At 66.1% G+C, this 56,725-nt stretch carries 50 protein-coding genes, 1 tRNA gene and 6 pseudogenes (2 of these 57 cut by a window edge); 18 read left to right on the forward strand and 39 right to left on the reverse strand.

Annotated features, from left to right (window positions below; all coding sequences use genetic code 11):
• Positions 1-204, forward strand: the final stretch of a protein-coding gene (locus ACQ86A_RS11710) for a DedA family protein (protein WP_431277226.1). Its footprint begins 474 nt before the window's first position; only the last 204 of its 678 coding nucleotides appear in the window; its start codon lies beyond the left edge, outside the window; it ends in the stop codon at positions 202-204.
• A 15-nt stretch (positions 205-219) separates the two neighbouring features.
• Here ACQ86A_RS11710 and ACQ86A_RS11715 read toward each other — a convergent pair whose 3' ends face one another.
• The 5 genes from ACQ86A_RS11715 to ACQ86A_RS11735 form a co-directional block, all read right to left on the reverse strand.
• Positions 220-1,140, reverse strand: a complete 921-nt coding sequence (locus ACQ86A_RS11715; RefSeq protein WP_431277227.1) for an ABC transporter substrate-binding protein — start codon at positions 1,138-1,140, stop codon at positions 220-222.
• 51 nt (positions 1,141-1,191) lie between these two features.
• A complete protein-coding gene (locus tag ACQ86A_RS11720) occupies positions 1,192-1,932 on the reverse strand; it encodes an ABC transporter permease (RefSeq protein WP_431277228.1) in 741 nt (246 codons plus the stop codon).
• On the reverse strand, positions 1,929-2,618 hold the full coding sequence (locus tag ACQ86A_RS11725) for an ABC transporter permease (RefSeq protein WP_431277229.1): 690 nt from the start codon (positions 2,616-2,618) through the stop codon (positions 1,929-1,931). Before ACQ86A_RS11725 ends, ACQ86A_RS11720 begins: the two co-directional genes overlap by 4 nt.
• Positions 2,615-3,496, reverse strand: coding sequence for an ABC transporter ATP-binding protein (locus ACQ86A_RS11730; protein ID WP_431277230.1), 882 nt, complete (start codon positions 3,494-3,496; stop codon positions 2,615-2,617). Before ACQ86A_RS11730 ends, ACQ86A_RS11725 begins: the two co-directional genes overlap by 4 nt.
• A 237-nt stretch (positions 3,497-3,733) precedes the next feature.
• Entirely contained in the window at positions 3,734-4,390 is a 657-nt protein-coding gene (locus tag ACQ86A_RS11735) for a TetR family transcriptional regulator (RefSeq protein WP_431277231.1), read from the reverse strand.
• A gap of 206 nt (positions 4,391-4,596) precedes the next feature.
• On the opposite strand from ACQ86A_RS11735, the gene ACQ86A_RS11740 reads away from it, so the two are divergent.
• The 3 genes from ACQ86A_RS11740 (at position 4,597) to ACQ86A_RS11750 (ending at position 7,941) form a co-directional block, all read left to right on the forward strand.
• The gene (locus tag ACQ86A_RS11740) at positions 4,597-5,664 is read left to right on the forward strand and encodes an App1 family protein (RefSeq protein WP_431277232.1); all 1,068 of its coding nucleotides are present in this window, start codon (positions 4,597-4,599) and stop codon (positions 5,662-5,664) included.
• A 69-nt stretch (positions 5,665-5,733) separates the two neighbouring features.
• Positions 5,734-6,879 carry a winged helix DNA-binding domain-containing protein gene (locus ACQ86A_RS11745; RefSeq protein ID WP_431277233.1) on the forward strand — a complete coding sequence of 382 codons (1,146 nt, stop codon included), beginning with the start codon at positions 5,734-5,736 and terminating at the stop codon, positions 6,877-6,879.
• Between the two features lie 15 nt (positions 6,880-6,894).
• Positions 6,895-7,941, forward strand: coding sequence for an FUSC family protein (locus ACQ86A_RS11750; RefSeq protein WP_431280434.1), 1,047 nt, complete (start codon positions 6,895-6,897; stop codon positions 7,939-7,941).
• Between the two features lie 16 nt (positions 7,942-7,957).
• Here the strand turns inward: ACQ86A_RS11750 and ACQ86A_RS11755 are convergent, their stop codons facing one another.
• From ACQ86A_RS11755 to ACQ86A_RS11770, 4 genes are all read right to left on the reverse strand, one after another.
• Positions 7,958-8,293: a hypothetical protein gene (locus ACQ86A_RS11755; RefSeq protein ID WP_431277234.1), complete on the reverse strand. Its 336-nt coding sequence runs from the start codon at positions 8,291-8,293 to the stop codon at positions 7,958-7,960.
• A gap of 310 nt (positions 8,294-8,603) precedes the next feature.
• The gene (locus ACQ86A_RS11760; RefSeq protein ID WP_431277235.1) at positions 8,604-9,554 is read right to left on the reverse strand and encodes an MFS transporter; all 951 of its coding nucleotides are present in this window, start codon (positions 9,552-9,554) and stop codon (positions 8,604-8,606) included.
• Positions 9,551-9,934, reverse strand: a complete 384-nt coding sequence (locus ACQ86A_RS11765; protein WP_431277236.1) for an SHOCT domain-containing protein — start codon at positions 9,932-9,934, stop codon at positions 9,551-9,553. Before ACQ86A_RS11765 ends, ACQ86A_RS11760 begins: the two co-directional genes overlap by 4 nt.
• On the reverse strand, positions 9,931-10,338 hold the full coding sequence (locus ACQ86A_RS11770) for a DUF7144 family membrane protein (protein WP_431277237.1): 408 nt from the start codon (positions 10,336-10,338) through the stop codon (positions 9,931-9,933). The genes ACQ86A_RS11765 and ACQ86A_RS11770 overlap by 4 nt, the downstream gene beginning before the upstream one ends.
• A gap of 243 nt (positions 10,339-10,581) precedes the next feature.
• Here ACQ86A_RS11770 and ACQ86A_RS11775 point away from each other — a divergent pair, with 243 nt between their 5' ends.
• Positions 10,582-11,706, forward strand: a complete 1,125-nt coding sequence (locus ACQ86A_RS11775; protein WP_431277238.1) for a DUF998 domain-containing protein — start codon at positions 10,582-10,584, stop codon at positions 11,704-11,706.
• Positions 11,703-13,559: a glycoside hydrolase family 15 protein gene (locus tag ACQ86A_RS11780; RefSeq protein WP_431277239.1), complete on the forward strand. Its 1,857-nt coding sequence runs from the start codon at positions 11,703-11,705 to the stop codon at positions 13,557-13,559. Before ACQ86A_RS11775 ends, ACQ86A_RS11780 begins: the two co-directional genes overlap by 4 nt.
• 50 nt (positions 13,560-13,609) lie before the next feature.
• On the opposite strand, the gene ACQ86A_RS11785 is transcribed toward ACQ86A_RS11780, so the two are convergent.
• The 7 genes and pseudogenes from ACQ86A_RS11785 to ACQ86A_RS11815 form a co-directional block, all read right to left on the reverse strand.
• Positions 13,610-14,167, reverse strand: coding sequence for a YceI family protein (locus tag ACQ86A_RS11785; protein WP_431277240.1), 558 nt, complete (start codon positions 14,165-14,167; stop codon positions 13,610-13,612).
• A 108-nt stretch (positions 14,168-14,275) separates the two neighbouring features.
• Positions 14,276-15,475 carry a glycoside hydrolase family 3 N-terminal domain-containing protein gene (locus ACQ86A_RS11790; RefSeq protein WP_431277241.1) on the reverse strand — a complete coding sequence of 400 codons (1,200 nt, stop codon included), beginning with the start codon at positions 15,473-15,475 and terminating at the stop codon, positions 14,276-14,278.
• A 51-nt stretch (positions 15,476-15,526) separates the two neighbouring features.
• Positions 15,527-16,537, reverse strand: coding sequence for a carbohydrate ABC transporter permease (locus ACQ86A_RS11795; protein ID WP_431277242.1), 1,011 nt, complete (start codon positions 16,535-16,537; stop codon positions 15,527-15,529).
• Positions 16,534-17,367, reverse strand: coding sequence for a carbohydrate ABC transporter permease (locus ACQ86A_RS11800; RefSeq protein ID WP_431277243.1), 834 nt, complete (start codon positions 17,365-17,367; stop codon positions 16,534-16,536). Before ACQ86A_RS11800 ends, ACQ86A_RS11795 begins: the two co-directional genes overlap by 4 nt.
• Before the next feature lie 241 nt (positions 17,368-17,608).
• The gene (locus ACQ86A_RS11805; protein WP_431277244.1) at positions 17,609-18,982 is read right to left on the reverse strand and encodes an extracellular solute-binding protein; all 1,374 of its coding nucleotides are present in this window, start codon (positions 18,980-18,982) and stop codon (positions 17,609-17,611) included.
• Between the two features lie 73 nt (positions 18,983-19,055).
• Positions 19,056-20,653, reverse strand: a pseudogene (locus ACQ86A_RS11810) (glycoside hydrolase family 13 protein).
• A 305-nt stretch (positions 20,654-20,958) separates the two neighbouring features.
• Positions 20,959-21,969 (reverse strand): LacI family DNA-binding transcriptional regulator, encoded by a 1,011-nt coding sequence (locus tag ACQ86A_RS11815; RefSeq protein WP_431277245.1) that lies wholly within the window; start codon positions 21,967-21,969, stop codon positions 20,959-20,961.
• 222 nt (positions 21,970-22,191) lie between these two features.
• Between ACQ86A_RS11815 and ACQ86A_RS11820 the strand changes: the two genes are divergently transcribed.
• Entirely contained in the window at positions 22,192-22,878 is a 687-nt protein-coding gene (locus tag ACQ86A_RS11820) for a UbiA family prenyltransferase (protein ID WP_431277246.1), read from the forward strand.
• Here ACQ86A_RS11820 and ACQ86A_RS11825 read toward each other — a convergent pair.
• Both ACQ86A_RS11825 and ACQ86A_RS11830 read right to left on the reverse strand, forming a co-directional pair.
• Positions 22,860-24,266, reverse strand: a complete 1,407-nt coding sequence (locus ACQ86A_RS11825) for an MFS transporter (protein ID WP_431277247.1) — start codon at positions 24,264-24,266, stop codon at positions 22,860-22,862. The genes ACQ86A_RS11820 and ACQ86A_RS11825 overlap by 19 nt on opposite strands.
• A 63-nt stretch (positions 24,267-24,329) precedes the next feature.
• Positions 24,330-25,640, reverse strand: coding sequence for an LCP family protein (locus ACQ86A_RS11830; protein WP_431277248.1), 1,311 nt, complete (start codon positions 25,638-25,640; stop codon positions 24,330-24,332).
• 100 nt (positions 25,641-25,740) lie between these two features.
• Between ACQ86A_RS11830 and ACQ86A_RS11835 the strand changes: the two genes are divergently transcribed.
• Together ACQ86A_RS11835 and ACQ86A_RS11840 are read left to right on the forward strand one after the other, a co-directional pair.
• Positions 25,741-26,181 (forward strand): VOC family protein, encoded by a 441-nt coding sequence (locus ACQ86A_RS11835; protein ID WP_431277249.1) that lies wholly within the window; start codon positions 25,741-25,743, stop codon positions 26,179-26,181.
• A gap of 241 nt (positions 26,182-26,422) precedes the next feature.
• Positions 26,423-26,737, forward strand: a complete 315-nt coding sequence (locus tag ACQ86A_RS11840) for a hypothetical protein (RefSeq protein WP_431277250.1) — start codon at positions 26,423-26,425, stop codon at positions 26,735-26,737.
• 93 nt (positions 26,738-26,830) lie between these two features.
• Here ACQ86A_RS11840 and ACQ86A_RS11845 read toward each other — a convergent pair.
• The 11 genes and pseudogenes from ACQ86A_RS11845 to rplU all read right to left on the reverse strand — a co-directional run bounded on the left by ACQ86A_RS11845 (position 26,831) and on the right by rplU (position 34,482).
• Positions 26,831-26,906 (reverse strand) — tRNA-Ala (locus ACQ86A_RS11845).
• Positions 26,907-27,039: 133 nt separating this feature from the next.
• Complete coding sequence (locus tag ACQ86A_RS11850) at positions 27,040-27,333, reverse strand: zf-TFIIB domain-containing protein (RefSeq protein WP_431277251.1); 294 nt, start codon at positions 27,331-27,333, stop codon at positions 27,040-27,042.
• An 87-nt stretch (positions 27,334-27,420) separates the two neighbouring features.
• Positions 27,421-27,798, reverse strand: coding sequence for a ribosome silencing factor (gene rsfS, locus ACQ86A_RS11855; RefSeq protein ID WP_431277252.1), 378 nt, complete (start codon positions 27,796-27,798; stop codon positions 27,421-27,423).
• Between the two features lie 52 nt (positions 27,799-27,850).
• Positions 27,851-29,245 carry a hypothetical protein gene (locus ACQ86A_RS11860; protein ID WP_431277253.1) on the reverse strand — a complete coding sequence of 465 codons (1,395 nt, stop codon included), beginning with the start codon at positions 29,243-29,245 and terminating at the stop codon, positions 27,851-27,853.
• Positions 29,242-29,847 carry a nicotinate-nucleotide adenylyltransferase gene (gene nadD / locus ACQ86A_RS11865; protein WP_431277254.1) on the reverse strand — a complete coding sequence of 202 codons (606 nt, stop codon included), beginning with the start codon at positions 29,845-29,847 and terminating at the stop codon, positions 29,242-29,244. The genes ACQ86A_RS11860 and nadD overlap by 4 nt, the downstream gene beginning before the upstream one ends.
• A gap of 12 nt (positions 29,848-29,859) precedes the next feature.
• Positions 29,860-30,090, reverse strand: coding sequence for a hypothetical protein (locus tag ACQ86A_RS11870; protein WP_431277255.1), 231 nt, complete (start codon positions 30,088-30,090; stop codon positions 29,860-29,862).
• 52 nt (positions 30,091-30,142) lie between these two features.
• Positions 30,143-31,410 (reverse strand): annotated as a pseudogene (locus ACQ86A_RS11875) (glutamate-5-semialdehyde dehydrogenase).
• A gap of 9 nt (positions 31,411-31,419) precedes the next feature.
• Complete coding sequence (gene proB, locus ACQ86A_RS11880; RefSeq protein WP_431277256.1) at positions 31,420-32,220, reverse strand: glutamate 5-kinase; 801 nt, start codon at positions 32,218-32,220, stop codon at positions 31,420-31,422.
• Positions 32,217-33,784, reverse strand: a pseudogene (gene obgE, locus ACQ86A_RS11885) (GTPase ObgE). Before obgE ends, proB begins: the two are co-directional and overlap by 4 nt.
• 98 nt (positions 33,785-33,882) lie before the next feature.
• Complete coding sequence (rpmA, locus tag ACQ86A_RS11890) at positions 33,883-34,140, reverse strand: 50S ribosomal protein L27 (protein ID WP_431277257.1); 258 nt, start codon at positions 34,138-34,140, stop codon at positions 33,883-33,885.
• Positions 34,141-34,173: 33 nt separating this feature from the next.
• A complete protein-coding gene (gene rplU / locus ACQ86A_RS11895; RefSeq protein ID WP_431277258.1) occupies positions 34,174-34,482 on the reverse strand; it encodes a 50S ribosomal protein L21 in 309 nt (102 codons plus the stop codon).
• A 293-nt stretch (positions 34,483-34,775) separates the two neighbouring features.
• Here rplU and ACQ86A_RS11900 point away from each other — a divergent pair, with 293 nt between their 5' ends.
• A complete protein-coding gene (locus ACQ86A_RS11900) occupies positions 34,776-35,051 on the forward strand; it encodes a DUF4031 domain-containing protein (protein ID WP_431277259.1) in 276 nt (91 codons plus the stop codon).
• Between the two features lie 37 nt (positions 35,052-35,088).
• Here ACQ86A_RS11900 and ACQ86A_RS11905 read toward each other — a convergent pair whose 3' ends face one another.
• Complete coding sequence (locus tag ACQ86A_RS11905; protein WP_431277260.1) at positions 35,089-37,725, reverse strand: Rne/Rng family ribonuclease; 2,637 nt, start codon at positions 37,723-37,725, stop codon at positions 35,089-35,091.
• 310 nt (positions 37,726-38,035) lie between these two features.
• On the opposite strand from ACQ86A_RS11905, the gene ACQ86A_RS11910 reads away from it, so the two are divergent.
• A complete protein-coding gene (locus ACQ86A_RS11910) occupies positions 38,036-38,638 on the forward strand; it encodes a vitamin K epoxide reductase family protein (protein WP_431277261.1) in 603 nt (200 codons plus the stop codon).
• 95 nt (positions 38,639-38,733) lie between these two features.
• Here ACQ86A_RS11910 and ndk read toward each other — a convergent pair whose 3' ends face one another.
• The 5 genes and pseudogenes from ndk to ACQ86A_RS11935 form a co-directional block, all read right to left on the reverse strand.
• On the reverse strand, positions 38,734-39,153 hold the full coding sequence (gene ndk / locus ACQ86A_RS11915) for a nucleoside-diphosphate kinase (RefSeq protein ID WP_431277262.1): 420 nt from the start codon (positions 39,151-39,153) through the stop codon (positions 38,734-38,736).
• Positions 39,150-39,578, reverse strand: a complete 429-nt coding sequence (locus tag ACQ86A_RS11920) for a DUF4233 domain-containing protein (RefSeq protein ID WP_431277263.1) — start codon at positions 39,576-39,578, stop codon at positions 39,150-39,152. The genes ndk and ACQ86A_RS11920 overlap by 4 nt, the downstream gene beginning before the upstream one ends.
• Positions 39,575-40,934: pseudogene (locus tag ACQ86A_RS11925) on the reverse strand (bifunctional folylpolyglutamate synthase/dihydrofolate synthase). Before ACQ86A_RS11925 ends, ACQ86A_RS11920 begins: the two are co-directional and overlap by 4 nt.
• The gene (gene ileS, locus ACQ86A_RS11930) at positions 40,927-44,349 is read right to left on the reverse strand and encodes an isoleucine--tRNA ligase (RefSeq protein ID WP_431277264.1); all 3,423 of its coding nucleotides are present in this window, start codon (positions 44,347-44,349) and stop codon (positions 40,927-40,929) included. The pseudogene ACQ86A_RS11925 and the gene ileS overlap by 8 nt, the downstream one beginning before the upstream one ends.
• A 223-nt stretch (positions 44,350-44,572) precedes the next feature.
• A complete protein-coding gene (locus tag ACQ86A_RS11935; RefSeq protein ID WP_431277265.1) occupies positions 44,573-45,214 on the reverse strand; it encodes a TetR family transcriptional regulator in 642 nt (213 codons plus the stop codon).
• Between the two features lie 76 nt (positions 45,215-45,290).
• Here ACQ86A_RS11935 and ACQ86A_RS11940 point away from each other — a divergent pair, with 76 nt between their 5' ends.
• From ACQ86A_RS11940 to ACQ86A_RS11960, 5 genes and pseudogenes are all read left to right on the forward strand, one after another.
• On the forward strand, positions 45,291-46,625 hold the full coding sequence (locus tag ACQ86A_RS11940; protein WP_431277266.1) for an MFS transporter: 1,335 nt from the start codon (positions 45,291-45,293) through the stop codon (positions 46,623-46,625).
• Between the two features lie 94 nt (positions 46,626-46,719).
• Positions 46,720-49,328 (forward strand): annotated as a pseudogene (valS, locus tag ACQ86A_RS11945) (valine--tRNA ligase).
• A complete protein-coding gene (locus ACQ86A_RS11950; RefSeq protein WP_431277267.1) occupies positions 49,325-49,771 on the forward strand; it encodes a GNAT family N-acetyltransferase in 447 nt (148 codons plus the stop codon). Before valS ends, ACQ86A_RS11950 begins: the two are co-directional and overlap by 4 nt.
• Positions 49,772-49,883: 112 nt before the next feature.
• Positions 49,884-50,342, forward strand: coding sequence for a GNAT family N-acetyltransferase (locus ACQ86A_RS11955; RefSeq protein WP_431277268.1), 459 nt, complete (start codon positions 49,884-49,886; stop codon positions 50,340-50,342).
• The gene (locus ACQ86A_RS11960; protein ID WP_431277269.1) at positions 50,342-50,611 is read left to right on the forward strand and encodes a hypothetical protein; all 270 of its coding nucleotides are present in this window, start codon (positions 50,342-50,344) and stop codon (positions 50,609-50,611) included. Before ACQ86A_RS11955 ends, ACQ86A_RS11960 begins: the two co-directional genes overlap by 1 nt.
• Positions 50,612-50,641: 30 nt before the next feature.
• On the opposite strand, the gene ACQ86A_RS11965 is transcribed toward ACQ86A_RS11960, so the two are convergent.
• The 3 genes from ACQ86A_RS11965 to ACQ86A_RS11975 are packed head-to-tail and all read right to left on the reverse strand — an operon-like array spanning position 50,642 to position 52,772.
• The gene (locus tag ACQ86A_RS11965; protein WP_431277270.1) at positions 50,642-50,833 is read right to left on the reverse strand and encodes a hypothetical protein; all 192 of its coding nucleotides are present in this window, start codon (positions 50,831-50,833) and stop codon (positions 50,642-50,644) included.
• Positions 50,830-52,110 carry an MFS transporter gene (locus tag ACQ86A_RS11970; protein WP_431277271.1) on the reverse strand — a complete coding sequence of 427 codons (1,281 nt, stop codon included), beginning with the start codon at positions 52,108-52,110 and terminating at the stop codon, positions 50,830-50,832. The genes ACQ86A_RS11965 and ACQ86A_RS11970 overlap by 4 nt, the downstream gene beginning before the upstream one ends.
• Positions 52,107-52,772 (reverse strand): ArsR/SmtB family transcription factor, encoded by a 666-nt coding sequence (locus tag ACQ86A_RS11975; protein ID WP_431277272.1) that lies wholly within the window; start codon positions 52,770-52,772, stop codon positions 52,107-52,109. Before ACQ86A_RS11975 ends, ACQ86A_RS11970 begins: the two co-directional genes overlap by 4 nt.
• 135 nt (positions 52,773-52,907) lie before the next feature.
• Here ACQ86A_RS11975 and ACQ86A_RS11980 point away from each other — a divergent pair, with 135 nt between their 5' ends.
• Positions 52,908-54,947 carry a M3 family metallopeptidase gene (locus tag ACQ86A_RS11980; RefSeq protein WP_431277273.1) on the forward strand — a complete coding sequence of 680 codons (2,040 nt, stop codon included), beginning with the start codon at positions 52,908-52,910 and terminating at the stop codon, positions 54,945-54,947.
• A gap of 65 nt (positions 54,948-55,012) precedes the next feature.
• Positions 55,013-56,311, forward strand: a complete 1,299-nt coding sequence (locus ACQ86A_RS11985; RefSeq protein ID WP_431277274.1) for an ion channel protein — start codon at positions 55,013-55,015, stop codon at positions 56,309-56,311.
• Between the two features lie 12 nt (positions 56,312-56,323).
• Here ACQ86A_RS11985 and clpX read toward each other — a convergent pair.
• Positions 56,324-56,725 (reverse strand): annotated as a pseudogene (clpX, locus tag ACQ86A_RS11990) (ATP-dependent Clp protease ATP-binding subunit ClpX); its annotated part runs 855 nt beyond the window's last position; the annotation flags it as partial.

A 56,725-nucleotide genomic window follows, 5' to 3' on the forward strand; every position in this document is an offset into this window, starting at 1 on the left:
TACGTGTCCGTCGGGTCGCTCGCCGCCGGAAGCTACCGAGAGCTCTCACGCGAATTGCACGGCGCCGGCTACATCTTCGTCGGGATCATCGCCGTGTTCATCGTTCTCGCCTTCATCGTGAAGAAGGTGCTGCAGAAGCGCGAGGCCAAACACATGGAAGCGGCGACCCGGTCACCCGAGCCGCCGCCTCTGGAAGAGAGTTAGCCTCTCAGCCTCCGCCTACTTGACGGGGTGCTTCTTCAGCCACTCCTTCGCGATCACGTCGGGCTGGGTCTTGCTGTCGCCCTGGTTCTCCTCGTTCATCTGCACGAGGTCGTCGGTGGTGAGGGTCGCCGAGACCTGGTTCAGCACATCCTTCACCGTGCTCGTCGCCTTCTTGGAATTGATCAGCGGCACGATGTTCTGCGCAGCGATCAGGTTCTTCGGGTCCTTCAGAGTGACGAACTCCTTGATGGCGGGCGTCGTGGTGTAGATGTCGGCCAGCTGCACCTCACCGTTCTTCAGGCCGGCGACCGTGAGCGGTCCGCCGCTGTCGCTGTACGGCTTGAGCGTCGCGGTCACGCCGTACACGCTCTTCAGCCCCGGGATGCCGTACGGGCGCGTCTCGAACTCCGGGTTCGCACCGACCACGAGCGGGATGTCGACCTTCTTGAGGTCTTCGAGGCTCGTGACCCCGTACTTCGTCGAGAAGTCCTTGGTGACGTTGTACGAGTCGGCGTCCTGAGCCTTCGACTGATCCAGAACCTCGAAGCCGCTCGGCAGGGCGGTCTTGAGCCCGGCGAGAACGTCCTCCGGCGAGGTCGCTGTGGAGTTCTTGTCGTAGAACTGCAGCAGGTTGCCGCTGTACTCGGGGATGAGGTCGATCGAGCCGTCCTTCAGGGCGGCCAGGTAGACGTCGCGCTGTCCGATGCTCAGCTGCTTCTGAACCTTGACGCCCTTCGACTCGAGCGCCTGAGCGTAGATCTCGGCGAGGATCTGGTTCTCGCCGAAGGCGGCGGAACCGACCGTGACCGTGTCGGTGGATGACGACGAGGTGTTGCCACCCAGCGCCCCGCCACCGGACGAGCACGCGCTGAGAGCCAGCAGGGCTCCCGCCGCGATCGCACCGGCCGCGATGCGGCCTCTCTTGGATGTGAACATGGTGTTTTCTCTCTTTCGGTGGTGCAGTGGTTGTTTGGCTGCGACGGACACTTAGGTTTCGGAGCGGCCCGGGATCGAGATTCCTACCGGACGCGACGGTTCTTTGCTGCGCACGTCGGCCACCTTGCCGGCGGTGACGCCGCGGGGTACGACGAACTTCTGGATCAGGGCGAAGACGCCGTCGGTCACGAGCGCCAGGGCGACGACGAGGATCGACCCGCCGAGCATCTCGTCGTAAGCCCGAACGGCCAGCCCGTCGATGAGGTAGCGACCGAGGCCGCCGACCGGCAGGATCGCCGCGACCGTCCAGGTGGCGATCACCTGGAGCGCTCCGGAACGAAGCCCTCCGATAAGAAGCGGAAGCGACAGAGGCAGCTCGACCTTGGTCAGGATCTGGAACTCTGTCATGCCCATCGCCCGCGCCGCGTCGACCGTCCGCGGGTCGACGGACTCGACACCCGAGTACGCACCGGCCAGGATCGGCGGGATCGCAAGGATCGTCAAGGCGATCAGCGGCGGCACGATCGTCGAGTTCTGCAGGGCCAGCGCCAGGTAGACGACGAGACCGAGCGTCGGGATCGCGCGGAACGCCCCCGACAGCACGATCGCAAACCCACGGAACCGGCCGGTGTGGCCGATGGCCAGTCCGATCGGGATCGCGATGATCGCCGCGATGAGCAGCGTGAGCGCCGAGTACCCGATGTGCTCGCCGAGCCGGTTCGGGATGCCGTTGACGCCCGACCAGTTGGCCGGCTGGAAGAGCCACGCGAACGCGGCGACGATATCGGTCATGCGTCGGTCACCGCCTTCAAGGCGGCACGCCGACTGGCCCGCTTGGACCGGCCGTCCAGCCTCGTCCAGGGCAGCAGCAGACGTCCGATCAGCACGAGGACGGTGTCGAACACGGCGGCGACGATCATGATCGCCACGATGCCGATGACGACCTCATCGTTGAACGACCGGTTGAGGCCGTCGGTGAACAGGTTTCCGAGGCTGGACACGCCGACGAGCGCTCCGATGCTGACGAGGCTCACCGTGCTCACCGACACCACTCGGAGCCCTGCCAGCAGCACCGGACCGGCGAGCGGCAGCTCCACCAGCCAGAAACGCTTCCAGCTCGAGAAGCCCACCGCGGTGGCCGACTGGAGCACATCCCCGGAGACCGAGGCGAGCGCATCCGCGACGCTCCGCACCATGAGCGCGACCGCGTAGACGCTGAGCGCGACGACGACATTGATCGGGTTCAGGATCTTTGTTCCGATCAGCGCCGGCATCGCAATGAACAACGGCAATGAGGGAATCGCGTACAGGATGCCGCTGATCGTCAGAAGTACCCCCCGGCTCGCGTGGTACCGGTTCGCCACCCACCCGATCGGAAGCGCGACGATGAAGCCGATGATGACCGGAAACACGCTCAGAGTGACGTGAGCGACAGTGAGGTCCCAGACCAGGCCGAAATTCGACCACAGCCAGCTCACGACGCTTCCTCACCCTGCGCCGGAGCACCCGCGACCGGAACGGTCACGGCCTTTGCCTCAGTGGACGCGCCGGTGAGCACGCCGGCGGGTCGTCCATCGCTGTCGACCAGCACATCGCCGGCCTGCGTCTTCTCGAGGTGCAAAGCGCGCTTGCCGCGGTCCGCCCCGATGAAGGACGCCACGAACTCGTCGGCCGGGTTCGCCAGAATCTCGGTCGGCGTGCCCTTCTGCGCGACGATGCCGCCCTTGCGGAAGATGACGACCTGCTCGCCGAGACGGAAGGCCTCGTCGATGTCGTGAGTGACGAATACGACCGTCTTGTCGAGCTCTCGCTGGAGGCGCAGGAGCTCGTTCTGCAGCTCATCCCGAACGATCGGGTCGACCGCGCCGAAAGGCTCGTCCATGAGCAGGATGTTCGGATCGGCCGCAAGCCCGCGGGCAACACCCACGCGCTGCTGCTGGCCGCCCGAGAGCTGGCTCGGATACTTGTCGGCCATCGAGCGCTCGAGCCCCACCGTGTCCATGAGCTCGAGGGCGCGTGCGCGAGCATCCTTCTTCTTCACGCCCCGGAGGAGCGGGACGGTGGCGATGTTGTCGACGACCTTGCGGTGCGGAAGCAGCCCCGAGTTCTGCATCACGTAGCCGATGCTACGCCGCAGGTGCACCGGCTTCAGCTTCATCACGTCTTCGCCGTCGATCTCGACGGACCCGCTCGTGGGGTCGAGCATTCGGTTGATCATGCGAAGGATCGTGGTCTTGCCGCTACCCGACGAGCCCACCAGAACGGTGATCGTGCGCGAGGGAATGACCAGCGAGAAGTCTTCGACTGCGACCGTGCCGTCGGGAAACTCTTTCGTCACCGAGCGGAACTCGATCATCTATGCGGCTCATTCCTCGAATCGGGCGTCGGATCAACACAGGCCTGCTCTTCTTCCACCCAAACACGGTTTTGCTTGCTTGGCAAAGCATTGCGTCGATTTGTAACAGTGGGAGTGTGCTGAATCATTCCAGCCTCCACCGACATTTCTTCGCCGAATCGTTCCCCGGCAACGAGAACGGGCGCCCCACCGTGAAGTGAGACGCCCGTTCCGAGGATGGCGGTGCAGCGACGAACGCTACTCGCTGTCGCCGTAGCGCTTGACCAGGTAGTCGCGCGCGACGACTCGGGCCTCGGCGATGAACCGCTCGTCGCCGTTCGGGTCGTTCAGGAATGCGCGGTTGATGAGTGAGTCCGAGATCTCGACCACGATCTCGAGACGGAACTTCAGGTCTTCTCCCGCCGGCAGCCCGTACTCGTCGGAGAGGATCTCGGCGAAACGGTGCGCGAAGAAGTCGTCGTCTTCGGGCGCCTCGTCCGGCATCCCCGAGCGCTCGGCGTCGGTGAAGCGGATGATGCGGAAGCCGGGCTCCGAGCGGAACATCGTCACGAAGGCGTCGATGGCGCACTCCACGGCGTTCCACCAGTGCTCCGGATTCGCCGAGTGGATCGCCTCGACGACTGCCTCGCGGTAGCGCTGAACCGCGCGGTCGCGAAGCGCCTGCAGAAGCACGATCCGGTCGGGGAAGTAGCGGTAGACGGTTCCGATGGATGCGCCAGCTCGCTCGGCGACCATCGCCGTCGTGAGCCGGTCGAATCCGATCTCGTCGACCACTTCGGCGGCGGCGTCGAGCAGAGCGTCGATCCGAGCGGCACTGCGCTCCTGGATCGGCTCGGTCCGCACCAGCGGTGCGTTCGTCTGACTCTGGCCGGCCACGAGGTCATTGATGGGCACGAGGGCAACTCCTTCTTTCCTGCAGGTCAACAATACGTTGGTCCGGGTCCTCAGCCCCGCGTCGGACGTATCCGACGCGTTATTCGGATCATATTCGTGGAAAGCTCAGTTATTGCTACGAATCGGGCGCGACGCGCCGGTTTCGGATCCCCCAACTCTGGGGCTGCGCGCGATGCGGTTCGTAGTTCATGAGAAACTTGCTGCATATGTCCGGATCACCCGACCCGCGCGGCACCAGCGTCGAGCCGATGATGCACCGTGCTGCGCGCATCGAGGACGCGTTTCACGAGTTCCGCGCGCGGCGCGCCCGCAAGCGCGGCTTTCTCGCGACCGTCGTTCCGTACACGGGATACGGCGCTCCGACCTGGGCGCGCATCCTGGGCCGTGTCGTACTTGCGCGCGACCCTCGGCCGGGCAGCCGCGCCGAGCGGCAGCACCGCAAACGCGAGGAGAGCATCCGGGGCTGGCGCTCGTTCATCAGCGTTCCCGTCTCCGACGTCGAGGTGACCATCGAGATCGAGGGCACCACGCATCCGGTCAGGCCCGATCGTGGTGGAGTGATCGACACCGTGATCCCTGTCCAGCTCGCACCCGGCTGGCACACGGTGAAGCTTTACACGGCCGAGTCGACGCGCGTCTTCGAGGCGCCGCTGTACATCGTCGACCCGAAGGCCAAGTTCGGGATCATCTCCGACGTCGACGACACCGTCATGGTGACCGCACTCCCCCGTCCTCTGCTCGCCGCATGGAACACGTTCGTCCTGGATGAGCATGCGCGCGTTCCCACGCCGGGGATGGCCGTGCTGCTTGAACGACTGGCCGGGACGCATCCCGGAACCCCCGTCGTCTATCTCTCGACGGGCGCGTGGAATGTGGCGCCGACACTCACCCGATTCCTCTCGCGCAACTTGTTCCCCGCCGGCCCCCTCCTGCTGACCGATTGGGGGCCGACGCACGACCGGCTCTTCCGGAGCGGGCTCGAGCACAAACGCACGAATCTGCTCCGACTCGCCGAGGAGTTCCCTGGCCTGAAGTGGCTCTTGATCGGCGATGACGGTCAGCACGACGAGTCTCTCTATGGCGAGTTCGCCGTCGCGCATCCCGAAAACGTCGCGGCGGTCGCGATCCGGCAGCTCTCGAACGGTGAGGCGGTGTTCGCGGGAGGGCGGTCGAAGGCCGAGAAGCACACGTCGCTCAGTGGCGCGCCCTGGGTCTACGCGCCCGACGGCGCCGGGTTGAGCGATCAACTTCGCGAGCTCGGAATCCTGAGCTGATCGCTCAGCGACTCGTGTGACGCCGAGCGCCTGACCCCGAGCGTCGGACGCCTCCGCAATACTGGCTGCATGACCGTCGCCAGCGTCGCCGACCTGCTCCGCTTCCGTCTCCTCGCGCAAGGACTCGAAGACGAGGGAGAGCGCACCCCGCAGGCCGTGGTCGAGCGGATGCTCGCCGTGCAGGCGCAAGACTTCGGCGCGGCATGTTGGGCCCTCGGCATCAGGGCTCCCGGCACGACCCAGGCCGACGTGATCGCGGCCCTCGACGCCGGCGACATCATTCGCTCGTGGCCGATGCGCGGAACCTTGCACTTCGTCCCGCCCGCCGATCTGCGGTGGATGCTGTCGATCACGACCGAGCGGATGCTCAACGGCCTCACATTGCGCCACCGACAGCTCGAACTTGAGACGCCCGATTTCGCGAAGGCTCAGGATGTGGTCACCGCCGCAATCGCCGGAGGCGGCAGCATCGGGCGCGCCGAGCTCATGGAACTGTGGGAGGCGCACGGCATCGCGACCGCAGGCCAGCGCGGATACCACCTGATCTACTGGCTCGCCCAGAACGGGGTGCTCTGCTGGGGTCCGTCGTACAAGACGCAGCAGGCGCTCGTCCTCCTCGACGAGTGGGTTCCTCACTCGCGCGAACTTGCTCACGACGAGGCACTTGCTGAATTCTTCGTTCGGTACGTCGCGGGCCACGGACCTGCGACCGTGAAGGACTTCGTGTGGTGGACGAAGGGAACCGTCGCCGGAGCGAAGACCGCCCTGGCCGTCGCCGGCGACAGGCTGACCTCGATCGAGGTCGATGGCACCGAGTACTGGCTCACATCAGAACTGGCATCACGCGCCGTAGCCCGCCCTCGTACGCCGTCCGACAAGAACGCCCTCTACATGCTCCCAGGATTCGACGAGTACCTGATCGGGTACCAGAATCGCGACCTCGTGCTCGATCCGGAGTTCGCGAATGTGATCGTGCCCGGAGGGAACGGAGTCTTCGCTCCGATCCTCGTCTCACGCGGCCGCGTCGCGGGCACCTGGAAACGAACGACGAACGCCAAGCGGGTCACCGTCGACCCGCGACCTTTCGCTCCGCTTTCGAACGCCGAATCGACGCGCATCGCTCGAAGCGTGAAAGCATACGGACGCTTCCTCGGCCTCACGGGCGAGGTCGCGGCAGGCGAGGTCGCGGCAGCCGAGCCGGCCCGGCGCGGGTAGCCTGGAGTCGTGGCCCTGCGACTCCCGGCGAACATCAGGACGACGACCAGGGTTCCCATCCTGCAGGTCGTCAAGACCGCGATCGCGATGATCCTGTCCTGGATCATCGCGTCGCTCCTGCTCCCCGGCGAACTGCCGATCTTCGCGACCATCGCGGCCCTGCTCGTAGTCCAACCGAGTGTCAACCAATCCGTCGGCCGGGCCATCGAGCGCAGCATCGGCGTGATCGTCGGCGTGCTGATCGCGTACGCGATCGGCCTCGCGTTCGGCTCGAACAGCTGGATCGTGCTCCTCGCGATCGTGGTGTCGATCTTCCTCGCCTGGGCGTTGAAGCTCACCCCCGGCACGGCGAACCAGGTGCCGATCACGGCGATGCTGGTGCTCCTGCTCGGCGCATCCTCGCCCGACTACGCCTTCGCGCGGATCATCGAGACGGTCATCGGTGCACTGATCGGCGTGCTCGTGAACATCCTGATCGTGCCTCCGGTGCTGATCGCGCCGGCCCACGCGTCGGTGCTGCGGCTCGGCAACGAGATCGCGGCCACACTCGAGCGCCTCGCGGATGCACTCGAGACGAATCATTCACCGGCCCAGCTGAACGGCCTCCTCGTCGAAGCACGGCTGCTCAGGCCGATGGAGAAGAACACGGAGACCGCCCTGACGCAGGCCCGCGAGAGCTTGACGCTCAACCCGCGTCAGGCGAAGCATCGCGACGTTCTCGACCACGACGACGAGCTCTTCGCCCGACTCCGGCCGCTGATCACGCGCGCGCTCGGGATGACGCGCGCCTTCCACGACCACTACGACGACACTCTCGACGGCGAGCCGACGCTGCTCGCCATCTCGGACGAGCTGCGCCGCTCGGCCCACGACCTGCGGCTGTTGTCGCGCGATCCGGATGTCCCGGTGGTCGAACCCGAGGCGAAGACGGCGGGCATCCCCGTGCTGACGGCGCCTCTCACGATCACGACACCCGACCCGCGCCACTGGATCCTGCTGGGGTCGCTGCTCGAGGACCTGCGCCGCATCCATGACGAGATCACCGGGGACGACGGGTCCTGACAGCGTTCGGTGACCGTCAGAGGATCCCACCCGGCGGAGCTTCGGCCTCGTCGCGCTCGAGGTCGGGGAGGCGCACCATCCGGAACGCCAGGATGAAGCCGAGCAGGGCGGCCAGAATCGGCGCAATCAGGGCGATCTGAAGCGCGATCGGGCGGGCCTCGGTGTTGATCCTGACGACCTCGTCCTGGATCGCCTCGGGCTGGTCTTTCAAGAGCGTCTCCAGCTGGGTGTTGCTGAGCAGCTGGGCGTCTTCCTCAAGCACCTGAGCCACCTGTTGCTTCTCGGCCGAGGGCAGAACCTCGCTGGCGTTCGCCATGTTGGTGAAGAGCGGCGCAAGCGCCGCGAGCAGCACCGCCCCGCCACGGCGAGCCCGAACGAGAGCCCGAACGAGCCCGCCGCCGAGTTGACGCCCGCCGCCTCACTGACGCGCTCGTTGGAGATCGGCGACAGCGTGTAGTTGTTGAGCTGCGAGACGAGCAGTCCGAGCCCGGCTCCGCTGATCAACAGGGGCACGAACAGCCACCAGCCCGAATCGGCGAGGGGCACGATGAACAGCAGGATGACCAATCCCGCCGCCAGGAGGAGGAAACCCCAGCGGACTAGACCGGCCGGTCTGCGCTTGGTCAGTCGTCTGCCGGCGATCAGCGCGACGGCGAACATGGTCAGCGACAGGGGGCGATGGACAGGCCCGCCTCGAGCGCGTTGTACTCGAGGACCATCTGCAGGTAGAGCGGCAGCACGATCATCGTGCCGCCGAGCGCGATCTGCTGCAGCCCCTGTTGGCTGATGCCGAAGCGGAATCGCGGCAGCTTGAACAGATCGGGGTCGAGCAGCGCGGCCTGATTGCGCCGTTTGCGGCGGCGCAGCCAAAAGACGAGGGCGAATAGACCGGCGATACCCACGGCGATGAGCAACCCGACGAAACCGGCTCCCTCCTGCCACGCGAGGATCCCGAGAACGATTCCGCCCATCCCCACCACCGAGAAGAGCGAACCAACGACATCCACTCTTCGTGAGCCTGTATACGGAACATCGTGCACCAGTCGGATTCCGGAGAGGACGACCGCGATGATCACCGCCTCGAGGAGGAAAGCGATGCGCCAGGAGAGGAAGGTCGTGATCACCCCGCCGAGGAGCGGCCCGACCGCGGCCGCGATCGCCGCGGATGCGCCGACGAGCGCGTACACGCGCGCCTGAGCGGACCCCTGAAAGTTCCCGTGGATGAGCGACTGCATCGCCGGCAGAAGCAGTGACGCGCCCAGGCCTCCGATCACAGCCCAGAACACGATGATCGCCCAGATGCTCTGCGCCAGGGTCATCGCGATCGCACCGATCGCATACGCGATCAGCCCGATGACGTACGCGCGCTTGCGACCGATGAGGTCGCCCACCTTGCCACCGATCAGGATGAACGCCGCCGACACGAGCGCCTCCAGTGCGATCACAGACTGCACGCTGCTGACGTTGGATTCGAGGTCGCGCACGACGGCCGAGATCGACACGTTCATGATGGACGTGTCGACCACGAGCACGAACATGGCCATCGCCAGCAGCAGAGCCAGCCGGCCGTTGAAGCCGGCTGTCCGCGCTGCCGGCGCCTCGCCTTTCGTCACGAGGAGGCCAGTGCCCCCGCCTTGATCTTCTCGAACTCGGCCGGGGTGATCGCTCCGGCATCGAGCAATGTCTTCGCCTTCGCGATCTCGTCAGCCGGAGAGGACGTGGATGCGACCGTCCGGATGTAAGCATCGGTGTCGCTCTGCGCCTGGCTGACGGCCTCCAGCTGCCGTTTCGACATGCTCCGGCCGCGTGCGATCAGATACACGAGCGCCGTGAGGAACGGCAGGAAGATCAGGAAGATGATCCACACCGCCTTCAGCCAGCCGTTGAGCTCCCGGTCGCGGAAGAGGTCGCCGATGATCGAGAACAGCACCATCAGGTAGGCGATCCACGCGAAGATCCAGAACGAGTAGACGACGAAATCCCAGAAGTTCATGACCGCGCTCCTTGACGAGTGGTTCCCTGGTGGGTCGTCACCGCGAAGATCACCAGGACGTCGATCGCGATGAGGATGGCCGACCACCACGGTTGGGCCGGGATGAGGAACAGCTGGGCGATCGCGCTCAGGATCGCCAGGATCACCGCGATGATGCGCGCCCAGAGCGCGCCGGCGAAGATTCCACCTGCGGTGATGACGGCCAGGATCCCGATGATCAGATTCCACCAGCCCCATCCGGAGATGTCGAAGATGAAGAGCGTTCCGTGCGCGACCACGTAGTACGGGTCTGGCGCCAGCACCGCGACGATGCCCTGCAGGATGCTGAAGAGCCCGGCGAGCAGCACGACGACTGCGGCGAACGGCCCCCAGGAGCTGCCCGAGGTTCTCTCAACGGTGGTCATCGCTTCTTCTCCCTCAGTTCCGACGTGCTCGATCCCTGTGACATGGAGTCCTCCGTCCAGCGCAGCCGCGTGACAGCTGATGACGCCGAAACTAGCTCCGGGCGCCCCGTCGCGGCATCACCCTGGTGGTATGAGATCGCGAACATCACCCGGCGAGGATGATTCCGTGTGAGCGCTGCTCGGGCAACGTTGACTGCACGCGGTCCCGAGCCATCCGATCGGGCCGGGGAAGGGAGTGCCACCGTGTCGACGTCACCCTCGGTCGCGGAGGTCGTGCGGCATCCTGTCGCCTCCGCAGAGTCTGCCGAGTCCGCCGCTCTGCTCGTGAGTGCTTCCGTCTTCGTCGTGGCGGCTGTCATCGGCCTCTTCGCGTTCTGGGGTCAATTCCTCCCGATCTCGGGGCCGGGGTCGCTCGGCCAGTTCGTCGCCATCTGGTCGGGGGTAGCCGCCGTCGCGGCGTTCGTGACGGCTCGCGTGCTGATCAGCCGGTCCCGAACCCCGGCGCTCTCAGGATCACGGCGTGCGGAAGCGACGATCGTGGACTTTCCCTGGTACGACGTCGCTGCGGTTGCCGTGGCGCACGGCGTCATCGCGCTCCTGGGCTGGATCGGCATCGCCGACCTGCTGGAGAAGAGCTTCATCGGCGCGCAGGTGTACGCCGTCTCCGCAGCGCTGCTCGCGGGAGTCGCCATCGCGGCCTCGACATACATCTCGTTCCTCTCCGCGGTCAGCATGACGCCCACGCTTCTCTCACTCGTCCTCGCCGTGTTCCTCGTGGTGGGAGCGTTCGCGAGCATGCTGAGTTCGTCTGATCCGCTGTGGTGGCAGAAGAACCTCAGCACCCTGGGTATGCCTGATGACATCTCATCGCTGGCGTTCAATCTCACGCTCATCATCGCGGGCGTCCTCGTGACGGCCATCGCCCACTACGCGACGGCGAACCTCCCCGTGCGTACGCCGAAAGAGCTGCACGGTCGTTCCTGGGTGAGGGGCGCGCTGACACTGATCGGCATCCTGCTCGCCTGCGTCGGACTCTTCCCGCTCGATCGAAGCCTCACCATCCACAACGTCTCTGCGAGCGGTATGGCCATCGTGTACGTGATCCTGGCTCTCGGCATCGGACGGTTCATCCCCTCGATGCCCCGGGTGTTCGTCGTGCTCGGCTATGTCTTCGTCGGGGTCATCGTTCTTCTCGCGATCTTCTTCATCTCGGGCTACTACAACCTGACCGCGGTCGAACTCGTGGCGTTCCTGATGATCTTCACGTGGCTGATCGTCTTCATGCGCAATACCCGGTCACTCGGCGTCGCCGAGCCGGCGCTCGCCCCCACTCGCGCACAACTGGAGCCAGAGGAGCTCGCACAGTGAAGGACTACCCACTGATCGCTTCCCACGGCCTGATCGGGGACCTTCAGACCGCAGCACTCGTGTCGACCGACGGCACAATCGATTGGTTCTGCAGTCCGCGTTTCGACTCGCCGAGCGTGTTCGCCTCCCTTCTCGACAGTGAGCATGGCGGCCACCTGAGCACGCGACCACACGTGGGGGTCTTCGACACGAAGCAGCTGTACCTGCCCGACACAGCCATCCTGATCACCCGTTTCCTGACCGAGGCGGGGGTCGGCGAGCTCGTTGATTTCATGCCGGTCAAGGATGAGGTCGCCGCCGAGGGGCACAGACTGGTGCGGGTCGTCCGGTGCGTGCGGGGTGCGATGGACTTCGACATCGAAGTCGCCCCACGCTTCGACTACGGTCGCGCACGGCACCGGGTCACTGTCGGGGATGAGGGTGCCGTATTCACCTCTGACGGCCTCACGCTCGCGCTCAGTGTCATCCGCGAGCCCGACGACGCTCGGCTCGGACGCGTCGAGCAGACCGAGGCTGGCGATCTGCGAGCCACTCTGAGTCTCCGCCAAGGAGAGTCACGCGGGATCGTGCTCGAAACCGGGCCGTCGGTCACGCCGCAGACGATGAGAGTCGCCGAGGCGACACGCCTCTACGAGGACACGACCCGGTTCTGGCAGGACTGGGTTGAGAAGTCCACGTACACCGGACGCTGGCGCGAAGAGGTGCAGCGCTCGGCCATCACGCTCAAGCTGCTCACGTATGCGCCGACGGGCGCACTCGTCGCCGCCCCGACCGCCGGGCTGCCCGAACAGATCGGCGGTGAGCGCAACTGGGACTACCGATACACCTGGGTTCGGGATGCGTCCTTCTCCGTACACGCGCTGCTCCGTCTGGGATTCCTGGACGAGGCCGTCGCCTTCGGCGTGTGGCTGCGGGACAGGGTCACCGACCCCGTCGGGAACGAGACGGGTCCGCTCAACATCATGTATCGCATCGACGGTGACCCGGAGCTCAGCGAGGAGATCGTCGCGGGGCTCGAGGGATACCGGCAGTCGCAGCCTGTGCGCATCGGAAACGGCGCAGCCGGTCAGCTTCAGCTCGACATCTACGGCGAAGCTCTGGATGCGATCTATCACCTCGACCAGACTGGTCTCGCGATCGGCCAAGCCGGCTGGACGGCGATCTCCCGCCTGCTCGACTGGCTGGCCGACAACTGGCAGCAGCCCGAGGAGGGCATCTGGGAGACCCGCGGCGGGCGCAAGGAGTTCACCTATGGCCGGCTGATGGTCTGGGTGGCCTTCGACCGCGGCATCCGTCTCGCAGCACAGCACGGCCGCCCAGCGCCGGTGGCGCGGTGGACCGAAGCCCGCGACGCCGTTTACACCGAGATCATGGAGAAGGGCTGGAACGAGGAACGACGTGCGTTCGTGCAGCAGTACGGCGACACGGTTCTGGATGCGTCCCTCCTGAAGATGCCGCAGGTCGGCTTCATCTCGCCCCACGACGAGCTCTGGCGCGACACACTGCGCGCGATGGAGGAGGAACTCGTCTCCGACAACCTGGTGTATCGCTACAACCCGAGCGCATCGCCCGATGGCCTCCAGGGCTCCGAGGGCACCTTCTCGCTCTGCACGTTCCTCTACGTAGACGCCCTGGCCCGCTCGGATCGAGTCGACGATGCCCGGCTCACTTTCGAGAAGATGCTGACTTACGCCAACCATGTCGGGCTTTTCGCCGAGGAGATCTCTGCCACCGGCGAGCAGCTCGGCAACTTCCCCCAGGCGTTCACACACCTCGCACTCATCGACGCAGCGATCACGCTGAACGCGCGCATGGACGAGCGTGACCCGCCCGACGGGAGACTGCGCCGTTAACGCGCTCAGGGACCCTGCTGATGCAGGATCCCTGAGCGACGAGCGTGAGACTACGCCTGGTTGAGCACGGCCTGGAGCTCGAGCGTGATGGTGACCTCGTCACCGAGCAGCATGCCGCCGGTCTCGAGAGCTGCGTTGTACGTGAGGCCGAAGTCCTCGCGGTTGACCTTGGTCTTGGCGGTCGCGCCGGCCTTGTAGTTGCCGTACGGGTCCTGGCCGAAGCCGCCGAAGTCGAACTCGAACGTGACGGGCTTGGTGACGCCCTTGATCGTGAGGTCGCCGTCGACGAGGAAGTCGCCGTCCTCGTAGCGCGCGCCGGTCGAGACGAACTCGATGTGCGGGTGCTCCTCGGCGAGGAAGAAGTCACCGGTGCGCAGGTGGGCGTCGCGGTTCTTGTCCTTGGTGTTCACCGATGCGACCTCCGCCTTCGCGGTCACGGTCGACTCGAGGGGGTTCTCGGCGGTGACGAAGGTGGCGTCGAAGTTCTCGAAGACGCCCTTCACCTTGCTGATCATGAGGTGGCGGATGCTGAAGCCGACCTCGCTGTGCGAAGGGTCGATGGTCCAGGTTCCGGCCTTGTACCCGGGGATCTCGATGGTCGTTGTCATGCGCTTGTTCTCCTCAAGTGTCGTGGGCGAGGCGATTCTCGCGCCTCTCGGGTACATGCAAGCGCATAGATAGCGGATCTATTCCGATTCCGCGAAAAAGTTGACGCGTCACTCTTTCGGCGCGAGCGAGCGCCGTAGTTCGAGCAGTTTCAGGGCATCCGCCGCCATCTGACTCTGAGGGATGCGCCCCTGCTGCACCGCGGCGACGACCCCGTCGATCAGCGCATCCGGGTCCATGCCTGACGCTGCAGGGTCCGCGGGCAGCACGAACAGGAGCATCGTGTTGCCGGCCGCAATGGCCCGCACCGCGTTTTCGACGGGGTTCTGGTACTCGGGCAGGCGTGTGTCCTGAAGCATCCGCATGTCGTCGGTGATCGCGACTCCGTCGAATCCCAGCTGGTCGTTCAGGATGCGGTGCCAGGCGGGCGAGAGCGACGCCGGAACCCCGTCGACGGCGCTGTAGGTCAGATGCCCGAACATGACGAACTCCGCGCCCGCGGCGATACCTGCTTCGAACGGCGGCGCATCCTGAGCCCGCCACTGGTCAGCGGACACGCCCGTTGTCGGCACAGTGAGATGCGAGTCGGCATTGGTCTCCCCATGACCTGGAAAGTGCTTGAGCGTCGCGAAGACCGTGCCATGCTGACCAGCGACCGAGGCCGCTACCCGGGCCGCCGATTCGGACGGGGTCGTTCCGAGCACACGATCGTAGATGAACGACCGAGGGTTGGTCGTCACATCGGCGACGGTCCCGAAGTCGACCGAGACTCCCGCCTGCTTCAGCAGCGCGGAGCGCTGCTGAAAGGTCGACTGCGTCTCTGCGGGAGGCCGGTTCCTCAGGACGTTCGCGCCCGGCAGCGTGTCCCACGGCAGGCGGGTGACATCGCCGCCCTCTTCGTCGATGGCGATGAGGGGAGGCAATCCCGGATCCGTCGTCATCGCCGCGTTCTGAGCGGCCAGGGCATCCGGAGTTGGCGGGATGTTGTCGCCCATCAGGATCATGCCGCCGACCCCGTAGCGATCGACGAAGGCCCGGAGTGCGGCTCCGTCGGTACCCGGCTGGTGCAGCATGAAGAGACTGGCGACCTGCTGCCGCAGCGTCATGCTGTTCAGCTTCGTGCGGGCGTACGAAGTGACGGGATCGACCGTGGGAGTCGGTGTGGGCGGCGTCGCTGTGGCGGTGTGCGGCGAGCGATCCGGGCGTCCGGATGCGCCTGCCGCGCATCCGGAAGCAGCCAACGCCAGTACCAGGGCAGCACAAACCGCCGCAACAGTGCGTGCGCGACTCCGCGCCCTCGACAGCCTCATGGTTGTCCGAGCCTAACCGCCCGACCTGAAGACGCCGTGGCGTCGGGGACCTCAGCCTTTGACAGCGCCGCCCAGCCCTGCGCTACGCAGGAAGAGCCCCTGGAACACCAGGAACAGCACGATGGGGATGAGGGTGGAGATCGCCAGAGCCGCCAGATAGACATCGAGCTGAATGGCCTGTTGCAGGGTCGGAAGCCGCACAGACAACGGCTGGATCGCCGGATCGCGCAGCACGAGCAGCGGCCAGAGGTAGTCCTTCCACGCGGCGATGATCGCGAAGACCGACACCACGCCGAGGATCGGCTTGGACATCGGCAGCACGATCGACCAGAACAGTCGGAACGGACCGGCGCCGTCTGTGCGTGCGGCTTCGAAGATCTCGCGCGGCAGGTTGTCGAAGAACCGTTTGATGAGCACGACGTTGAACGCGCTCGCGCCCGCTGGCAACCAGACCGCCCAGAACGTGTTGATCAGCGACTGCCCGAGCAGCGGCGGGTTCAGGATGGTCAGGTACAGCGGCACGAGCAGCACCACCGACGGCACGAAGAGTGTCCCGAGAACCAGACCATAGATCACTTTGCCGTACTTGGGCCGGAGCACGCTGAGCGCGTATCCGGCCGTCGTGGCGACGAGGATCTGCATCGCCCACGAACCGAGGGCCACCCAGATCGTGTTCATGAACTGCACGTCGATGTGGACCGTCGACCAGGCCGTCGAGAGATTAGCCCAGTCGACACCGTTCGGGAACAACGCCATCGGCGTGCGCAGGGTGTCCTGCGTCGGGGTGATCGCCGACTTGGCCAGCCAGAGCAGCGGGCCGAGTCCGACGACGATGAGCGATACGAGCAGCACCGCGTGCACCGTCCGCGTTCCCCACCGGATGCCTGGGCGTCGAAGATCGGCGGTCGACAGGATGCCGCGATCAGCGCTCTCCTCGGCGCGCTTGGACTTGCGCCTCCGGCGCTTGCGACCGCCGGGCGAGCCCGGCGCGAGCCCGGAATCCTCGAGCTCGTCGGTCATCACGTTCATGACTTCGGGCGTGAAATCGGTCGAGGTGGTCAATTCTGGCTCCAGGACTTGGTGAGACGGAAGTACACGAGGGAAAGTACGGCCAGGAACGCCGCGAGCAGCAGGCTCAGCGCGGTCGCCGCGCCGTAGTCGCCGCCCAGACTGTTCTGGAACGCGTAGCGATAGATCAGCAGGAGCACCGTGACCGTCGAGTTCACCGGACCGCCGCCCGTGAAGAGGAAGGGCTCGAGGAACACCTGCGCCGTTCCGATGATCTGCAGGATGAGGGTGATCAGCAGGATGCCGCGCAGCTGCGGCATCGTCACGTGCCAGATCTTCTGCCAGATGTTGGCGCCGTCGACCTCCGCCGCGTCGTACAGCTCGGGTGCGACGCCCGTGATCGCGGCCAGGTAGATGATGATCGTGCCGCCCGCGGCCGCCCAGGTGGCCTCGACCACCAGCGACGGCATCGCCTGGGTCGCATCCTGGATCCACGGCTGGGGCGGGATGCCCACCCAGCCGAGGATCGTGTTGAAGACGCCCGTGGGACTCGCGTCGTAGAAGAACTTCCACAGCAGCACGGCCACCACGGGCGGAACCACCACCGGAAGGTAGGCGAGCGCGCTGTATAGCCCCTTCGCCCGCTTCACCTCGCTCATCAGAACGGCAGCGATCAGCGGGATCGGATAGCCAAGGATCAGGGCAAGGAGGGCAAACCATCCGGTGTTGCCGATCGCTGTCCAGAACAGCGGGTCGTTGACGACCTGCACGAAGTTATCCCAGCCGACGAAGGTCGGCGGGCTGACGAGGTTGGTGTGCTGAAAGCTCATCACCACGCTGCGCACGATGGGCCACCAGGAGAAGACGCCGAAGATGACCAGCATCGGCAGCAGGAAGAAGAGGTTGCTGAGACCTCCCCGCGCAGCCAGGTCATCGGGGTGCGTCTGGCCGCTTGTTTGCGCCCGGTGTGTGGTCTGCCGTCGGCGTTGGCCGGTCGGGGCCGGTCGATCGCTGTCATGGTGTGCGCTTTCTTGTCGAGGTCCATCGGGGGCCGTGGGATGCGGCCGAAGGCTGGCGGGGACGTCACGTCCCCGCCAGCCCGAGCTTCCGGCGTGCTGCCGGCTGCTACTTGTCGGCGTCGACCAGCTTCTGAATGTCGGAGTCGACCTTCGTCAGCAGGGCGTCGATGTCGGCGTTCTTATCCGTGAGCACGGCCTGCACGACCGAGTCGAGCGCTCCGTAGAGCTCCTGGGTGTGCTTGTTCGGCTCGGCGACGAGGTTGGTGTCGAAGATCTTGTCCGTGAACGGTGCGACGTTCTCGAGCGGGATGTTCACCTCGGGCGCGATCCACGACATCTGCTGGTCGTAGGTCGCCTTGTCGAACACGGGCAGCGTCGGAACGCCGACCGGCTGGTTCGAGGCGGCTAGCACCTTGGCGTCCGCGACGGCCTGCTTCTCGTCGAGCAGCTTCTGCATGTAGTAGAAGTCGATCCACTTGACCGCTGCCGCCTTCTGGGCGTCGCTCGACTTGGGGCTGACCGCGGCGACGTTACCGCCGACGAGCGCACCCGCATCCTTCGAGTCCGTCAGAGGAAGCGTGGTGATGCCGTAGTTCTTCGGGTCGACGTTGTTCTGCTGCACGAGTGCCGTCAGAACATCCGAACCGCTCGGGTACATCGCGATCTGACCGCCGCCGAAGGCCTGGTTGATACCGCTCCAGTCGAGCAGGAAGTTGCTGCCGGCTGCGTTGTCCACCCAGCGCACATCGTGCAGGAACTGCAGCGCATCCTTGGTCTGCGGGTTGTTCGCAGTGACCTTGGTCTTGCCGCCGTCCACCGTCTCCATCCGGCCGCCGCGAGCGTACGTCGCCGTGGTCAGCTCCCAGCCACCGGTGTTGCCCTGCGTCATCTGCATGTAGCCGGCGACACCGGGGACCTTCTCGGAGATGATCTTCGCGTCCTGGCGGACCTCATCCCACGTCGTCGGCGGTTTGTCAGGATCGAGGCCGGCCTGGGTGAAGATCGCGCGGTTGTATGACAGACCCATGGCGTACGGGCCGTACGGGATGCCGTAGATCTTGTCGCCCGACTTGGCGACGGCGATCACCTTCTCGTTGAATTTGTCTGCGTACGGGAGCTTGGCGACCTCGGACGTGATGTCCGCCAGCTGTCCGGCCTGCAGAAGAGCCTGCGAGTCGGTGAACGGCACATTGAAGACATCCGGCAGAGTGCCGCCGGCGAGCTGGGTCGAGAACGTCGGCCCCGTCCACTGGTACTCCTCGGACTTGATCACGATGTCGGGGTTCGCCTTCTCGAACTCCTTGACCCGATCGTCGAATGCCTTGAACGCTGCCTTGTCGCTGCCCGGGATCAGGCTCGCAACGGTGATGTGTGTTTTGCCGTCGTCGCCGCCGCTGCCGGAGCTGGAGCATCCGGCTAGCAGCCCGACACCGGCGATCGTCAGAGCTGCGATCGCGGCGACGGATCTTGGTGACCTCATTGTCGGTTCCTTTCGGTGATGGTGTGATGCGGGTGGTGCGGTGTCGCGGCTGGGGAGCCGCACGCTCCGGCGGCTAGTGCTGTGTTCTGAGCCACGCCGTGGAGTCCGGGGAAGCAGACCGCCGACGAGCGGACTGCTGCTCAGCAGGATGGCGACGTGCTCGGGCAGAGCGATCGCCTCCTGAGAGAGATTGGTGACGTTGAGGAAGCGCTCGCCTCGGGCGAAGACGAGCGTTCCCTTCGGCGCATCGCGCCACGACAGCGGGCCGTCGCCAAGACCGGCCTCGGCTCGACGGATGCGCAACGCCTGGCGATAGAGCCAGAGCATCGACGTCGCGTCGCTCTGCTCGGCCTCGACGGTGAGGTGCGACCACGCATCCGGCTGCGGAAGCCATGGTTCCGCGGCCGCGCCACTCGGGCTGAAGCCGAACGGCTGCTTCACGCCACGCCATGGCAGGGGTACCCGGCAACCGTCGCGCCCGGGGTCAACCCCACCGGAGCGGAAGTGCATCGGGTCCTCGAGTCGTTCCGCGGGCAGATCCTCGACCTCGGGCAGCCCGAGCTCGTCTCCCTGATAGATGTAGAGCGAGCCGGGAAGCGCTGCTGTCAGCAGCGCCGCCGCTCGCGCCCGACGCAGGCCGAGCGCAAGGTCGGTGGGCGTGCCGCTGCGCTTCTTCAGGAACGCGAACGAGGAGTCCTCCCGCCCGTACCGGGTGACGGGCCGGGTCACATCGTGGTTGGAGAGTACCCAAGTGCTCGGCGCTCCCACCGGAGCGTGCGCGGCGAGGGTCGCGTCGATCGATGCGCGCAGCTCGGCGGCATTCCACGGACGGGCGAGGAAGTCGAAGTTGAAGGCGGTGTGGAGCTCATCCGGTCGCAGGTACATGGCGAAGCGATCGATCTCGGGGAGCCAGATCTCGCCGACGAGCACGCGCGTTCCCGGGTACGAGTCGGCGATGCTTCGCCAGTCGCGGTAGATGTCGTGCAGCTCGTCGCGGTCCTGGTTCGGGTGCTCGCCCGGCCCCGGATGCTCGGGCACCTCGGGCAGCGCATCGTCCTTGACCAGCAGCGCGGCCGAGTCGATGCGCACGCCGGCGACACCGCGGTCGAACCAGAACTTGAGGATGGACTCGTGCTCGGCACGCACGTCCGGGTGGTTCCAGTTGAGGTCGGGCTGCTGTGGGGTGAACAGGTGCAGATACCACTCGCCGGGCGTGCCGTCGGGGTTCGTCGTGCGGGTCCAGGTCTCACCCGAGAAGTTCGAGACCCAGTCGGTCGGCATCCGGTCGCCGTTCTCGCCGCGACCGGGGCGGAACCAGAAGCGTTCGCGCTCCGGCGAGCCGGGCTCAGCCGCAAGTGCCGCCTGGAACCACGGGTGCTGATCCGAGATGTGGTTGGGGACGACGTCGATGATCGTCCGGATGCCCAGGGCCAGCGCCTCCTGGATCAGCGCCTCTGCCTCGGCCAGGTCCCCGAACGCGGGATTGATCTTGCGATAGTCGGCGACGTCGTATCCGCCGTCCGCGAGCGGGGACTCGTACCACGGCGTGAACCAGATCGCGTCGACCCCGAGCTCTCGCAGGTAACCGAGGTGCTGCCGGACGCCGGCCAGGTCGCCGACTCCGTCGCCGTTGCCGTCCGCAAAACTGCGGATGTAGATCTGGTAGATCACGGCACTGCGCCACCAGAGCGGATCGCCCTGCGAGGGAACGAGCTTCGAGGCCGCAGCCTGCGGCGCTGCGACGGGCGCAGTCGGTGTCGGCTGAGCGGCGAGCACGGGGAGGTCCACTCGGAGTCCTTACGCATCGGGCGACCCCGCGGAATGAGCCCGGTGGTCGACGGTTCGGTCGTCGACGCGCGGCGGCCAACCCTCGGCGCCGTCGTCGTCGGGCCAAAAGTAGCGTTAAGGACAGATCAACGCAAGAACTCAACAATGAGTAATTTGTTTGCGTACATTTGCGCTGAATTGCGTAACAATTACGACACGGGGGCCGGTCCCGTCGAGCCGCGAACCACCAGTTCGGGCTCGAAGAAGAGCTCATCCGAGATCGCGGAATCGCTCGAGATCTGACGCAGCAGCAGCTCGATGATCGTGCGTCCCATCGGCTCGATCGGCTGGCGGACCGTCGTGAGCGGCGGCTCAGTGCAGTTCATCAGGGCAGAGTCGTCGTAACCGACGATCGACACATCCTGAGGCACAGAGAGACCAGCCCGGCGAACAGCCCGGATCGCGCCGAGCGCCATGGGATCGCTGGCGCAGACGATCGCTGTCACGCCGACGTTGAGCAGCCGCGTCGCCGCCGCCTGCCCGGCCTCGAGGGAATAGAGGGAGTGGACGATCCAGTCGTCGTCCAGGCGCACACCCCATCCATCGAAGACTCGGCGCGCGGCCGCCAGTTTCCGTTGCGACGGAACGTGATCGCGCGGCCCGAGCAACAGCCCGATCCGCTCGTGCCCGAGCGAACGCAGGTGATTGAGGGCCTGGGATGTCGCCACCGTGTCATCACAGGAGACCGTGGCGAAGTCCAGCTCGGCGACGGGTGCGTTGACGAGAACAGTCGGAAGGTTGAGGTCGGTGAGGCGTCTGTAGTGGTCGTGCGATGCATCCTGCTGCGCGTACGCCCCACCGACGAACACGACGCCGGACACCTGCTGCTGCAGGAGAAGCTCGACGTAGTCGGACTCAGAGATCCCGCCGGCCGTCTGCGTGCAGAGCACCGGCGTGTAGCCGTTCTGGGCGAGCGCTCCCCCGATCACTTCGGCGAACGCGGGGAAGATCGGGTTCTGCAACTCGGGCAGCACCAGGCCCACCAGCCGAGCCCGCTCTCCGCGGAGCTTGCTCGGCCGTTCGTAACCGAGGACGTCGAGCGCCGTGAGCACGGCCTGGCGGGTCGCCTCTGAGACGCCGGGTTTCTCGTTGAGCACCCGGCTGACTGTTGCTTCACTGACCCCGACCTTGCGAGCGACCTCCGCGAGACGTTTCGACATGCGCTCAGCATACGCAATTCCTTGCAAGAGCACGCAAGTCTTTTACAATTGCCCCGTTCGGCCTACCATTGCGAGCATGGCGAACAAGGCGACTGCACTCCTGCTCGCCAGCCATCCCGGTCCGACGGTCGTCGTGACGGTCGTCGCCACCGTGCTCGGGATCGGGCTCGGCTACTCCCCGGGCGGCTCGCTATCCTCGCGCTCGCCATTCTCTGCGGGCAATTGTCGATCGGCTGGTCCAACGACTGGCTCGACGCGGCTCGGGATGCGGCCGTGAAGCGATCGGACAAGCCCGCTGCCCGCGGTGCGATCGGAGTCGGGATCGTGCGTGCCGCCGCCTTCATCGCACTTGCCGCAGCGCTGCTCGTCACGGCCCTCCTCGGCCCCCTCGCCGTCGCGGCACACGTCGTGGCCATAGCCGGCGGCTGGGCGTACAACCTCGGCCTCAAGTCGACAGTCGTCTCATTCGTGCCCTTCGCGATCAGCTTCGGGCTGTTGCCCGCCATCGCGACTCTTGGTCAACCCGAGCCCGCCTTTCCCGCGCCGTGGGTGTTCGCCGCCGGAGCATTGCTCGGCGTCGCCGCCCACGTGACCAACGTTCTGCCGGACCTCGCCGACGACGACGCCACGGGCATCCGGGGTCTCCCCCATCGAATCGGCGCTGTGCCCAGCGGGCTGCTCGCATTCGCTTGCCTGGCTGTCGCCACGATCGCAATCACCTTCGGCCCGGGCTGGCCACCGCGCCCCCTGCTGATCGTCGGCCTGATCATCGGTCTTGCGATCACAGCGCTCGGTGTCGTGCTCTTGCTCCGTGGAACGCCCACACGACTGCTCATGCAGCTGATCATGACCTGCGCCATCGTCGACGTGGTCATGCTCGCTCTGGCAGGTCAGTCCATCGTCGTCTGAATCGGGGCCGCAGCGGGCTCTCGGTTCCGGATGCCCACCGCCGACACGAGACCGCCGGCGATCATGAGCGCCGCCGTGCAGATCAGCGCCCGATCGAAGCCCACCCGGTCGAGGTGCTGCCCCACGATGAGTCCCGCCATCGCCACCGTGAGCAGGCCGGCAATTCGCGAGACAGCATTGTTGACGGCCGAACCGATGCCGGCCTGCGCCGGGTGGATGGCCCCGAGGATCGCCGATGTGAGCGGCGCCACCGTGATGGACAGCCCGACGCCGAACAGGAGAACGGCCGGCAGCAGGTGAAGCCAGAAGCTGGCCTCAGCCCCCATCGTCAGCAGCCAGAGGAAGCCGAGCGACGCGATGATCGGTCCGACGGCCATGAACAAGCGCGGACCGTACTTTCCCGCAAGTCCGCCGAAGAGACCCGAGAGCAGCAGCATGCACAGTGTCGAGGGGATGAAGACCAGGCCTGCCTGAATGGCCGTGAACCCGATCACCTGCTGCAGGTAGAGCGTCACCATCAGCGGACCGAACGCCAGGGCCCCATAGACGAGTGCGGTCGCTAGGTTGCCGACCCAGAAGTTGTGCACCTTGAACAAGCCGAGCGGAAGCATCGGCTGCTTGACCCGCGTCTCCGTGAAGAAGAACGCGGCCAAGCAGAGCAATCCGAGAACCAGAGGGATGAGCACCCGCGGGCTCGCGAATCCGTAGACTCCCTGCTCGATCAGCGCATAGACGGTGCCCGCTAGACCGATCGATCCGAACACCGCGCCGTATACATCGATGTGGCCGCCCGTGCCCTTGTCCTCCTGCTTGAGCGTGAGCATCACAGCCAGCGTCACCGCGATCGGCAGGACGTTGATCACGAAGATCCAGCGCCACGAGAGCGTATCGACGAAGATCCCGCCGAGCAGGGGTCCGGCGATCATTGCGATACCCGTCAGAGCCGTCCAGCGTCCGATCGCCTTGGCCTGCGCGGCCCCGGAGAACGTGGAGATGATCAGCGCCAGGGAGCTGGGCACCAGAAGTGCGCCCGCGATGCCTTGCAGGCCTCGGGCAACGACGAGGAAAACACCCGAGGGGGCGAATGCGCACAGCAGCGAGGTGATCCCGAAACCGATCAAGCCGACGTAGAGCACCCGCTTGCGGCCGAACACGTCCGAGAGCGAACCCGCGAGCAGGATGAACGAACCCAAGGTCACGAGGTACGCGTCGACGACCCATTGCTGCAGCGGGAGCCCGCCGCCGAGATCCTCGGAGATCGCCGGTAACGCCACATTGATGACCGCACCGTCGAGGAAAGCCACAAAACTGGAGAGGATCGCGACGATCAGAACCCGACGTTGGAGCGACGTCATACGCGCGCTGGGGGCAGTCTTACTCTCCGTCATGCTCTCAGTTAACGGTGAGCACGCTGGTATGGCAACTGCAGCAGGCTTTCAGCGCAGAATCCGTCAGTTGTTTCCCTTTGTGCAGGTCTGCTGCGCGGCCGTCTGGCCGGTGATCGAGGGCGGGAGTGCGACGGCCGTGGAGGTCGGGGCCGGGGTCGCCGGCGCCGCCGGGGTCGCAGGGGTAGCGGGGGCGACCGGAGGCGTGGTCGGCGTCGGAGTCGTCGTCGCGTTCGGATCCTGCGCAGCACGGCCCGTGGTGCCGGTCAGCACGACCGGGACATCCTGAACGAGAGCGTTGCTCAGCGCTGTCGCGGCGGCCTTGGCCGGCACCACCCGGTTCACGTCGTTCGGGTCGGTGACCGACGGGTACTGCACGAAGACGACGTTATCCAGGCCCGTGTCCTTGAGGGCGAGACCGATCTGCACCATGGTCGTCAGGTCGAGGGTGTCGGAGAGCTTCATGTTCGCAGTGGCCGCCTTGGCCAGACCGTACAGCTGCAACGGGTTGCCGAGAACTCCGCCCGAGACGACCTTGCGGGCGAGCGCAGAGAGGAACACCTGCTGGTTGCTGATGCGCCCGAGGTCGCTACCGTCGCCGACACCGTGTCGACTGCGCAGGAACGAGAGCGCCTGATCGCCTACCAGCACGTTCTCGCCCGTCGGAAGATTCAGCGGCGGGTTCGTATACTTGTCCTTCACCGGCGTCGCCAGGCATACGGAGACGCCGCCGACCGCTGTCGACATCGCACTCACGCCTGAGAAGTTGATCTCTGCGGCGTACGGGATCGTGACTCCGGTGAGCTTCTGCACCGTCAACGCGACACAGGGCACCCCTGCACGCGACAGCGCCGTGTTGAACTGCGCATAGCTCGTGCCGCCGATCGTTCCCTTGCCGTTGAGGGCCGGGCAGCTCGGGATGGCGACCATCAGGTCACGCGGAAAGCTCACGACCATCGCGCTCTTGTGATCCTGAGCGATGTGCAACAGCATCGTGACGTCGTTGTTGCCGGCGCCGGAGCTCGCATTCTGCTCGGCCCGCGAGTTGTAGATGCCGCCGAGTCCTTCACGGCTGTCCGTGCCCGTGATCAGCAGGTTCACGCCACCGTCGATCGCGGCGACGCTCGGAATCACCTCGGTCTTTCCCGCCGTCTTCGTCCCCGGTACTGAGGCGGCCAGGTGGATGGTCGGCTTGACCGAGCGTGTCACATCCCAGACCGCGTATGCCGCAATGGATGTCGTGCTGACGACGAGCACAGCGACCGCGGCGGCGAGCACCTTCGCAACCGTGCCGACCGCGCGGCGCCGAGGCAGACGACCGTGCCGAATAGCGGTCGCTCCGGGCGCGCGCTGGTGCCGGCGTGGCTGATCGGTCATCGAACGTATCCCTTGGGCTGAGAGTGCGGCTGCGCAGAAGTTTACTGCACACCTGTTTGGTAAGCCGCGCTATCGCGTGCCCAATCACGGGGACACGACGATGGTCATCCTCACGCTCGCGTGGCACACTGGCTGGATCGACAAGGAGGTCATCGTGGCCGAAAAGACGAACGCCGGTATCCGCGGAATCAGCACGGTCGGCATCCCGGTGAGCGATCAGGATCGGGCTCTCGCCTTCTATCGCGACGTGCTCGGCTTCGAGGTGCTCGTCGACGCGCCTCTCCCGCAGCTCGGTGCCCGCTGGATCATGCTGGCTCCATCCGGCGCGGACGTCTCGATCTCTTTGGTCGCCACCTCCGACGACGCGCTCGTCGGTGTGGAGACCGGCATCCGTTTCTCGAGCCCGGATGCTGAGGCGACCTATGGTGTGCTCAAGGCCGGCAACGTGGATGTGGGCGAGTTCATGCGCTGGCCGGGTGTTCCGCCGATGTTCGCCGCGAGCGACCCCGACGGCAACCGCTTCGAGATCGTCGAGGGCTAGAGCGGCGCTGAATGCTTGCGTTGCCCGCGTCCAGCCGTCGCACTACCGTACGATTTGACGCGTCTTTCTGAACGAAGTCGACACGCGACCGACCGGAGGACAGTTGGCTGTTCTTTTGTGCCTTTCTCTCTCGGCCCTGAGCGTGCTCACATGGTCAGGCAGCTTGTGGGAGTGGTTTATGCGCGGCTCTGCTCGCCCCAGAGGGCTTCTTTACCTAGCCTGGTCGTCCGAGATACTGGCCTTGACGGGAGCGCTGCTGCTTCCTGGTCTGATGATGATGCGGATGAAAACGCTGGACCAGAGCTTCGGCGTCCTTCTCGGCTGGCTGGCTGTCGCGGGCTTCTTCGCGTGGTTCTCGACCCGCCTTCGCGGCTTGAGATGGCCGCCGCTGTTGATCGCTGCGGGAGCTGCGCTCTTAGGTGCGCTTGTCGGTTTCGGGGTTCAGTGCGGAGTCCACGGCACTTGGATAAGTGTGGGTATTTATCTCTTGGCGGTGACTGTAGCGATCGGGTGCGGGCTCGCCCTTTTAGTCCAATTGCGGCAGATGCGCGGCTGACAACCGCGGTGGCGCCTCCTCAGGCAGACGCCCACGCCCGGTTAACGAAAGAGGGCCAACTTCCGCATGATCACACGGCAGTTGGCCCTCTGTTGGTGGATCTGAGGGGACTCGAACCCCTGACCCCCTGCATGCCATGCAGGTGCGCTACCAGCTGCGCCACAGACCCAGAAAGTCGTTCTCGATCTCTCGAAGACAACTCATCCAGCGTACTACATCAAGTCCCGCAGCAAAAACGGACGTCGCCGACCGGGCGTGTCCGCCCAGTCGAACGCCGTCGTCGAAGTGCGCAGTCGAACTACTCAGTCGAACAGCTCGCTGAGCCAGTTCTCCTTCTTCTTGCGGTACGGGTACTGCTGCCGGTTGTCCGGATGCTGCTGCCGAGCGTCGTACGGCTGTTGCACCGGATGCGCCTGCTGCTGGGCAGGCACCGCGTAGTGCGGCTGGGCCGTCACGCCCGCAGACTGCGATCGATCGATGATCTTGTCGAGTTCGCCGCGGTCGAGCCAGACTCCCCGGCAGTCCGGGCAATAGTCGATCTCGATACCGTTGCGCTCGCTCATCACGAGGGTGGCGTTGTCGGTGGGACACTTCATCGGCAGCTCCATTCAGTTCGTCCGATCAGTAGATCAGCCGAGCATGAGAGAACTCTCAGGCGAACCCGGGAGAAGGCCGAGGATCGTCTAGTCGGCGGTCTCGTGAACGGGAAGCTGCAGCGGAACGACCGGGCAGTCCTTCCAGAGTCGCTCGAGCGAGTAGTACATCCGGTCCTCTTCATGGAAGACGTGGACCACGAGGTCGCCGAAGTCGAGAAGGACCCAACGTCCCTCTGCCTTGCCCTCGCGACGCAGGGTCTTCACTCCGGCATCGTTCAGCTGGTCTTCGATCTCACCGGCGATCGCGACCACGTTGCGCTCGACCCGTCCACTGGCGAGCAGGAAGATGTCGGTCAGGGGCAGCGGTCCTGAGACGTCGAGGGCCACCAGGTCTTCGGCGCCCTTCGAGTCGGCCGCTTTCGCGGCGAGCTGCAGGATCTCGCGGGCGCGGTCGGATGCGGTCACAGGTGGTTCTCCCTGGAGGGTTCGGGTGAGGCGGTCGGTGTCTGAGAGATGATCAGAACACATTCAAGACGTAGGCCGCGACGAGAAGGCCGATCACGCCGACGGCGAGTACCGCGGCCGTGATCGAGAGGATGACGGGAAGGCGCGTGCCACGCTTCTTCGGAGGCGTGATCACTCCCCTCGTCGAGGTGTGCGTGCTGATGGCACGGGAAGCGCGTACCGGCGCGACCTCTGAGGTGTTGAACTCGTTCTCTTCGCCGTCGAGCAGACGGTCGATGTCGGAGGAGTCGATCCGGTCGGGGTGAGCGCCGGTCGAACCGAGCCCGCGGGGAAGGTCGATCGACCCCGTGACGAGAATCTCGCCCGTGCTCGTCAGCGGACCGGTCGCATCCGCCGTCGGCAGAGTCGGGAGGATGAGCGCGTTCGTCGTGGTCGCAGACCCCGACGTGCCGACACTGCGGGTGATGATCTGATCGAACTGCTGGTTCTTGTCATCGAGTTCGGCGGCGGTCGACCAGTGACCGACGGGCGGCTGGTAGGGCGCACGCTCGCCATCGGTCTCATCGACGGCGGGCTCTGCGGCCACAGGCGCTTCGGTCGCCGGCGAAGGAGCTGCCGACACAGATGTCTGGGGAGCTTCGTCATCGGGCGTGAAGACCGGTGGCGTGTAAGCGGTAGGCGCTGCCGGCACCGCCGACGAAGGCGTCACAGGCGCGAAAGGCCATGCCGACGGTGCGGCGGAGTCGCTCTCGCTCGTCGGCGTCTGGGCGGCCTGAGCCGCGGCTGGCTGGGTCCCGACGGCGGACGTCGAGGTCGGCTGCTCGCTCGACGGCGTGAACGTGATCGGCACGATGGATTCGATGTGCCCGGCCTGCTGGTTAGCCTCCTGGGCCTGCTGCATCGCCCGCATCTCCCGGCGGGTCAGGATGCGCTCGCCACTCGCGGCGGCAGGTGCGGCCGTCGGAGCTGCTGTCGGCGCAGGGCGAGGAACCTCCGGCACCACCGAGACCGGGGTCGTCACCGGCTCGACGCTTCCAGGCGGGGGCACCTGGCGGAAGAGGTCGGTGTCAGACGCAGGAGCGGGCTGTTCGGACGATTCGGGAGCCAACAGCGCATCGAAGGACGAACCGTAGGTGGGAAGGTTCGGTCGTGAGGGCGCCGAGACGCCAGGCTCTGCGAAGGCAGTGGCCGGGATCGCGGGCTGTTCGCCGGTGACCGGCCCGCTGGGAGCCGTCGCCTCTTTGTCTTTCGAGTTCTCGGGGCTGCCGGCCTGGCGGCCGGCCGAGAACGTGAACGGCGTGTTCACGATGGGGATCTCGCCGGCCGGGGTCGGCTCGGCGGTTCCCGCTCGACGGGATGCCTGCCCAGCGGCCTTCTGCTCCGCGGAACGCTCGTTCTCGCGTGCCTGTCGCCGTGTCTGTGGCGGCGGGTCTTGCCACAAAGTCATGCCACACTCCGATACAGATGGTGTTTGGAGATGTATTGAACAACGCCGTCCGGAACCAAATACCAGACGGGAAATCCCCTGCTCACCCTTGTCCGGCAGTCGGTTGACGAGATCGCCAGGGCCGGAACTTCCAACAAGCTTACGTCTTGCTGGGGTAATCCAGAAATACTCAGGTCATGTCCCGGACGACTCACAGCGACGAAATGGGCGAGATCCCAGAGCTCCTGAACGTCGCGCCAGCTGAGGATCTGAGCGATCGCATCCGCGCCGGTGATGAAGAAAAGCTCGGCTTCCGGGCGCGCCTCGTGAAGATCGCGAAGCGTGTCGATGGTGTACGTCGGACCCTCGCGGTCGATGTCGACCCGGCTCACCGTGAACCTGGGGTTCGCCGCGGTGGCGATGACGGTCATGAGGTAGCGGTGCTCCCCCGTGCTGACAGCAGCGCCCTTCTGCCAGGGCTGCCCGGTGGGCACGAAGATGACCTCGTCGAGGTCGAACGATTGCGCGACCTCACTGGCGGCGACCAGGTGGCCGTGGTGAATCGGATCGAACGTGCCGCCCATCACCCCGACCCTCGGTCGGCGCTTCTCCGTCAGCTCCATACGCGGGGCGGGTCAGTGTCCCTGGCTGGGGTGACCGTCGCCGTGGTGCGTCGCGCCGGGCGCTGCAGCGTGGGCTGCGGCTCCGGGGCCCGCCTTGTGGCTGTGACGGTTGGCCACATCCCGGTAGCTCCAGATGACGATCGCGAGCACGAAGAAGATGGCGAGAGCAATGGCTCCGTACGCCCACGTCGGCATGGGAAGCTCCACGTGGGTCTCAGCCAGCACGGCCGTCAAGTGTGTCATCGGGATCAGTCCTTTCTCGGCGCGTACGCCCGCAAAACAGTCTAGTGGTGGGTCAAGGGCGGATCTGGCCCGACCCGCGGACGATCCATTTCGTGCTCGTCAGCTCGGGAAGCCCCATCGGACCGCGCGCGTGCAGCTTCTGGGTGGAGATGCCGACCTCGGCTCCGAAGCCGAATTCCGCTCCGTCGGTGAAGCGGGTGGACGCATTCACCATAACCACGGCCGAGTCGACCTCTGCCAGGAAGCGTTCGGCGTTGGCAAGGTCGTTGGTGATGATGGACTCGGTGTGCTGCGTCGAGTAGCGACGGATGTGCGCGATCGCCTCGTCGAGCGAGTCCACGATCTTCACCGAGATGTCGAGGCTCATGTGCTCGGTGGCCCAGTCCTCTTCGGTGACGGGCACAGCGGTCGGGGCGAGTCGAAGTGCGCGCTCATCGGCGTGGACGGTGACGCCCGCATCCGTCAGCGCCGTGATGACCGCAGGCAGAACCCGGTCCGCCGCTGCCGAGTGGACGAGCAGGGTCTCTACTGCATTGCAGACGCTCGGTCGTTGCACCTTGGCGTTGCGCACAATGTCGACGGCCCAGTCTTCGCGGGCGCTCTCATCGAGCACGATGTGGACGACACCGGCACCTGTCTCGATCACCGGCACTGTCGACTCGGTCACGACCGTACGGATGAGGTCGGCGCTGCCGCGCGGGATCAGCACGTCGACGTATCCGCGCGCACGCATCAGCTCGGTCGCGCCTGCACGACCGAATTCGTCGATGGTCTGCACAGAGCCTGCTGGGAGTCCTGCATCCTGAAGCGCCTCGCCGATAACCTCGACCAGAACGCGGTTGGTGTTGATGGCAGCGCTGCCACCGCGCAGAACGGCCGCGTTGCCGCTCTTCAGGGCGAGCGCGGCGATGTCGATCGTGACGTTCGGGCGCGCTTCGTAGATCGCTCCCACGACGCCGAACGGCACACGCACCTGCGTGATCTTCATCCCATTCGGAAGGGCGCTCCCCGCACTGCTTCACCGACAGGATCGGTGAGCGCGGCAACCTCGAGCACGGCGGCCGCCAGACCGTCCAACCGTGCGACGTTCAGCGTGAGGCGATCGATCAGTCCCGTCGACAGCCCGTTCTCCCGGCCGTTGGCCAGATCGAGCTCATTGGCCTCCAGGATGCGCGGAGCCGACTCCCCGAGCCGACGAGCGATCGCGCGCAGTGCCGCGTTCTTCTGATCGGTGTTCGCCGTCGCAAGGGCGAGTGACGCCTCTTTCGCCGCAGCGAGCTTGTCGACGAGCTCGACCCCGTCAAGTGTGGTCTGGGACATGCGACAAGTTTAGAGGGTTCGCACGGAGGCGCCCGCGGGAGCGAACCAGGTTCCGACCGGCGCTCCGCTCAGCGCCTCGTCGACCAGCGAGGTGGCTGTGAGGATGACCGCCGTGCCCTGCTCGGCTGCTTGACGCGCCGCCGATACCTTGGTCAGCGCCCCGCCCGTGCCGAGTCCCGACAGACCGGTCGAACCGATCTCGACGCCTTCGAGCGCGTCGTCGTACGCCACTTCGGTGATCCGCTCGGCGCCGGGCTCCTGCGGGGGCTTCGTGTAGAGCGCGTCCACATCCGAGAGCAGTACGAGCAGGTCGGCCTCGACGAGGAGCGCGACGAGGGCCGCCAGCCGGTCGTTGTCACCGAACCGGATCTCGTGGGTCGCCACCGTGTCGTTCTCGTTGACGATGGGAAGGATGCGCAGGTGGAGCAGCCTCTCCATCGCGCGCTTGGCGTTCGTGCGGTGCGTCGGATTCTCCATATCGCCCGCCGTGAGCAGAACCTGCCCCGCGACGATCTCGTACCGGTCGAGGCTGTCTTGATACCGGTAGATCAGCACGTTCTGGCCCACGGCCGCCGCTGCCTGCTGAGTCGCCAGATCGGTCGGCCGACCGTCGAGCTGCAGGTACGGGATGCCCGTGGCGATCGCACCGGACGACACCAGGATCACCTGGGATCCCCGCCCGTGCGCCGCAGCCAGGGCATCGACCAACGGACCGATCTGCCCGGCATTGTCTCCACTGATGGAAGACGAACCCACTTTGACGACGATGCGTCTTGCGGAGGGCACCTGGCTGCGGTCGTCGATGGTCATTCGGCGTCGGTCTCCTTGGTGTCGCCCTGCCCGCTGTCGGCGAGATCGTCGTCGTCATCGCCGAGATCGTCGACCCAGAGACCCGCTTCGCGCTCGCGCAGCAGTTCGGCGCGGGCCTCGGCCTTGGCGTCCATCCGGTCGAAGTAGTCGGCCCGGCGCTGGTCGCGCGTCGGACGGTTGTTGCCGTCGAAGCGCGCATCCGTGCCTCGGGGCGAGGTCATCAGCTCGGCCGTCGAGGTGAGCGTCGGCTCCCAGTCGAAGACCACGCCGTTGTCGCGGCCGATGACCACGGTCGAGCCGGCGATCGCGCCGGCCTTGAACAACTGGTCTTCGACGCCGATCTTGGCGAGCCGGTCCGCGAGGAATCCGACGGCCTCGTCGTTGGCGAAGTCGGTCTGGGCGACCCAGCGCTCCGGCTTGGCGCCCAGGATGCGGTAGACGGGCCCGTCGGAGCCGCCCTCGACCTTGACGATGAACGAGGAGTCATCCACGGCCTTCGGACGGATCACGATGCGCGGGCGCAGAGCCTCGGCGGCGACCTGCTCGGCGCGGGCGGTCTCGACGACCTCGGCCAGGGCGAACGACAGCTGACGGAGACCCTCGTGGCTCACGGTGGAGATCTCGAACACCTTGTACCCGCGGGCCTCGAGATCGGGGCGCACGAACTCCGCGAGCTCACGGGCCTCGGGCACATCGATCTTGTTGAGAGCGATGAGCTGCGGCCGCTCGAGCAGAGGGATCTGGCCTTCGGGCACCGGATACGCGGCGAGCTCACCGAGGATGACGTCGAGATCGGTCAGCGGGTCACGACCGGGATCGAGCGTCGCGCAGTCGAGCACGTGCAGCAGCGCGCTGCAGCGCTCGACGTGACGGAGGAATTCGAGGCCGAGGCCCTTTCCTCGCTCGCGCCCTCGATCAGTCCGGGGACATCGGCGACGGTGTAGCGTACCTCGCCCGCCTGCACGACACCGAGGTTCGGGTGCAGCGTAGTGAACGGATAGTCGGCGATCTTCGGCTTGGCGGCGCTCATCGCCGCGATCAGGCTGGACTTTCCGGCCGAGGGATAGCCGACGAGTGCGATGTCGGCGACGGTCTTCAGCTCGAGGAGGACATCGCCCTCCCAGCCGGGCGTGCCGAGAAGGGCGAATCCGGGGGCCTTGCGCTTCTGGTTGGCCAGCGCAGCGTTTCCGAGCCCGCCGATGCCGCCGGGAGCGACCACGAATCGGATGCCCGGCTCGCTCATGTCGATCAACTCGGTGCCGTCGGCGTCCTTGACGACCGTTCCGACGGGGACCGGCAACTCGAGCTCGACGCCGGTGTAGCCGCTGCGGTGGTCGCCCATCCCGAAGCCGCCGTTGTCGGACGAACGGTGCGGTGCGCGGTGATAGCCGAGCAGTGTGGTGACCTGCGGGTCGGCCACGAGGACGATGTCGCCGCCGTTGCCGCCGTTGCCACCGTCGGGGCCGGCGAGGGGCTTGAACTTCTCGCGTCGGACCGAGACGCATCCGTTGCCGCCGTGACCGGCGCGCAGGTGCAACGTCACGTTGTCCACGAACGTTGCCATGATGCTCCTACTGGTTTCTGCTGCGTGTAACTATCGAAAACGCGGATGGGCGGGCCGAAGCCCGCCCATCCGGAAGAGTGCTCGTGAAACGAGAGGTCTTAGACCCCGGCCGCCACGATGTTGACGACCTTGCGGCCGCCCTTGGTGCCGAACTCCACCGAACCGGCGGCGAGGGCGAACAGCGTGTCGTCGCCGCCACGGCCGACGTTGACGCCGGGGTGGAAGTGGGTGCCGCGCTGGCGGACGATGATCTCGCCGGCGCCGACGACCTGACCGCCGAAGCGCTTCACGCCGAGGCGCTGTGCGTTCGAGTCACGACCGTTGCGAGTGGAGCTCGCTCCCTTTTTGTGTGCCATCTGCTTCTTCTCCTAAGCCTGTACTCGACCGCGTTACTTGATGCCCGTGACCTTGACGCGCGTGAGCTCCTGACGGTGGCCCTGGCGCTTCTTGTACCCGGTCTTGTTCTTGAACTTCTGGATGACGATCTTCGGGCCACGGAGGTCGTTGAGAACCTCGGCGGTGACCTTCACCTTGGCGAGCGACGTCGCGTCGGAGGTGATCTTGTCGCCGTCAACAAGCAGCACAGCAGCCAGCTCGACGTTGCCATCTTTGTTGGCCTTGATGCGGTCCATCGTCACGATGGTGCCGACCTCGACCTTTTCCTGGCGGCCACCGGCGCGCACAACTGCGTAAACCACTTTACGTACCTTTTCTCTGGGGAACAGCTCCCCTGGCTCACTGCGAGCCCTGGACCTGGTCCTACTGTCTTTGTGTTCAGGAAGTTACTGGTGAGCCCGACCCTGCACTGCAATGACTTCACTGCGGTACGGATGCGGCTCTCAGAAAACCATGGCGCTCATGCGGACGGCGTCCAACACACACCAACGGCCAACTTTACCCGATGCCCCACACCCGGTCAAACTGAGTCACAGGCGATTCGGATGGGGGTTCGGTCCGCGCCGACGTCGGCAACGGTTCCTACAATCATTGTATGACGGTCCTGATCGATCCCCCGGCATGGCCCGCCCACGGCATGTTGTGGTCCCACCTCGTCAGCGATGACTCGCTCGATGAGCTCCATGCGTTCGCCGAGGCGAATGGAATCGCACCGCGTGCGTTCGATCTCGATCATTACGACGTGCCCGACAGACGCCACGACGAACTCGTCGCCGCAGGGGCGACGCCTGTGAGCGGCAAGGAGCTCGTGCGCCGGCTGCGCGCGAGCGGACTACGCATCAAGGCGCGGGATCGAGTGCGCAAGCACTGATCCCGCGCCTTGACAGCGGCGTTATCGCGGTCCTCGCCTACTCCTCGGGCTCGGTGCGGTTGATCTCGGGAGCGACGGATCCGCCCGCGATGGCAGCGGTGCTGACCCGCCGACTGCGGCTGCGTCCCTGACCGGGCTCCTTCGGCTGCGGCAGCGCCTCGAGAACGGAGTCGAGCAGCTGCTCGGCATCCTTGGCCTTCGGGCGACGGGATGCGGGCACGGAGACGACAGGGATGTCGAGCAGCGTGAGTGGGGCCTCCGTCTCGCCTGCGGCCGCGGAGCCCGTTGCGGGCTCAGCCGCTACCGACGCCGACTCCGACCCGGCGGACGAAGGCGCCGCCGACTCGGCCGGCTGCCTGTCCTTCTTCGCGCCGCTCTTGCGGCGTGACTTCTTGGGCGACTCTTCGGCCGGCGCGGCAGCCTCGGCGGCGACGTGCTTGCCGTGCGCGGTCTCCTCCGCGGCGGTGGGCGCCTCGGTCGTCGAAACCGGCTCGCTCTGCTCGTGGCCGTGCTCGCTCTCGTGAGCGTGCGCGGCGAGCGTGCTGGCGGCGATCTGCGCGAGAGCGCTCTTGGCGTCGTCGGTGATGGCGTGGGTGGCACCGGTTGCGTGTCCGTTGCCCGCGCCGTTGCCGTTCGACGAGCCGTTGCCGTTCGACGAGCCGTTCGCTCCCCCGCTCGACTGCTGCTGCCCGCCACGACCGCGACGGCGCTCGTTCTGCGGCTGCTGCTGCGGCTGGCGGTGCTTCACGACGGGGTCGTGGTGAACGATCACGCCACGGCCGGCGCAGACCTCGCAGGCCTCGCTGAAGGTCTCGAGCAGGCCGAGGCCGAGCTTCTTGCGTGTCATCTGCACGAGACCGAGCGAGGTGACCTCCGCCACCTGGTGCTTGGTGCGGTCACGGCTGAGGCACTCGATCAGGCGACGGAGCACGAGGTCGCGGTTCGACTCGAGCACCATGTCGATGAAGTCCACGACGATGATGCCGCCGATGTCGCGCAGCCGCAGCTGGCGCACGATCTCCTCGGCCGCCTCCAGGTTGTTCTTGGTGACCGTCTCCTCGAGGTTTCCGCCGGAGCCGACGAACTTGCCGGTGTTGACATCGACGACGGTCATCGCTTCGGTGCGGTCGATGACGAGCGAGCCGCCCGAGGGCAGCCACACCTTGCGGTCGAGCGCCTTCTCGATCTGCTCCGTAATGCGGAACTCGTCAAACGCATCCCTGTCACCCTGGTAGGTCTCTACCCGGTCGAGAAGGTCGGGAGCAACCTGCCGCAGGTACATCTCGATGGTGGCCTGAGCATCCGAACCCGCGATGATCAGCTTCTGGAAGTCCTCATTGAAGACATCCCGAACGATCTTGATGAGAAGGTCGGGCTCGCTGTGCAGCAGTGCAGGCGCGTTGACCGTCTCGACCTGCTTGGAGATGTCGGCCCACTGCGCGGTGAGGCGGGTGACGTCGAGCGTCAGCTGCTCCTCGGTCGCGCCCTCGGCGGCCGTGCGCACGATCACGCCGGTGTTCTCCGGAAGCACCTCTTTGAGGATCTTCTTGAGACGTGCGCGCTCCGTGTCGGGCAGCTTGCGGCTGATCCCGTTCATCGACCCGTTCGGCACGTAGACGAGGTAGCGGCCAGGAAGCGAGACCTGGCTGGTGAGACGGGCGCCCTTGTGGCCGACCGGGTCCTTGGTGACCTGCACCAGGACGCGGTCGCCCGGCTTCAGCGCGAGCTCGATGCGACGCGGCTGGTTGCCGGTCTCGGCGGCATCCCAGTCGACCTCGCCGGAGTAGAGCACGGCGTTGCGCCCGCGACCGATGTCGACGAAGGCCGCCTCCATGCTCGGAAGCACGTTCTGAACGCGACCGAGGTAGACGTTGCCGATGAGCGACGCCTCCTGCGACTTCGCGACGTAGTGCTCGACCAGCACCTTGTCTTCGAGCACGCCGATCTGGATGCGGCCGTTCTTCTCACGCACGATCATCTGACGGTCGACGGATTCGCGGCGCGCGAGGAACTCGGCCTCGGTGATCACCGGACGTCGACGGCCGGCGTCACGACCGTCACGACGGCGCTGCTTCTTCGCCTCGAGCCGGGTAGATCCCTTGACGCGCTGCGGCTCGGTGATCAGTTCGGGCTCGCGCGGAGCGCGCACCTTGACGACCGTGTTGGCGGGGTCGTTGGAACCGCTACGGTTCTCCTCGCCGGCGCGACGACGCGAACGACGGCGGACCGATCCACCCTCGTCGTCATCGCGGTCGTCGCTCGGGAGCGGCGGAAGCGGCTTGATGTCGGGCGCCTGGAACAGCAGTGTCGTCGGCGGCAGGCCGGGGATGAGCTGGGCCGTCTGGACGACGACCTCCTGCACCTCCGCCGGGGTCTCCTGCTGGTCGACCTGCGCGGCCTGGTCGGATTCTGGACTGGTCGTCTGCACGATCTGGGGCTCCTCGGTCTGCGGCGCGCCCGTCTGGGGCTCAGCCGCGACGGGCTGGTCGATCACGGCCGGACGCTCTTCCGCGGCGGGCGCGGCAGACGTCGTCACAGCAGCGGCGGGCGGGGCGATCGGGGCCTTCTTCGCGCTCTTGCGCGAACCGAAGAGGCGTGACCTCTTCTTCGGTGCCCCCTCTGCGCCTTCCGTTCCGTTGACCTGGTTCTTATCGGTATTTTCGTTTTCCACCATCGCTGGTGCACTCCTCGACCGGCGCGGTTCCCCGCACTCCGGGTACTCTCCGTAGGCGGATTCGCCGCTCGCGCGTCGTATCCGCAATTCTCCATATGTGCGACCGGCTCGTGGCTCTGATCGCACTTTCTCGATGTCGTTTCGACCGGCCACCTGGACCGGTCCGTACTGGGCGTTGCACGCCCTCAAGCCTTCTTTTGCGTCACCACAGCGCTCGGCCGTGATCACTTCGTAATGATTATCGCATGCCGCGGCCGCGTTGGAGGTCTCTCCCAGGTCGACACGCGAGCCGTTCTGTCATAATCCGTCTGTGTCACCGACTACCAGTAGACGTCCTATCGCCCTCGCAGTCTTCCTCATCGTCGCCGGAGCCATCGGCTTCTGGGCGGCCTTTCAGCTCACACTCGACAAGCTGGCCGTGCTGGCGAATCCCAACGCGCAGCTCAGCTGCAACTTCAGCCTGCTCGTGGGGTGCTCGAAGAACCTGAACTCGGCACAGGGAGCGATCTTCGGCTTCCCCAACCCGCTCCTCGGCATCGCCGGCTGGACGGCGGTCATCGCCGTCGGCGTGAGCATCCTCGCCGGAGCGCGGTTCGCGAAGTGGTACTGGATGCTCTTCAACCTGGGCGTCGTCGGCGCACTCGTTCTCGTGATCTATCTGATCACCCAGTCGATCACCGTGCTGAACGTGCTGTGCCCGTGGTGCATGGTGACCTGGCTCGTGACCATCCCGACGTTCTGGGCGGTCACCTTCTACAACCTCAAGGAAGGCAATATTCCGGTTTCGGCATCCGTTCGCCGCTTCTTCGGAAAGCTCTACGGCTGGGTGCCTCTCATCACGATCGTCTGCTACGCGATCGTCGCCATCCTGGCCCAGATCCAACTCGACTGGATCCACAACGTCTTCGTCTGACCCCCATTACGACTGAGCCAGACACGACTGAGTGGTCCCGACTTGCTGTGTGAACGGATGTTCGCACGGCAAGTCGGGACCACTCGTTTGTGAAGCTAGAACCAGAGCGCGAGCTCGCGGGCGGCCGACTCAGGCGAGTCGGAGCCGTGTACGAGGTTCTGCTGCACCTTGAGGCCCCAGTCGCGGGCGAGGTCGCCTCGGATGGTTCCGGGCGCTGCCGTCGTCGGGTCGGTCGTACCCGCGAGGGAACGGAAGCCCTCGATCACGCGGTTGCCGGCGACGCGGATGGCGACGATCGGGCCGCTCTCCATGAACTCGACGAGCGGCTCGTAGAACGGCTTGCCCTGGTGCTCCTCGTAGTGCTGGGCGAGCAGATCGCGGTCGGCCTGCAGCATCCTGAGGTCGACGAGCGAATAGCCCTTCGCCTCGATCCGGCGCAGGATCTCGCCGGTCAGGTTGCGGGCGACCCCATCGGGCTTGACGAGGACGAGTGTCTCTTCGACGTCGGTGGTCATGGATTCTCCGTTCCGGTTTCGGCCGCTCGCGCGGCCTGATTGTTGCGGTCTAGCCGGGCGCCCATGATCATGCAGTAAGCCCACATGGCCGTGAAGATCGCCCCGACGATGAAGAAGGCGGGCACCAGGAAACCGGCAGCCACCAGGATGAGCTGGATCGCCCAGCCGAGCCAGACGCCGAGGGGCGACCGGAGCGTGGCGACCGCGACGATCATCAGCACGATCACGATGGCACCCCCGCCCAGCGCCACGGCGGCAGGCAGCACGTTCAGCCCGAAGAGCACGAGCGCTCCGAGAAATACGACGAGCAGCTCGAAGCCCAGGATGATCGAGCCGAGCATCTCGGTGACGCTCCGAGCACGACGTGCCTTCGCGGGCGCGACCGGCTCTTCCGGCCCCGCCGGCTCAGTGGTCTCGTCGCTCATTCGACGCTCTTCCAGTCCTGCTCCTCGGCGATCGCCATCGCTTCGCCGACGAGTGTGATCGACCCCGTCACGACGACGGCACGACCCGATCCGTCGCGAGCCCACTCGCGGGCGGATTCGAGCGCATCCTGAACATCGGAGAACACGAACGTGCTCTCGCTGCCGGTTGTCGCCAGCACGAGATCGCCGAGTTTCTCTTCGTTCATGGCGCGATCGGAGTGCGACCGCGTCACGTGGAAGCGCGAGGCCACCGGGGCCAGCGCCTCCAGGATGCCCGCGGCATCCTTGTCGGTCAGCGTTCCGAACACGAAGACGATCTCCTCGAACCCGAAGTAACTGCGGAGGGCGGCAGCGAGCGTCTGCGCCCCGGCGGGGTTGTGGGCGGCGTCGACGAGCACGGTCGGCTCGATGCCGATCAGCTGGAGGCGGCCGGGAGACGTCGCCGTGGCGAAGCCCTCTTCGAGAAGCTCTGCATTGAGGGGCTGGGTGCCGCGGCCGAGGAAGGTCTCTACAGCTGCAACAGCGACGGCGGCGTTCTGCGCCTGGTGGTCACCGTAGAGGGGTAGGAATAGCTCGTCGTAGGTGGCGGCCCGTCCGCGGATGCTGACAAGCTGTCCGCCGACGGCGACGGACGTCTTCGCCACGTCGAACGCATCCGGCTGCGTCGCGATGGTCGACTCGGTCAGTTCGGCAGCCTTGACCAGCTCGGCCAGGGCCTCGGGCGGCTGCACCGAGCTGACCACGTCGGCGGCCGGCTTGATGATGCCCGACTTGGTCCGCGCGATCGCCGCGACCGTGTCGCCCAGGGCCTTGGTGTGGTCGAGCGAGATCGGAGTGAAGACCGCGACCTGGCCGTCGGCCACGTTGGTCGAGTCCCACTCGCCGCCCATGCCGACCTCGATCACAGCGACGTCGACGGGTGCATCGGCGAAGCTCGCGTACGCCAGCGCGGTGAGCGCCTCGAAGAAGGTGAGCGTAGGCTCCCCGCCTCCTCGAGCTCGCTGTCGACGATGGCCAGGTACGGCTCGACGTCCTCCCAGTTGCGCGCGAGGTCCTCGTCGCTGATCGGCTCGCCATCGATCACGATGCGTTCGTTGAACCGCACGAGATGCGGGCTCGTGAGCAGCCCGGTGCGCAAACCGTACGCCCTCAGGATGCTCTCGGCGATCCGGCTCGTGCTCGTCTTCCCGTTCGTACCGGTGATGTGGATGATCGGGTACGCGCGCTGAGGATCCCCCAGCAGCTCGACGGCGCGGCGAGTGGCGCCGAGCCGGGGCTGCGGCGCTCCTCGCCGACGCGGGCGAGAAGCGCCCGATAGACCTCTTCGGCCGCATCCCGGAATTCTTCGTCAGACATCGATGCTCCCGTCCAGGCGCGTGACCGCCGCGATGAAGCGGCCGGCGTTCGAGAACTGCCCGGCCGGGTAGTCCTGATAGAAGGCGGCGTCGTGTTCGACGACCGCAGAGAGCCACTCCGAGACGAGCGGTCCGCCCGCGCGGTCGAACGTGGTCGAGCGTGCGGGCGCGTGCACGATCGTCACCGGCGCGAGCGTCTCCGCAGCGATGTCGACCTCCTTGGCGAGGTCGATCGCCTCCGCGTCCCGGTCGTCGAACAGCAACAGATCGAGACGGATGCGGTCGCTCACGTCGAGCCCGGCGGCCTTGCGGGTGTCCTGCACGGCGCGGATGAGGTCGCGGGCGAGACCCTCGGCCTCCAGCTCCGGTGTCGTCTCGGTGTCGAGGAGCACGAATCCGCCGCCCGGAAGCAGCGCGAGCGCTGTCGTGGACTCGCCGTCGGCCTGGGCCGTCTCCAGCACGAGGTCGTACTCGCCCTCGGCCAGCTCGATGCCGCCGGCCGTCACGACGCCGTCGATCTCCGACCAGTCCCCGGCGCGTGCCGCTTGGATGACCTTCTGCACGTCCTTACCGAGACGGGGGCCTGCGGCGCGGGCGTTGACCGTGAGCTTGCTGGTGATTCCGTACGACGCGGCACTCGAATTCTGAACCTCGACGAGCTCGACAGCCTTCACGTTGAGCTCATCGCGCAGGATGCCTTCGAACGGCGCCAGGGCCGCCGCGTTGTGCGCGACCACCGTCAGCTTGGCCAGCGGGAGTCGTACGCGAAGTCCCGCCTGCTTGCGAAGCGACAGCACGGTCGAGCTGGTCGAACGGATGCGGTCCATCGCGTCGATCAGGTCGAGGTCGGCCGGGAACTCGGCGGCGTCGGGCCAATCGGTCAGGTGCACGCTGCGCCCGCCGGTGAGACCCTGCCAGATGCGCTCAGCCACCAGCGGAAGCAGCGGCGCAGCCACGCGCGTCACCGTCTCCAGCACCGTGTACAGCGTGTCGAACGCCTCGCTGTTGGTGCCGTCCTCGCCCACGCCCTCCCAGAAGCGGTCTCGCGACCGACGCACGTACCAGTTGGTGAGCACGTCGGCGAAGTCGCGCAGCTTGGCCGCGGCGAGCGTGCTGTCGAGCGCCTCGAGGCCGGCCGTGACGTCTTCGATCAGGTCGCGGGTCTTCGCCAGCAGGTAGCGGTCGAGCACGTCCGTCGAGTCGGTGCGCCAGGTCGCCTCGTAACCCGAGGCGTTGTTCCCGGATGCGTTGGCGTACAGCGAGAAGAAGTACCAGGTGCTCCACAGCGGGAGCAGCACCTGGCGTACGCCCTCGCGGATCCCCTCTTCGGTGACGATCAGGTTGCCGCCGCGCAGCACCGGGCTGGACATGAGGAACCAGCGCATCGCATCCGAGCCGTCGCGGTCGAAGACCTCGTTGACATCGGGATAGTTGCGCAGCGACTTCGACATCTTCTGTCCGTCGCTGCCGAGCACGATGCCGTGGCTGATGACGTTCTTGAAGGCCGGGCGGTCGAAGAGCGCCGTCGACAGCACGTGCAGCATGTAGAACCAGCCGCGCGTCTGGCCGATGTACTCGACGATGAAGTCCGACGGGTTGTGCGTGTCGAACCAGTCGCGGTTCTCGAACGGGTAGTGCACTTGGGCGAACGGCATCGACCCGGAGTCGAACCAGACGTCGAGCACATCCGGGATGCGGCGCATGGTCGAGCGACCGGTCGGGTCGTCCGGGTTCGGTCGGGTGAGGTCGTCGATGTACGGCCGGTGAAGATCCGGCTGCCCGTCAGCATTCAGGGGCAGGCGCCCGAAATCGGCCTCGAGGTCGGCCAGGGAGCCGTACACGTCGATGCGCGGGTACTCGGGATCGTCGCTCTTCCACACGGGGATCGGCGAACCGAAGTAGCGGTTGCGGGAGATCGACCAGTCGCGGGCGTTGCTCAGCCACTTGCCGAATTGTCCGTCTTTCACGTTCTCGGGAACCCAGGTGATCTCCTGGTTGAGCTCGACCATGCGGTCGCGGAACTCCGTGACGCGCACGAACCAGCTCGAGACGGCCTTGTAGATCAGCGGGTTGCGGCAGCGCCAGCAGTGCGGGTAGGAGTGCTCATAGCTCGCTTGGCGCAGCAGCCGGCCGTCTTCACGGAGCAGCTTCGTGAGCGGCTTGTTGGCCTCGAACACCTGCAGCCCGGCGACGTCTTCAACGACCGGGAGGAACCGCGCACCGTCGTCGACCGAGATGATGACGGGGATGCCCGCGGCTTCGCAGACACGCTGGTCGTCTTCACCGTATGCGGGCGCCTGGTGAACGATGCCCGTGCCGTCCTCGGTCGTGACGTAGACGTCGACAAGGATGCGCCACGCGTTCTGGGTGCCGTATGTCTCGGTATCCGCGTAGTAGTCCCACAGCCGGTCGTATGTCACATCTTCGAGCTCGGCTCCCCGGATGCGCCGGGTCACGGCCGCAACGGCATCGGCCGGGGACTCGTAGCCGAGATCCTTCGCGTAGTTGCCGACGAGATCGATCGCGAGGAGGTATTCGGCGCCCAGATCGGAGTGCTCGGGGCTGCCGTGCCCGTCCGCAGCGCCGTTCGGACCGGCCGGGACGACCGCGTACTCGATGTCGGGGCCGACGACCAGGGCGAGGTTCGTCGGAAGGGTCCATGGCGTGGTCGTCCACGCGAGCGCCCGCACGGCAGTGAGGCCGAGGGCCTCGGCCTTCGCTCCGGTGAGCGGGAACGTGACCGTGACGGTCTGGTCCTGACGCATCTTGTAGACGTCGTCGTCCATCCGCAGCTCGTGGTTCGATAGCGGCGTCTGGTCGCGCCAGCAATACGGCAGCACGCGGTAGCCCTCGTAGGCGAGGCCCTTTTCGTGCAGCTGTTTGAACGCCCAGATCACCGACTCCATATACGTGACGTCGAGCGTCTTGTAGTCGTTGTCGAAGTCGACCCAGCGTGCCTGACGGGTGACGTACTCACGCCACTCGCGCGTGTAGTGGAGCACCGCATCCCGAGCCGTCGTGTTGAAGGCGGCGATGCCCATCTCCTCGATCTGGCTCTTGTCGGTGATGCCGAGCTGCCGCTCCGCCTCGAGCTCGGCGGGCAGGCCGTGCGTGTCCCAGCCGAACCGACGCTCAACCTTCTTGCCGCGCATGGTCTGGAAGCGCGGGAAGACGTCTTTGGCGTACCCCGTGAGGAGGTGCCCGTAATGCGGGAGGCCGTTCGCGAACGGCGGACCGTCGTAGAAGACCCACTCGGGAGCCTCGGCACGGTTCTCGATCGATGCCCGGAAGGTGTTGTCGTGCTTCCAGAAGTCGAGGACCTCGGTCTCGATCTGCGGAAAGCTCGGGCTCGGGACGACGCCGGATGCGGCGGGGACGCTGGGCGTCGGATCTTCCGGGGTCTTGGGGTACGGCATCTCACTCCTGGCAGGTCGTTCATCTGCACGAGGACGTCAGGCGCTCGACACGCTTGCCGCGGTACCACCCCGCTTGCCGTAAGGCACCCTCTCGTGCGCTACGACCGCTCTTTCGTTGGCTGTGACGGGCCAGACCCGTTCGGTTCTACTGGGCGGCGCGAGCGCCGACCGTTCTTCCGAAGACTCACCGGTGATGACCGGGTCGATGTCTGTGCTCTCGATTCTACCTGGTTGCGAGGCGTTCATCGAGAACCGCCTGATAGCCCGCGCAGACGGGTGCGATCGCCGTCTCGACGACGGGCCGCAGATCGCCTCTGCCCACGCCGGAGCGAGCCCAGACCGCTGCCGCGGCCACGGCCGCACCGATGACCGCGGTTGCGATGCTCCGCGGGAGCAACGAGGAGGCATCCTCGCCGATCCGGCGGGCGACGTCGTCGCTCAGAAGCCGCACGAGGGTCAGGAACCGCGGAAGGGCGGAGGCTTCGAGCTCGCCATTCGTGCCCATGAGCTCGTACTGCGTGACTGCGAGCGGCAGACGCCCCGGTCCGAACTGGGCTGCGAGCGCGAGCACCGCGGTCTGCACGGCCTGCATCGGCGTGGCCGCCTCCGGGCCCGCATCCGGAACCGCTGCGAGAAGGTCGCCAAAGCCGATGAGGCTCTCGTCGACCTCGACCCAGAGCAGGTCGCTCTTCGCGTCGAAGTAGTTGAAAAAGGTGGCTCGGCTGACACCGGCGCGCTGCGCGATCTCCTCGATCGTGGTGCGCGCGTACGTCTGCTCCAGGAAGAGATCGGCGGCGGCTTCGGCCAGCGTCGCCCGCGAAGACGACCGGGGTCGACCCGACCCGGAATGCGGCGGCCGCGTCATGCGTTCTCCCTCATGCCTAATATTGGACTCGATCTAATTATCGATCCAGCCCGCGCTTCGAATGACAAGGACCGTCGTGAGTTCCACAGACACCATCACATACAGCAGCACCGACAGACCCGGCATCACGCCGGGAACAGCGCGAAAGGTGACGATCGCCTCGTTCGTCGGCACGGCGCTCGAGTCGTACGACTTCTATCTGTTCGCCTACTTCAGCGCCTTCTTCGTCGGTCCGCTGTTCTTCCAGCCGCTCGGGGTCTTCGGCGGAGTGCTCGCCGGATTCCTCACGATCGCCGCCGGGTTCGTCATCCGCCCGATCGGGGCGATCGTCTTCGGCCACCTCGGCGACCGGATCGGCCGGCGTCCGACCCTGCTCATCACCATCCTGATGATGGGTATCGGCACAGGCCTCGTCGGCGTGCTCCCCACGTACGCACAGGCAGGCTGGCTCGGAGCGATCCTGCTGGTGGTCTTGCGCCTGGTGCAGGGCTTGTCGCTCGGCGGCGAATGGGGTGGAGCCATCCTGCTCGCCACCGAATACGCCAACCCGAAGCGTCGTGGGTTCTACGCGGCTCTCCCCCAGCTCGGCTCGCCGGTCGGCAGCATCCTGAGCGCCGTCGTCTTCATCGTGATGTCGTTCGCACTCCCCGCGGAGCAGATCGCCGCGTGGGGTTGGCGTATCCCGTTCCTGACCGCCATCCCACTGCTGCTCGTGTCCCTCTACCTGCGTTGGTCGATCGATGAGACGCCGGTCTTCAAGGAGCTGCTGGCCACGGGCAAGCGCGACCGCTTCCCCGTGCTCGACGTGTTCCGCAAGTCGCCGACCGGTTTCGTCATCGCCATCGGTGCGGCGATCCTCGGCATCGGCTCGTACTCGCTCATGAACACGTACATGGTCGACTACGGCACGGCGCAGCTCGGCTTCAGCTTCACCGACCTGCTGGTCGCCACCACGATCGGCGGTCTGCTGCAGCTCATCACGATTCCGCTGTTCGGAATCTGGGCGACCAAGATCGGCTCGGCCCGAGTGGTCGCGATCGGCGCTATCGGCACACTCGTCATCGCGTTCCCCATGTACTTCCTGCTTCAGTTCGCGACGTTCCCGATCCTTGTCGGCAGCATGATCATCGGCGGCATTCTGCCCACTCTGTCCTGGGCGGGATTGGGCGGCCTGATGAGCGATCTGTTCCCGAGCGGCGTGCGGTACAGCGGACTGTCGGTGGCATACAGCCTCGCTGCACTACTCACCGCCTTCGTGCCAGCCCTCACCCTCGTGCTCGGCAAGGCGACCGGCAACGTCTGGTGGCACCCCGGGGTCGTGCTTGCGCTCATGAGCATCATCACGCTCGTGTCCGCGCTCGCTGCGGCAAGGCGCAAGCCCATCATCGATGAGGTCGATTCGGCGGCATAACCCGGGTGGGGCTGGGCTCCGGTAGCCTGGATGTACTGCACATTCAGGCACCTCTTCATCGACACGGTGCCGCACATACCGATACGGAGAAGCGATGAGCGCCGCCCAGCCCCTGCCCGACAAGCCCGCCCTCGAAGGCCTGGAAGCCAAATGGGGCGACCACTGGCAGGCCGAAGGAACCTTCCTCTTCGATCGGAAGTCGGCTCTGCAAGCTGACCGTGAGTGCATCTACTCGATCGACACGCCCCCGCCGACGGCGAGTGGCTCGCTTCACATCGGCCACGTGTTCAGCTACACGCACACCGATGTGATCGCCCGCTATCACCGGATGCGCGGCCAGCACGTCTTCTACCCGATGGGCTGGGATGACAACGGCCTCCCCACCGAGCGCCGCGTGCAGAACTACTATGGCGTGCGCTGCGACCCGACCCTGCCGTACGAGGCCGATTTCACCCCGCCGTTCGAGGGCGGAGACAACAAGAGCAGCAAGGCCGCCGACCAGAAGCCGATTTCGCGCCGCAACTTCATCGAGCTGTGCGAGCGCCTCACGGTGGAGGACGAGAAGCAGTTCGAAGAACTCTGGCGCTCACTCGGCCTCTCCGTCGACTGGAGTCAGACCTATCGCACGATCGGCCGCGAATCCCTGCACACCTCGCAGCTCGCCTTCTTGAAGAACATCGAACGCGGCGAGGCGTACCAGGCGATGGCCCCGACTCTCTGGGACGTCACCTTCCGCACGGCCGTGGCTCAGGCCGAGCTCGAGGACCGCGACCAGCCGAGTGCGTACCACCGCGTGACTTTCCACAGCGAGAGCGGCCCCGTCTACATCGAGACGACCCGGCCGGAACTGCTGCCTGCCTGTGTCGCGCTGGTCGCGCATCCGGATGACGAGCGCTACAAGCCGCTCTTCGGCAAGACCGTGACCACACCCGTGTTCGGTGTCGAGGTGCCCGTTCTCGCGCACCACCTGGCGCAGCCCGACAAGGGCACCGGCATCGCGATGATCTGCACGTTCGGCGACATCACCGACGTCACCTGGTGGCGCGAGCTCGACCTTCCGAACCGCGCGATCATCGGCTTCGACGGCCGCCTCCTCGCCGACGCGCCGCTCGCGATCGAATCGGCCGAGGGCAAGGCCGCGTACGCCGAGCTCGCTGGCAAGACGGTGTTCTCCGCCAAACAGACGGTCGTCGAGCAGCTGCGCGCCTCGGGCGATCTCATCGGCGATCCGAAGCCCATCCAGCACCCCGTGAAGTTCTTCGAGAAAGGCGACAAGCCGCTCGAGATCGTGTCGACGCGCCAGTGGTACGTCAAGAACGGTGCCCGCGACGAGGCACTGCGCGAGCGGCTCATCGAACTCGGCAAGCAGCTCGACTGGCACCCCGACTTCATGCGTGTGCGGTACGAGAACTGGGTCAACGGACTCACGGGCGACTGGCTGATCTCGCGCCAGCGCTTCTTCGGCGTTCCGATCCCGATCTGGTACCCGCTCGACGCCGACGGCAACCCGCGGTTCGACGAGCCCATCCTGCCGAGCCGCGAGCAGTTGCCGGTCGACCCGTCGTCGGATGCGGCCCCCGGCTTCGAGGAGTCCGCTCGCAACCAGCCGAACGGTTTCGTCGGCGAACACGACGTGATGGACACCTGGATGACTTCCTCCCTGACCCCGGAGTTGGCCGGCGGCTGGAATCGGGACGACGAGCTGTTCAACGCCGTCTTCCCGTTCGACCTGCGCCCCCAGGGCCAGGACATCATCCGGACCTGGCTGTTCTCGACCACCCTTCGTTCGCAGCTCGAGTTCGGCGTCGCTCCCTGGGCGCACGCCGCACTCTCCGGCTTCATCGTCGACCCCGACCGCAAGAAGATGTCCAAGTCCAAGGGCAATGTGGTCACGCCCGCCGACATCCTGGAGAAGCACGGCTCTGACGCTGTCCGCTACTGGGCCGCCTCGTCTCGCCTCGGCACGGATGCGTCGTTCGACCCGCAGAACCCGACGCAGATCAAGATCGGCCGCCGCCTGGCCATCAAGATCCTGAACGCGGCCAAGTTCATCCTCGGCTTCGAGGCCCCGGAGACCGACGACCTAGCCCTCGTCACCTCGCCGCTCGACCAGAGCATGCTGCAGAACCTCGCTCAGGTCGCGTCCGAGGCCACGGCAGCCCTGGAGAACTACGACCACGCCCGGGCACTCGAACTCACCGAGACGTTCTTCTGGACGTTCTGCGACGACTATCTTGAGCTCGTCAAGGAGCGCGCGTACGGCGAACTCTCCCCGAGCAGACGTCCGCGGTGGTCGCTCTCCGCGTGGCCCTCTCCGCGTTGCTTCGTCTGTTCGCCCCGGTCGTGCCGTTCGCGACCGAGGAGTCGTGGTCGTGGTTCAACGAAGGGTCCGTGCACGTCGCCGCCTGGCCGAAGGCCGAGGATCTCACCGCCGAATGGGACGACCACACCCGGGTGCTGGGGGTCGTCGGCAAGGCGCTCACGAGCATCCGTGGCGCCAAGACTGCCGCGAAAGCCTCGCAGAAGGCACTCGTCGACTACGCGGTCATCGCGGGTCCGGCTGATGCCGTTGACGCGATCGAGCTGGCGGCCCGCGATCTCAAATCGGTGGGCAGAATCGAAGACCTGCGCTTCGAATCCGCCGAAGAACTCGCGGTGACAGATATTCTGCTTGCCCAGACCACCACCGAGGAGGAACGATGACCGCGACGGTCCGACGGGTTGAGGACAACGAATTCTTCACCTGGCTCGATCTCTACACGGGTTACGGTGACTTCTACGAGACGCCCCTGACCGACGAGAAGGCCCTCCTCGTGTGGAGCTGGATCACCGACAAGAACCACGAGCTCCAGGCCTACTTCGCGGTCAACGACGACGGAGAGCCGATCGGCCTCGCCCACGTGCGCGAGTTCGCCCGACCGCTCGACGGCAGCCGTGGCCTGTACCTCGACGACCTTTTCGTGCTTCCGGATGCGCGCGGCGCGGGCGCAGGTACCGCCCTCCTCGAGGCCCTGCGCGACCGTGCCCGCGAGGAAGGTTTCTCGGTCGTCCGCTGGATCACGGCCAAGGACAACGAGACCGCGCGCCGCATGTACGACCAGGTCGCCGAGAAGACCAAATGGGTCACATACGACCTCGTTCCCTGAGCATCTGAACCGCGCACGATCCTCATACCGGCATCGACCCTCGGGGATGTGCGCGGTATGGTCGTGACAGCACCAACCCTCAGCCTGGCGGGGAATGGCGAACGGAGGCACCATGTCGATTGAGGTTCGACCGGTCGCGGACGGCGATTTCTTCGCCTGGCTCGACCTCTACGAGAAGTACGCGGAGTTCTACGACACGGAGCTCACCGACCAGAAGGCCCTTGTTCTCTGGTCGTGGCTGACCGCCCCGTCTCACGAGGAAGACGGACTCGTCGCCGTGGACGGCGACCGCCTCGTCGGCCTGGCCCACATGCGCGAGTTCGCCCGCCCCCTCGAAGGCGACCGCGGGCTCTTCATCGACGACCTCTATGTGGTCGAGGATTCGCGAGGCAAGGGCATCGGCCACGCTCTCATCGAAGCGGCACGCAAGCGCGCGGAAGAAGAGCACCTCGGCGTCGTGCAGTGGATCACGGCTCACGACAACGACGAGGCCAAGAGCGTCTATGACTCCGTGGCCGAACGCACGTCCTGGGTGACCTATGAGATCGACCTGACGAAGGCCGACGCCTGATGCAGCTCGGAACGCGGTGGGCAGTCGGCGACGAGTCCCCGTCCACGCTCCCCGAGGTCGTGGGCTTCGCCGTCCAGACCGTCGAGGAGGAGCTGGTGGCGACGGATGTGGACACCGCCGATTGGCGCTGGACGCTCACCTGGCTCGAGGGCAAGCCCGTCGTCGAGCTCGACGACGGCACGATCATCCGGTACAACGCCTCAGAGGACTCGGCGACGGTAACGCAGCCCGTCCCCCAGGATCCGGACGAGTTCGACCTCGACACCTGACCCGAGCGAAAGCACCGCTGACGGCTCCGCTTACCGCGGGAGCTGCGGGAGCATCCGCGCGGCCTCGTCGCGGGAGCGGTCGAACATCTCGCTCTGCGTCGTGTAGCTCGGTGCGGTGCGGAGCGCTGCGTGGCGCGTGCCCCAGGCAGTGAGGGCCTGTCCGATGGAGACGGCGGCCCTGTCGATGAATCCGCCGCGGGCGTCGAAACTGAGTGCAGTCATGATCCGGTTCCTTCCGGGAGTGTTTCTGGGGCGGGCTCGTGCGAGCCCGCCGAGAGGAGGAGACGAACGGCGACGAGCGTGAGAACCACGACGACGCCGCCGCCGATGACGAAGGGCAGTCTGAGGTCGATCCGGGCGACGAATCCGCCGACGACCGTGGCGATGGGCGTGAGCCCCCAGCCGATGGTCCGTACGATCCCCATCGCACGGCCGAGCATGTCGGAGGGCACGATCGCCTGTCGCAGGGCTCCCCACGGAACGTTCCATACCGCGACACCGAAGGCGCCGATGGCGTATGCGGCGATCGCGAACACGACGTTTCCGGTGACCCCCACGCCCAGGAGGCCGATACCCCCGACTAGCATCGAGCAGAACATGATCGGGCCGCGCCCGAAACGTTCCACGAGTCGGCTCGCGATGAGCGCCCCGACGAGCGCTCCGAGCCCGACGCCGGCGGTGACGACTCCGATCAGCGCCACGGGCACCGAGAAGGTCTGCAGGAGGAGGAGCACCACGCTGCCCTGGGCGAAGGCGAGAGCCGAGGCCGTGATGGAGGTCAGGATGATCATCGAACGCAGAAAGCGGTGGTGGACGAGGAAAGCGAACACCTGACCGAGGCTGGGCCGCGGTGACTCGCCTGCAGCCGCATCCTGAACCGCCCCTGCCCTGTGCCCTCGGGCGGCCGCAGCGGGGATCGTGAGCGCGAGCAGACCCGCGATCAGGAACCCGCCACCGGTGAGCCACACGGGCAGCACGATGGCTGCGGCGAAGAGGAAGCCCGCGACCGGAGTCGCGATGAAGTTCTGCACGACGATCTCGGCCGACTGCATCCGTCCGTTCGCACGATCGAGCTGATCCCGGGTCACGAGGCTCGGAACGACCGTGGTCGTGGCGTTGTCGAAGACGGTCTCACCGAGCCCGAAGAGGAGAACGCACGCGTACAGCGACCAGATGGTGAGTGAGTCGGTCGCGATCAGCAGAGCCAGCCCGGCAGCGACCGCGAACCGGAGGCTGTTCGCCACTGCCATCGCGATCCGACGGTCGACCCGGTCGAGCAGCACGCCGGCGGGGATGCCGAAGAGCAGCCAGGGCAGGAATGTCACCGCGGTCAGCCCGGCGATCAGTGCCGGGTCGCGGGTCAGTGTCGTCGCGATCAGCGGAACCGCCGTGCGACCGATGCCGTCGGCGAGGTTGCTCGTGATGGCTGCGCCCCATAACCGGTTGAAACCCGCGCTCAACGGGGCTCGACGGATGCGCGGAGCCGCGGTGGTGGTCATCGCCCGTCCCCGTTCAGGAGGGGGAACGCGTTGAACTGGACCTGGACACGGAGGCGGTCGCCGTCGTTGTCGTCGTCGGCCAGCTCCACCTGAGAGCCCGAGGCGTCGGAGGCGAAGGTTCCCTCCGCCTTCCACTTGGCTTTGAGGGCGTCCTGCATGGCGTAGTACTCGCGCCCGAACTCGGCGAGCTGCTCCTTCGTGAGCCTCAGGTGAGACGTCGAGAGCGTCGACGCCTGCATCCACTCGGTGCCGAGAACGTCGAGCCCGTAACGCATGAACGCGGCAAGGCGGCGCTCGTTGTTCTGCTGCCACTCACGCGAGATCAGCTCGGTCGCCTCCCGGCCGGCCGGCGACTCCAACGTCTCGGGCGAACCGATCGTGATGCCGCCGGGTGCCATCTTCCACCACCGCTCGCGGGCGGATCCCTTGCCCTCGACTTCGATGATAATGCCGTGCTTCGCGAGCTGGCGGAGGTGGTAGCTCGTGGACCCGCTCGACTCCCCCATCCGCTCGGCGAGACCGCTCGCGGTGAGCGGGCCGTAATCGGAGAGCTCGTTCATGATCGCCACCCGCAGAGGATGAGCGAGAGCACGCAGCGCCTCCATGCCGAGGGCATCGTTGAAGGAATGCGAACGGGCTACGGGCTTGTCATCGGTTGCCATACCGGAAGACTACGCGTGCAAAGCTTTCTTTGCAACTGTTCTTTTGCAATCCTTATTTTGCAATCATACGTTTGCAACAATCTCTTTGCGACGCCGCCGTGCGTCTGCGCGAAGGTCGCGTTCTAGGCTGGGTGCATGGCAGACACCTCCAATCCGTTCTTCGCACCGAGCACGCTCCCCTACCAGTTGCCGCCGTTCGCTGACATCCGCGACGAGCACTACCGCCCCGCGTTCGACCGCGGGTTCGCGGAGCAGCTCGATGAGATCCGGGCCATCACCGCTCTCTCCGAGGTCCCGACGTTCGAGAACACGATGATTCCGCTGGAGACCTCCGGTCAGACCCTTCAGCGGGTCGCCGAGGTCTTCTTCAACAAGAGCTCCTCCGACAGCAGCGACTTCACGAATGCTCTCGAAGAAGAGATCGCTCCGCTGCTCGCCGCCCACTCCGACGCGATCCGGCTCGACCCGGTGCTCTACGAACGCATCAAAGCCATCCACGACCAACTCGACTCGCTCGACCTCGACGCTGAGTCGCGCTATCTCGTCGAGCGCTACTACGACGAGTTCACGCTCGCCGGAGCCGGACTCAGCGACGACCACAAAGAGGCGCTCAGGGAGCACAACAAGCAGCTCTCGACCCTCACCACCCGCTTCGAGAAGAACCTGCTGGCCGACACGAACGAGTTGGCCGTCGTTTTCGACTCGGCCGACGAACTCGACGGGCTGGGCGACGGGGAGATCTCTGCAGCCGCCGAGGCGGCGAAGGAGCGAGGCCTCGACGGCAAGTACGTGGTCACACTCGTGCTCCCGACCGGTCACCCGTACCTGGCGAGCCTGAAGAATCGGGATGTGCGCGAACGGATCATGACCGCCTCGCGGTCCCGGGGTATCCACGGCGGCGATCACGACAACCGTCAGCTCGTGCTCGACATCACTCGGATCCGCGCCGAGCGCGCCCGCCTCCTCGGCTTCGAGTCGCATGCCGCGGCAGTGACTGCCGATCAGACAGCCAAGACCCCGCAGGCCGTCGCCGACATGCTCGGCCGGCTCGCGCCTCCCGCCGCCCGCAACGCCCGCGCGGAGCAGGAGGCCCTGCAGAAGCAGGTGGGCGAGGAATTCGATCTGGCGAGCTGGGACTGGTCGTACTACACCGAGAAGGTCCGCCAGGCGGAGTACGACGTCGACGTCGCGGCGATGCGTCCGTACTTCGAGGCGGAGCAGGTGCTGCACGACGGCGTCTTCTACGCCGCGACACGGCTCTACGGGATCACCTTCACCGAGCGCCCTGACCTGATCGCCTATCACCCCGAGGCCCGCGTCTTCGAGGTGAGGAACGAAGACGGCTCCGCTCTCGGGTTGTACATCCTCGACCTCTACACGCGCGACTCCAAGCGCGGTGGCGCATGGATGAACCCCCTGATCTCCCAGTCGGAGCTGCTCGATTACCCGACGGTGGTCGTCAACAACCTCAACGTTCCGAAGCCTGCGGCAGGTGAGCCCACACTGTTGAGCTACGACGAGACCAACACGCTGTTCCACGAGTTTGGGCACGCCCTGCACGGGCTGTTCGCGCGCGTGACCTACCCGAAGTTCGCGGGTACCAACGTCTACCGCGACTTCGTCGAGTTCCCCAGCCAGGTGAACGAGATGTGGATGCTCTGGCCCGAGATCCTGGAGAACTACGCCGTTCACCACCAGACCGGTGAGCGGATGCCCCAGGAGCTCGTCGACAAGCTCCACGCGTCCGAGGCGTTCAACGAGGGCTTCCTCACCAGCGAGTATCTCGCCGCAGCTCTGCTCGATCAGGCCTGGCACTCCATCACGGCCGACGACACGGTGACGGACGTCGCCGACTTCGAGGCGAAGGCCCTCGCGGCCGTGGGTCTCGACAACCCGGCTGTGCCGACTCGCTACGCCAGCACCTACTTCGCGCACACGTTCTCGGGCGGCTATGACGCCGGCTACTACTCCTATATCTGGAGCGAGGTGCTCGACGCCGACACGGTGGAGTGGTTCAAGGAGAACGGCGGTCTGCTCCGCGAGAACGGCGACCGGTTCCGCCAGCGCCTGCTCGGCGTCGGCGGCTCCAAGGACCCGCTTGAGGCGTACCGCGATTTCCGGGGCCGGGATGCGGTCATCGAGCCGCTGCTGAAGCGTCGCGGCCTCGACGACTGAAACCCGCCCTAGACCCCTCCCCGCGCCCGGCTCTACGCTGAGCCCAAACGCGGGGAGGGTTCCGGATGAGCACTGACGCTGGAGAGCGCGCGGCGCCGTCCGTGCGCACCCTGCTCGCGCTGAGCATCCCTGCCGTGCTGATCGGTGTGGTCTCCGCGCTCACGCTGTGGGCCCTCGACGAGGTCGCGGACGTCCTCGACGCGGGTCTCTGGCAGGGGCTTCCCGGTGCGTTAGGGATTGATCCCGCGTCCGGTTGGTGGATATTCGCGGTGCTCACCGCGACCGGTATCGCCGTCGGGCTCGTTATCTGGCTGATGCCCGGCCACGGTGGTCGGGATTCCGCGACGACTGAGCTGGTCGCGCCTCCGCTGAAGATTGCAGCACTGCCGTCACTGATCGTCGTCACGATCCTCGCTCTGGCCGGCGGAGTGAGCCTCGGCCCCGAGAATCCGATCATCGCGATCAACACGGGCATCCTGGTCTGGCTGGTCGCGCGCCTGTGGAAGGCGGTGCCGACGGACCTCGTCGTGCTCATCACGGCGGCCGGTACGATCGGCGCCCTGTTCGGCACGCCGGTAGCGGCCGCGCTCATCTTCACCGGCATCGTCGCGGCCCTCAAGACCGGTGGCGCCCTGTGGGACCGGCTCTTCCTCCCGCTTGTGTCGGCGGCGACGGGATCGCTGGTGATGCTGCTGCTCGGGCATCCGCAGTTCACGATACCGATGCCTGCATACACAGCCGTCCAACCGATCGACCTGTTGAGCGCCATCGTGATCGGGATGGTCGCCACACTGATCGGACTCGTGGGCGTTCTCGCGTTCCCCCACGTCTACAAAGCCTTCCATGCCCTTCGGAATCCGCTCCTCGTCACCGCTGCCGGCGGCGTGGTGCTCGGCATCCTGGGTGCGATCGGCGGCCCGATCACGCTCTTCAAGGGTCTCGAACAAATGGCCGAGCTGGTCAAAGATCGGGCGCAGTATCCGGCGTCTCAGCTGCTGCTGATCGTGTGCGTGAAGCTCGTCGCTCTCGTCATCGCTGCGGCCTCGGGGTTCCGTGGTGGCCGCATCTTCCCATCCGTGTTCATCGGGGCTGCGGTGGGTTTGCTGGCCGTTGCGCTCGTCCCGAGCATTCCGCCGGTGGTCGCGGTCGCATCCGGGATTCTCGGGGTCGTTCTCGCGGTCGGGCGCGACGGCTGGATCGCAATCTTCATCGGCGTCGTCGTCACGGGCAGCATCGCCATTCTGCCCGTGCTGTGCCTGGTGATCCTGCCCACCTGGCTGATGGTCACGTGGGCACCCCACATGGCGATCGTCGCACCGAGCGAACTGCCCGGCACGGAACGATCCGAGAAGGCTCCGGCCTAGGCGGACTTCTTCGCGGCGCGGGCGGTGGGGAACGATCGTCGGAGCGGCGTTCTCGAGCACCGCCTCGCGCGTCACGACGACGCGGGCGACTTCGCTGCTCGAAGGGACCTCGAACATGATCGGCCCGAGAACCTCTTCCATGATGGCCCGCAGACCGCGAGCACCCGTTTTGCGGAGAACCGCGAGGTCGGCGATCGCTTCCAGGGCGGGCTGCTCGAAGTCGAGCTCGACGCCGTCGAGTTCGAACATGCGCTGATACTGCCGCACGAGCGCGTTCTTCGGCTCGGTCAGGATCTGCATGAGCGCCTCCTGGTCGAGCTGCGTCACCGTGGTGACGACAGGAAGGCGCCCGATGAACTCGGGGATGAGGCCGAACTTGTGGAGGTCTTCGGGAAGCACCTCGCTGAACAGGTT

The organism is Leifsonia poae (assembly GCF_050632195.1).
GTDB lineage: Bacteria > Actinomycetota > Actinomycetes > Actinomycetales > Microbacteriaceae > Leifsonia > Leifsonia poae_C.

What these genes read in the sequence shown, in the direction of transcription:
- proB (WP_431277256.1), bottom strand. Translation starts at nt 32,220, where the DNA reads ATGACCATCGACGACCGCAGCCAGGTGCCCTCCGCAAGACGCATCGTC.
- ACQ86A_RS11975 (WP_431277272.1), bottom strand. Translation starts at nt 52,772, where the DNA reads ATGGCAACCGATGACAAGCCCGTAGCCCGTTCGCATTCCTTCAACGAT.
- ACQ86A_RS11745 (WP_431277233.1), top strand. Translation starts at nt 5,734, where the DNA reads ATGACCGTCGCCAGCGTCGCCGACCTGCTCCGCTTCCGTCTCCTCGCG.
- ndk (WP_431277262.1), bottom strand. Translation starts at nt 39,153, where the DNA reads ATGACCACCGACGTCGAAGAGACACTCGTCCTCGTCAAGCCCGATGGG.
- nadD (WP_431277254.1), bottom strand. Translation starts at nt 29,847, where the DNA reads ATGGAGCTGACGGAGAAGCGCCGACCGAGGGTCGGGGTGATGGGCGGC.
- ACQ86A_RS11825 (WP_431277247.1), bottom strand. Translation starts at nt 24,266, where the DNA reads ATGACGGAGAGTAAGACTGCCCCCAGCGCGCGTATGACGTCGCTCCAA.
- ACQ86A_RS11720 (WP_431277228.1), bottom strand. Translation starts at nt 1,932, where the DNA reads ATGACCGATATCGTCGCCGCGTTCGCGTGGCTCTTCCAGCCGGCCAAC.
- ACQ86A_RS11870 (WP_431277255.1), bottom strand. Translation starts at nt 30,090, where the DNA reads ATGACACACTTGACGGCCGTGCTGGCTGAGACCCACGTGGAGCTTCCC.
- ACQ86A_RS11860 (WP_431277253.1), bottom strand. Translation starts at nt 29,245, where the DNA reads ATGACTTTGTGGCAAGACCCGCCGCCACAGACACGGCGACAGGCACGC.
- ACQ86A_RS11950 (WP_431277267.1), top strand. Translation starts at nt 49,325, where the DNA reads ATGACCGCGACGGTCCGACGGGTTGAGGACAACGAATTCTTCACCTGG.
- ACQ86A_RS11790 (WP_431277241.1), bottom strand. Translation starts at nt 15,475, where the DNA reads ATGAGGCTGTCGAGGGCGCGGAGTCGCGCACGCACTGTTGCGGCGGTT.
- rpmA (WP_431277257.1), bottom strand. Translation starts at nt 34,140, where the DNA reads ATGGCACACAAAAAGGGAGCGAGCTCCACTCGCAACGGTCGTGACTCG.
- ACQ86A_RS11830 (WP_431277248.1), bottom strand. Translation starts at nt 25,640, where the DNA reads ATGACCGATCAGCCACGCCGGCACCAGCGCGCGCCCGGAGCGACCGCT.
- ACQ86A_RS11740 (WP_431277232.1), top strand. Translation starts at nt 4,597, where the DNA reads ATGTCCGGATCACCCGACCCGCGCGGCACCAGCGTCGAGCCGATGATG.
- ACQ86A_RS11850 (WP_431277251.1), bottom strand. Translation starts at nt 27,333, where the DNA reads ATGAAGTGTCCCACCGACAACGCCACCCTCGTGATGAGCGAGCGCAAC.
- ACQ86A_RS11935 (WP_431277265.1), bottom strand. Translation starts at nt 45,214, where the DNA reads ATGACGCGGCCGCCGCATTCCGGGTCGGGTCGACCCCGGTCGTCTTCG.
- ACQ86A_RS11715 (WP_431277227.1), bottom strand. Translation starts at nt 1,140, where the DNA reads ATGTTCACATCCAAGAGAGGCCGCATCGCGGCCGGTGCGATCGCGGCG.
- ACQ86A_RS11985 (WP_431277274.1), top strand. Translation starts at nt 55,013, where the DNA reads ATGAGCACTGACGCTGGAGAGCGCGCGGCGCCGTCCGTGCGCACCCTG.
- ACQ86A_RS11805 (WP_431277244.1), bottom strand. Translation starts at nt 18,982, where the DNA reads ATGAGGTCACCAAGATCCGTCGCCGCGATCGCAGCTCTGACGATCGCC.
- ACQ86A_RS11960 (WP_431277269.1), top strand. Translation starts at nt 50,342, where the DNA reads ATGCAGCTCGGAACGCGGTGGGCAGTCGGCGACGAGTCCCCGTCCACG.
- ACQ86A_RS11770 (WP_431277237.1), bottom strand. Translation starts at nt 10,338, where the DNA reads ATGACCACCGTTGAGAGAACCTCGGGCAGCTCCTGGGGGCCGTTCGCC.
- ACQ86A_RS11900 (WP_431277259.1), top strand. Translation starts at nt 34,776, where the DNA reads ATGACGGTCCTGATCGATCCCCCGGCATGGCCCGCCCACGGCATGTTG.
- ACQ86A_RS11835 (WP_431277249.1), top strand. Translation starts at nt 25,741, where the DNA reads ATGGTCATCCTCACGCTCGCGTGGCACACTGGCTGGATCGACAAGGAG.
- ACQ86A_RS11980 (WP_431277273.1), top strand. Translation starts at nt 52,908, where the DNA reads ATGGCAGACACCTCCAATCCGTTCTTCGCACCGAGCACGCTCCCCTAC.
- ACQ86A_RS11800 (WP_431277243.1), bottom strand. Translation starts at nt 17,367, where the DNA reads ATGCTGGTCATCTTCGGCGTCTTCTCCTGGTGGCCCATCGTGCGCAGC.
- ACQ86A_RS11815 (WP_431277245.1), bottom strand. Translation starts at nt 21,969, where the DNA reads ATGTCGAAACGTCTCGCGGAGGTCGCTCGCAAGGTCGGGGTCAGTGAA.
- ACQ86A_RS11765 (WP_431277236.1), bottom strand. Translation starts at nt 9,934, where the DNA reads ATGAACTTCTGGGATTTCGTCGTCTACTCGTTCTGGATCTTCGCGTGG.
- ACQ86A_RS11785 (WP_431277240.1), bottom strand. Translation starts at nt 14,167, where the DNA reads ATGACAACGACCATCGAGATCCCCGGGTACAAGGCCGGAACCTGGACC.
- ACQ86A_RS11955 (WP_431277268.1), top strand. Translation starts at nt 49,884, where the DNA reads ATGTCGATTGAGGTTCGACCGGTCGCGGACGGCGATTTCTTCGCCTGG.
- ileS (WP_431277264.1), bottom strand. Translation starts at nt 44,349, where the DNA reads ATGCCGTACCCCAAGACCCCGGAAGATCCGACGCCCAGCGTCCCCGCC.
- ACQ86A_RS11905 (WP_431277260.1), bottom strand. Translation starts at nt 37,725, where the DNA reads ATGGTGGAAAACGAAAATACCGATAAGAACCAGGTCAACGGAACGGAA.
- ACQ86A_RS11965 (WP_431277270.1), bottom strand. Translation starts at nt 50,833, where the DNA reads ATGACTGCACTCAGTTTCGACGCCCGCGGCGGATTCATCGACAGGGCC.
- ACQ86A_RS11970 (WP_431277271.1), bottom strand. Translation starts at nt 52,110, where the DNA reads ATGACCACCACCGCGGCTCCGCGCATCCGTCGAGCCCCGTTGAGCGCG.
- ACQ86A_RS11730 (WP_431277230.1), bottom strand. Translation starts at nt 3,496, where the DNA reads ATGATCGAGTTCCGCTCGGTGACGAAAGAGTTTCCCGACGGCACGGTC.
- ACQ86A_RS11920 (WP_431277263.1), bottom strand. Translation starts at nt 39,578, where the DNA reads ATGAGCGACGAGACCACTGAGCCGGCGGGGCCGGAAGAGCCGGTCGCG.